Annotated in this window: 54 protein-coding genes and 4 pseudogenes (1 of these 58 cut by a window edge); 29 read left to right on the forward strand and 29 right to left on the reverse strand. The window is 59.1% G+C overall.

Going from position 1 to position 56,137, the window contains the following annotated elements:
• From BLQ09_RS12920 to BLQ09_RS12935, 4 genes are all read left to right on the forward strand, one after another.
• On the forward strand, window positions 1–354 hold the 3' portion of the coding sequence (locus tag BLQ09_RS12920) for an amino acid synthesis family protein (RefSeq protein WP_027606677.1). Its footprint begins 249 nt before the window's first position; only the last 354 of its 603 coding nucleotides appear in the window; its start codon lies off the left edge, out of view; it ends in the stop codon at window positions 352–354.
• 62 nt (window positions 355–416) lie between these two features.
• Entirely contained in the window at window positions 417–2,024 is a 1,608-nt protein-coding gene (locus tag BLQ09_RS12925) for a bifunctional 3-(3-hydroxy-phenyl)propionate/3-hydroxycinnamic acid hydroxylase (protein ID WP_027606676.1), read from the forward strand.
• Window positions 2,021–2,800: a 2-keto-4-pentenoate hydratase gene (locus BLQ09_RS12930; RefSeq protein WP_092357166.1), complete on the forward strand. Its 780-nt coding sequence runs from the start codon at window positions 2,021–2,023 to the stop codon at window positions 2,798–2,800. The genes BLQ09_RS12925 and BLQ09_RS12930 overlap by 4 nt, the downstream gene beginning before the upstream one ends.
• 77 nt (window positions 2,801–2,877) lie before the next feature.
• Window positions 2,878–3,819, forward strand: a complete 942-nt coding sequence (locus BLQ09_RS12935; protein ID WP_027606674.1) for a helix-turn-helix domain-containing protein — start codon at window positions 2,878–2,880, stop codon at window positions 3,817–3,819.
• A gap of 12 nt (window positions 3,820–3,831) precedes the next feature.
• Here BLQ09_RS12935 and BLQ09_RS12940 read toward each other — a convergent pair whose 3' ends face one another.
• From BLQ09_RS12940 to BLQ09_RS12965, 6 genes are all read right to left on the reverse strand, one after another.
• Entirely contained in the window at window positions 3,832–4,752 is a 921-nt protein-coding gene (locus tag BLQ09_RS12940) for an ABC transporter six-transmembrane domain-containing protein (RefSeq protein WP_027606673.1), read from the reverse strand.
• Entirely contained in the window at window positions 4,725–5,123 is a 399-nt protein-coding gene (locus tag BLQ09_RS12945) for a hypothetical protein (RefSeq protein WP_027606759.1), read from the reverse strand. Before BLQ09_RS12945 ends, BLQ09_RS12940 begins: the two co-directional genes overlap by 28 nt.
• A 19-nt stretch (window positions 5,124–5,142) precedes the next feature.
• Window positions 5,143–5,343, reverse strand: coding sequence for a hypothetical protein (locus BLQ09_RS12950; protein WP_092357169.1), 201 nt, complete (start codon window positions 5,341–5,343; stop codon window positions 5,143–5,145).
• 24 nt (window positions 5,344–5,367) lie between these two features.
• Window positions 5,368–6,444 carry an ATP-binding protein gene (locus BLQ09_RS12955; RefSeq protein WP_092357172.1) on the reverse strand — a complete coding sequence of 359 codons (1,077 nt, stop codon included), beginning with the start codon at window positions 6,442–6,444 and terminating at the stop codon, window positions 5,368–5,370.
• On the reverse strand, window positions 6,441–7,187 hold the full coding sequence (locus BLQ09_RS12960; protein WP_092357175.1) for a response regulator: 747 nt from the start codon (window positions 7,185–7,187) through the stop codon (window positions 6,441–6,443). The genes BLQ09_RS12955 and BLQ09_RS12960 overlap by 4 nt, the downstream gene beginning before the upstream one ends.
• 146 nt (window positions 7,188–7,333) lie before the next feature.
• Entirely contained in the window at window positions 7,334–8,161 is an 828-nt protein-coding gene (locus tag BLQ09_RS12965) for an AraC family transcriptional regulator (protein ID WP_027606670.1), read from the reverse strand.
• Window positions 8,162–8,347: 186 nt separating this feature from the next.
• Between BLQ09_RS12965 and BLQ09_RS12970 the strand changes: the two genes are divergently transcribed.
• The 6 genes from BLQ09_RS12970 (at window position 8,348) to BLQ09_RS12995 (ending at window position 14,806) form a co-directional block, all read left to right on the forward strand.
• Window positions 8,348–9,487 (forward strand): ornithine cyclodeaminase family protein, encoded by a 1,140-nt coding sequence (locus BLQ09_RS12970; RefSeq protein WP_027606669.1) that lies wholly within the window; start codon window positions 8,348–8,350, stop codon window positions 9,485–9,487.
• 35 nt (window positions 9,488–9,522) lie between these two features.
• Window positions 9,523–9,945, forward strand: a complete 423-nt coding sequence (locus tag BLQ09_RS12975) for a RidA family protein (RefSeq protein ID WP_092357178.1) — start codon at window positions 9,523–9,525, stop codon at window positions 9,943–9,945.
• Between the two features lie 57 nt (window positions 9,946–10,002).
• Window positions 10,003–11,295 (forward strand): NAD(P)/FAD-dependent oxidoreductase, encoded by a 1,293-nt coding sequence (locus BLQ09_RS12980; protein ID WP_092357180.1) that lies wholly within the window; start codon window positions 10,003–10,005, stop codon window positions 11,293–11,295.
• A gap of 12 nt (window positions 11,296–11,307) precedes the next feature.
• Window positions 11,308–12,156: an alpha/beta fold hydrolase gene (locus tag BLQ09_RS12985; protein WP_027606666.1), complete on the forward strand. Its 849-nt coding sequence runs from the start codon at window positions 11,308–11,310 to the stop codon at window positions 12,154–12,156.
• 164 nt (window positions 12,157–12,320) lie between these two features.
• Window positions 12,321–13,730, forward strand: coding sequence for a GABA permease (gene gabP / locus BLQ09_RS12990; RefSeq protein WP_027606665.1), 1,410 nt, complete (start codon window positions 12,321–12,323; stop codon window positions 13,728–13,730).
• Window positions 13,727–14,806 carry a choline metabolism transcriptional regulator GbdR gene (locus BLQ09_RS12995; protein ID WP_027606664.1) on the forward strand — a complete coding sequence of 360 codons (1,080 nt, stop codon included), beginning with the start codon at window positions 13,727–13,729 and terminating at the stop codon, window positions 14,804–14,806. Before gabP ends, BLQ09_RS12995 begins: the two co-directional genes overlap by 4 nt.
• 67 nt (window positions 14,807–14,873) lie before the next feature.
• Here the strand turns inward: BLQ09_RS12995 and BLQ09_RS13000 are convergent, their stop codons facing one another.
• The 14 genes from BLQ09_RS13000 to BLQ09_RS13065 all read right to left on the reverse strand — a co-directional run bounded on the left by BLQ09_RS13000 (window position 14,874) and on the right by BLQ09_RS13065 (window position 30,168).
• The gene (locus BLQ09_RS13000; protein WP_027606663.1) at window positions 14,874–16,382 is read right to left on the reverse strand and encodes an amino acid ABC transporter permease/ATP-binding protein; all 1,509 of its coding nucleotides are present in this window, start codon (window positions 16,380–16,382) and stop codon (window positions 14,874–14,876) included.
• 106 nt (window positions 16,383–16,488) lie between these two features.
• Complete coding sequence (locus BLQ09_RS13005; protein WP_027606662.1) at window positions 16,489–17,292, reverse strand: ABC transporter substrate-binding protein; 804 nt, start codon at window positions 17,290–17,292, stop codon at window positions 16,489–16,491.
• 77 nt (window positions 17,293–17,369) lie between these two features.
• A complete protein-coding gene (locus BLQ09_RS13010; protein WP_027606661.1) occupies window positions 17,370–18,422 on the reverse strand; it encodes an isopenicillin N synthase family dioxygenase in 1,053 nt (350 codons plus the stop codon).
• 13 nt (window positions 18,423–18,435) lie between these two features.
• Window positions 18,436–19,287, reverse strand: a complete 852-nt coding sequence (locus tag BLQ09_RS13015) for a sugar phosphate isomerase/epimerase family protein (protein ID WP_092357182.1) — start codon at window positions 19,285–19,287, stop codon at window positions 18,436–18,438.
• Between the two features lie 284 nt (window positions 19,288–19,571).
• Window positions 19,572–19,916 carry a cysteine hydrolase family protein gene (locus tag BLQ09_RS13020; protein WP_223841593.1) on the reverse strand — a complete coding sequence of 115 codons (345 nt, stop codon included), beginning with the start codon at window positions 19,914–19,916 and terminating at the stop codon, window positions 19,572–19,574.
• Window positions 19,913–21,268: an ATP-binding protein gene (locus tag BLQ09_RS13025; RefSeq protein WP_027606659.1), complete on the reverse strand. Its 1,356-nt coding sequence runs from the start codon at window positions 21,266–21,268 to the stop codon at window positions 19,913–19,915. The genes BLQ09_RS13020 and BLQ09_RS13025 overlap by 4 nt, the downstream gene beginning before the upstream one ends.
• On the reverse strand, window positions 21,244–21,909 hold the full coding sequence (locus BLQ09_RS13030) for a response regulator (protein ID WP_027606658.1): 666 nt from the start codon (window positions 21,907–21,909) through the stop codon (window positions 21,244–21,246). The genes BLQ09_RS13025 and BLQ09_RS13030 overlap by 25 nt, the downstream gene beginning before the upstream one ends.
• A 91-nt stretch (window positions 21,910–22,000) precedes the next feature.
• A complete protein-coding gene (locus BLQ09_RS13035) occupies window positions 22,001–22,432 on the reverse strand; it encodes a hypothetical protein (RefSeq protein WP_027606657.1) in 432 nt (143 codons plus the stop codon).
• A 25-nt stretch (window positions 22,433–22,457) separates the two neighbouring features.
• The gene (locus BLQ09_RS13040) at window positions 22,458–23,222 is read right to left on the reverse strand and encodes a COG4705 family protein (protein WP_027606656.1); all 765 of its coding nucleotides are present in this window, start codon (window positions 23,220–23,222) and stop codon (window positions 22,458–22,460) included.
• A gap of 82 nt (window positions 23,223–23,304) precedes the next feature.
• Window positions 23,305–24,351, reverse strand: a complete 1,047-nt coding sequence (locus BLQ09_RS13045; protein WP_027606655.1) for an ABC transporter ATP-binding protein — start codon at window positions 24,349–24,351, stop codon at window positions 23,305–23,307.
• Entirely contained in the window at window positions 24,348–25,946 is a 1,599-nt protein-coding gene (locus tag BLQ09_RS13050) for an ABC transporter permease (RefSeq protein ID WP_027606654.1), read from the reverse strand. Before BLQ09_RS13050 ends, BLQ09_RS13045 begins: the two co-directional genes overlap by 4 nt.
• Before the next feature lie 3 nt (window positions 25,947–25,949).
• Window positions 25,950–26,966: an iron ABC transporter substrate-binding protein gene (locus tag BLQ09_RS13055; RefSeq protein WP_027606653.1), complete on the reverse strand. Its 1,017-nt coding sequence runs from the start codon at window positions 26,964–26,966 to the stop codon at window positions 25,950–25,952.
• Between the two features lie 208 nt (window positions 26,967–27,174).
• Window positions 27,175–28,800 (reverse strand): methyl-accepting chemotaxis protein, encoded by a 1,626-nt coding sequence (locus BLQ09_RS13060; RefSeq protein WP_092357184.1) that lies wholly within the window; start codon window positions 28,798–28,800, stop codon window positions 27,175–27,177.
• A 327-nt stretch (window positions 28,801–29,127) separates the two neighbouring features.
• Window positions 29,128–30,168: a zinc-dependent alcohol dehydrogenase family protein gene (locus BLQ09_RS13065; protein ID WP_092357186.1), complete on the reverse strand. Its 1,041-nt coding sequence runs from the start codon at window positions 30,166–30,168 to the stop codon at window positions 29,128–29,130.
• Between the two features lie 143 nt (window positions 30,169–30,311).
• On the opposite strand from BLQ09_RS13065, the gene BLQ09_RS13070 reads away from it, so the two are divergent.
• The 5 genes from BLQ09_RS13070 (at window position 30,312) to BLQ09_RS13090 (ending at window position 33,488) form a co-directional block, all read left to right on the forward strand.
• Window positions 30,312–30,794, forward strand: coding sequence for an Lrp/AsnC family transcriptional regulator (locus BLQ09_RS13070; protein ID WP_092357255.1), 483 nt, complete (start codon window positions 30,312–30,314; stop codon window positions 30,792–30,794).
• Between the two features lie 139 nt (window positions 30,795–30,933).
• Entirely contained in the window at window positions 30,934–31,473 is a 540-nt protein-coding gene (locus tag BLQ09_RS13075; RefSeq protein ID WP_027606649.1) for a kinase inhibitor, read from the forward strand.
• Window positions 31,474–31,478: 5 nt separating this feature from the next.
• A complete protein-coding gene (locus BLQ09_RS13080; protein ID WP_092357188.1) occupies window positions 31,479–32,297 on the forward strand; it encodes a helix-turn-helix transcriptional regulator in 819 nt (272 codons plus the stop codon).
• Between the two features lie 133 nt (window positions 32,298–32,430).
• The gene (locus tag BLQ09_RS13085; protein ID WP_256568772.1) at window positions 32,431–33,063 is read left to right on the forward strand and encodes a hypothetical protein; all 633 of its coding nucleotides are present in this window, start codon (window positions 32,431–32,433) and stop codon (window positions 33,061–33,063) included.
• A gap of 227 nt (window positions 33,064–33,290) precedes the next feature.
• A complete protein-coding gene (locus BLQ09_RS13090) occupies window positions 33,291–33,488 on the forward strand; it encodes a hypothetical protein (RefSeq protein WP_027606646.1) in 198 nt (65 codons plus the stop codon).
• Window positions 33,489–33,574: 86 nt separating this feature from the next.
• On the opposite strand, the gene BLQ09_RS13095 is transcribed toward BLQ09_RS13090, so the two are convergent.
• Complete coding sequence (locus tag BLQ09_RS13095; protein WP_027606645.1) at window positions 33,575–34,180, reverse strand: cysteine hydrolase family protein; 606 nt, start codon at window positions 34,178–34,180, stop codon at window positions 33,575–33,577.
• Window positions 34,181–34,622: 442 nt separating this feature from the next.
• Here BLQ09_RS13095 and BLQ09_RS13100 point away from each other — a divergent pair, with 442 nt between their 5' ends.
• The 4 genes and pseudogenes from BLQ09_RS13100 to BLQ09_RS31870 form a co-directional block, all read left to right on the forward strand.
• Entirely contained in the window at window positions 34,623–35,723 is a 1,101-nt protein-coding gene (locus BLQ09_RS13100) for an ABC transporter substrate-binding protein (RefSeq protein ID WP_092357190.1), read from the forward strand.
• Window positions 35,724–37,010: 1,287 nt separating this feature from the next.
• Window positions 37,011–38,060 (forward strand): annotated as a pseudogene (locus tag BLQ09_RS31860) (sensor histidine kinase); the annotation flags it as partial.
• Window positions 38,061–38,273: 213 nt separating this feature from the next.
• Window positions 38,274–38,609: pseudogene (locus BLQ09_RS31865) on the forward strand (response regulator transcription factor); the annotation flags it as partial.
• A 519-nt stretch (window positions 38,610–39,128) separates the two neighbouring features.
• A pseudogene (locus BLQ09_RS31870) lies at window positions 39,129–39,473 on the forward strand (ATP-binding protein); the annotation flags it as partial.
• Between the two features lie 119 nt (window positions 39,474–39,592).
• Here BLQ09_RS31870 and BLQ09_RS13110 read toward each other — a convergent pair.
• Window positions 39,593–40,425, reverse strand: a pseudogene (locus tag BLQ09_RS13110) (glycosyltransferase family 2 protein).
• 765 nt (window positions 40,426–41,190) lie between these two features.
• On the reverse strand, window positions 41,191–41,739 hold the full coding sequence (locus tag BLQ09_RS13120; RefSeq protein ID WP_027606639.1) for a thioesterase family protein: 549 nt from the start codon (window positions 41,737–41,739) through the stop codon (window positions 41,191–41,193).
• Window positions 41,740–42,695: 956 nt separating this feature from the next.
• On the opposite strand from BLQ09_RS13120, the gene BLQ09_RS13125 reads away from it, so the two are divergent.
• The gene (locus BLQ09_RS13125; RefSeq protein WP_027606638.1) at window positions 42,696–43,442 is read left to right on the forward strand and encodes a sulfite exporter TauE/SafE family protein; all 747 of its coding nucleotides are present in this window, start codon (window positions 42,696–42,698) and stop codon (window positions 43,440–43,442) included.
• Window positions 43,443–43,971: 529 nt separating this feature from the next.
• On the opposite strand, the gene BLQ09_RS13130 is transcribed toward BLQ09_RS13125, so the two are convergent.
• Complete coding sequence (locus tag BLQ09_RS13130) at window positions 43,972–44,190, reverse strand: IS1096 element passenger TnpR family protein (RefSeq protein WP_027606637.1); 219 nt, start codon at window positions 44,188–44,190, stop codon at window positions 43,972–43,974.
• Between the two features lie 553 nt (window positions 44,191–44,743).
• On the opposite strand from BLQ09_RS13130, the gene BLQ09_RS13135 reads away from it, so the two are divergent.
• Window positions 44,744–45,298: a DcrB/PsbP domain-containing protein gene (locus tag BLQ09_RS13135; RefSeq protein ID WP_027606636.1), complete on the forward strand. Its 555-nt coding sequence runs from the start codon at window positions 44,744–44,746 to the stop codon at window positions 45,296–45,298.
• 321 nt (window positions 45,299–45,619) lie between these two features.
• Here BLQ09_RS13135 and BLQ09_RS31260 read toward each other — a convergent pair whose 3' ends face one another.
• The 4 genes from BLQ09_RS31260 to BLQ09_RS13150 form a co-directional block, all read right to left on the reverse strand.
• On the reverse strand, window positions 45,620–45,763 hold the full coding sequence (locus BLQ09_RS31260; protein ID WP_155954380.1) for a hypothetical protein: 144 nt from the start codon (window positions 45,761–45,763) through the stop codon (window positions 45,620–45,622).
• 75 nt (window positions 45,764–45,838) lie between these two features.
• Entirely contained in the window at window positions 45,839–46,033 is a 195-nt protein-coding gene (locus BLQ09_RS31000; RefSeq protein ID WP_158277068.1) for a phage integrase central domain-containing protein, read from the reverse strand.
• 11 nt (window positions 46,034–46,044) lie between these two features.
• A complete protein-coding gene (locus BLQ09_RS13145) occupies window positions 46,045–46,470 on the reverse strand; it encodes an Arm DNA-binding domain-containing protein (RefSeq protein WP_092357196.1) in 426 nt (141 codons plus the stop codon).
• Between the two features lie 199 nt (window positions 46,471–46,669).
• Window positions 46,670–47,272, reverse strand: coding sequence for a helix-turn-helix domain-containing protein (locus tag BLQ09_RS13150; protein WP_092357198.1), 603 nt, complete (start codon window positions 47,270–47,272; stop codon window positions 46,670–46,672).
• 161 nt (window positions 47,273–47,433) lie between these two features.
• On the opposite strand from BLQ09_RS13150, the gene BLQ09_RS13155 reads away from it, so the two are divergent.
• Together BLQ09_RS13155 and BLQ09_RS13160 are read left to right on the forward strand one after the other, a co-directional pair.
• The gene (locus BLQ09_RS13155; protein WP_092357200.1) at window positions 47,434–48,129 is read left to right on the forward strand and encodes a B3/B4 domain-containing protein; all 696 of its coding nucleotides are present in this window, start codon (window positions 47,434–47,436) and stop codon (window positions 48,127–48,129) included.
• A gap of 29 nt (window positions 48,130–48,158) precedes the next feature.
• Window positions 48,159–49,052, forward strand: a complete 894-nt coding sequence (locus tag BLQ09_RS13160; RefSeq protein ID WP_092357202.1) for a dihydrodipicolinate synthase family protein — start codon at window positions 48,159–48,161, stop codon at window positions 49,050–49,052.
• A 55-nt stretch (window positions 49,053–49,107) separates the two neighbouring features.
• Here the strand turns inward: BLQ09_RS13160 and BLQ09_RS13165 are convergent, their stop codons facing one another.
• On the reverse strand, window positions 49,108–49,590 hold the full coding sequence (locus BLQ09_RS13165) for a DinB family protein (protein WP_092357204.1): 483 nt from the start codon (window positions 49,588–49,590) through the stop codon (window positions 49,108–49,110).
• A gap of 239 nt (window positions 49,591–49,829) precedes the next feature.
• Here BLQ09_RS13165 and thrC point away from each other — a divergent pair, with 239 nt between their 5' ends.
• The 6 genes from thrC to BLQ09_RS13195 all read left to right on the forward strand — a co-directional run bounded on the left by thrC (window position 49,830) and on the right by BLQ09_RS13195 (window position 55,987).
• Entirely contained in the window at window positions 49,830–51,233 is a 1,404-nt protein-coding gene (gene thrC, locus BLQ09_RS13170) for a threonine synthase (RefSeq protein WP_092357206.1), read from the forward strand.
• 14 nt (window positions 51,234–51,247) lie between these two features.
• Window positions 51,248–51,685, forward strand: a complete 438-nt coding sequence (locus BLQ09_RS13175; RefSeq protein ID WP_027606629.1) for an Lrp/AsnC family transcriptional regulator — start codon at window positions 51,248–51,250, stop codon at window positions 51,683–51,685.
• A 117-nt stretch (window positions 51,686–51,802) separates the two neighbouring features.
• On the forward strand, window positions 51,803–52,852 hold the full coding sequence (locus BLQ09_RS13180) for a homoserine dehydrogenase (RefSeq protein WP_092357208.1): 1,050 nt from the start codon (window positions 51,803–51,805) through the stop codon (window positions 52,850–52,852).
• 2 nt (window positions 52,853–52,854) lie between these two features.
• Window positions 52,855–54,273: an aldehyde dehydrogenase family protein gene (locus BLQ09_RS13185; protein WP_092357210.1), complete on the forward strand. Its 1,419-nt coding sequence runs from the start codon at window positions 52,855–52,857 to the stop codon at window positions 54,271–54,273.
• Window positions 54,274–54,324: 51 nt separating this feature from the next.
• On the forward strand, window positions 54,325–55,527 hold the full coding sequence (locus BLQ09_RS13190; protein ID WP_027606626.1) for a trans-sulfuration enzyme family protein: 1,203 nt from the start codon (window positions 54,325–54,327) through the stop codon (window positions 55,525–55,527).
• Between the two features lie 142 nt (window positions 55,528–55,669).
• Entirely contained in the window at window positions 55,670–55,987 is a 318-nt protein-coding gene (locus BLQ09_RS13195) for a DMT family transporter (protein WP_027606625.1), read from the forward strand.
• Window positions 55,988–56,137: the final 150 nt, after the last annotated feature.

Consider the following 56,137-nt stretch of genomic DNA (forward strand, 5'->3'; position numbering starts at 1 on the left):
GTCAGCTATGGTAAGGCGATCCTGGTCGGCAGCGCGGGCGAATACGAGCACGGCAACGCGTTCCTGACCAACCCGGCCGCCGATCCGATTCGCGTCGCGCTGGGCGGTGGCAAGTCGTGGGTGCCTTCCACCGGCAAGCGCGGCGGCCCGGGTTCGACCATTGACGTCCCCCTGGCGCACAAGGATGCGCTCTACGTACGTTCCCACTACGACAGCATGTCGCTGATGTTCGGCGACGGCCCCGCGCCGGACGAAGTCATCGTGATCTGGGCCTTCGCCACGCGCGGGCGCCTGCACGCACGGCTGGGTGGCCTGCGTGCCGAAGACATCCAGGGCGTTGACGGGCTGCACTGATGACACGCGTGCGGCCTTGGCAACGCCGGTTTAAAACCACAACAAGAAAGCGGTGAACAGCGATGAAGCAGGAGAAGACCCAGGTTGTGATTGTCGGGGGCGGGCCCAATGGGATCACGGCCGCGCACTATATGGGGATGTACGGTATCGACTGCGTTGTCCTTGAGCTTGCCGACTGCATACTGCCTTACCCACGCGCGGTGGGCATGGATGATGAAGCGCTGCGCGTGTTGCAGGCGATCGGCATCGCCGAATTGGCAGTACGTGACATGATCTGCGATGTGCCGCTGCGTTATTACAACGCGCGGGGCGTGTGTTTTGCCGAGGTCAAGCCAAGTGCCGCGCAGTACGGCTGGCCGATGCGCAACATTTTCATGCAGCAGTTGCTCGAAGGCACGCTGCGCGAAACTCTGGGGCAGCGCAGCACTGTGGTGTTGCGCCAGGGCCATGAAATGCTGGAGCTGGAACAGGATGGGGAGAGCGTGACCTTGCAGGTCCGCGATGCCCAGGGCGAGGTCTATCAGCTGCGCGCCGATTACGTGATCGGCGCCGATGGCGGGCGCTCCACCGTACGCAAAAAGCTGGGCGTCGAACTGCTGGGGCTGACCCATGCGCGCAAATGGGTGGTGGTCGATACCGCCAATGACACCCTGGATGCGCCTTACACCGCCCTGCACGCCGACCCGCAGCGGCCCTTCGTGTGCATCTACCTGCCGTACCAGCAGCGGCGCTGGGAATTCATGCTGATGGAGGGCGAGGACGAGGCGAAGATGTGTGACGAGAACACCATTCGCGACCTGATCCGTGGGCATATCGGCGACGCCGTGGACGCGCTGAATATCATCCGTATCCGCGCCTACACCCACCATTCGCGTGTGGCGGCGCGGTTTGTCCAGGGGCGTGTGGCACTGGTCGGCGATGCCGCGCATATATCGCCACCCTGGGCCGGTCAGGGCCTTAATTCCGGGTTGCGCGACGTGGCCAACGTGGCCTGGAAACTGGCCGCGATCATCCAGGGGCGTGCGGCCCATGGGATCCTCGCCAGCTACGACCAGGAACGTCGCGGGCACGCCACCGAACTGGTGGCCCTGGCCGACAATATGGGCACGGTACTGGGGCTGACCAACCCGTTGATGGCCGGCGTGCGCGACTGGTTGTTCCAGGCGGTGAACAGCGTCGACAACCTGCGTTCGCACCTGCTGGAGTTCAAGTTCAAACCCAAGGCCACCCTCACCAAAGGGCTGGTCTATCACGAACGTGCCGAACTGCGTGAAGACGACCTGGTGGGCCAGCTGTTTGTGCAGCCGTTTATCGAAGACGCCCAGGGTCAGCGGCGGCGCCTGGATGACGTGCTGGGCAATTCCTATGCGGTGCTGGGTTACCGGGTCAATCCCCGTGAGCCACTGAGCGAAGACATGGCAAGGTTCTGGGCGCGCTGGGACACGCGTTTTATCCAGGTCAATCGCTCGCGCAGCGGCCTGGGCCGGCACCAGCCCTTGACGGCGACGGACGCCATCAGCGTGGAGGACGTGGATAACCGTCTCGGCGAATGGTTCTCCAGGGTGCGCGACTGCGTCGTCGTGGTGCGTCCTGACCGGTTTGTTGCCGCCATCACCACGCCGGAACGGCTTGACGCGGTATTACGCAAGTTAGCGGGGCAACTGTCATGAGCATCGATACGGGCGTATTGAGCCAGTTAGACCAGGCCACGCGTGCGGTGCAAGCGATTGCGCCACTGGCCCCCGAGGCGTTGGACCTGCGCGGCGGCCACGCACTGCAACGCCAGGCGCTGGATGCGCGCCTGGCGGCGGGCGAACAGTTCAGCGGTTGGAAAATCGCCTTCGCCGGCAGCGCCGCGCAACGGCGCTTCGGCATTGACGAACCGGTGTATGGCGGCCTGACCGACGCGATGTGCGTGCAGCCGAACACGGCGGTGGCGCTGTCGCGGTTGATCCAGCCCAAGCTGGAGATCGAAGTGGCGATTGTGCTGGGGCGCAGCCTCGCGCCCGGTGACTACAGCGATGAACATATCCTGGACGCGATTGCCGAAGTGGCGCCGGCGTTCGAGATTGCTGACTGCCGTTGGCAGGGCTGGGCGTTCGGGGTCGGAGCCTTTCTTGCCGACAATGCGGCGGCGGGGCTGTATTGCCTGGGGCCACGAAGCGCGTTCGATGCCGTCGCGCACACCCACGTCGCCTATCGCCTGGAATGTGCCGGCGCGCTGTGCGGCGAAGGCGATACCGAGGGCCGGGAGGACTCGCCGCTGACCAACCTGTGCTGGCTGGTTCGCCGTCTGCTGGCCGACGGTCAGCCGGTGGAGGCCGGGCAGGTGGTGCTGTCCGGTGCGTTGTTGGCGCCCATGGATATCCAGCCCGCCACCTACCGCCTGCAGATGTTTGGCACGGAACTGGCTTTGCTTTTCACCGCGGACACCACCCCCGTGTAAGCGACAGCTGCCGTCATGGATGACTTGAGTCCCCTTCAGGCCGATGACAACAACGGGGCCCCCGAGGAACGACCACCATGCTTGCCGAAGTTCGAACCTTCAATGACCCTCAACTGCACGCCGGTTCCATCCAGGGCTGGCAGCAGGTGTATGACCAACTGGGGCGCGGCTGCCTGACCAGTGAGCTGCGCCAGCTGTCGGCCGAGCGCTTTCAGATCTTCCAGGAAGTATTGGACAAACGCGTGGTGCAGCGCGGCCATGCGCCCAAGGGACGGCTGTGCGCGGCCATGTCATTGGGCGGCGAGCCCGTCGTGCAGGGCCAGCAGGTGGGCACCCACAGTGTGGTGCTGTTGCGCGCTTGCGAGGAGTTTGTGCTGCATGCGCCGGAAGGCACGCACTTCTTCGCTTTCAACGTCGACACGGTGCGTTTCGCCAAACTCGCCGCCTTCGAGTTGTCCAGCGACCAGCTCAAGCGCTTGAGCACCCGCTCCCAGCTGTGCGTGGATGACGCGTTACTGCTGCGGATACGCCAGCGCATCTACCCGCTGTTTCGTCACCTTTTGCAACAACCCGAGGCCATCAGTGCAACCGCCGAGAACATGCTCGAAGACGAGTTGCTCAATGCGTTTCTCGACCTGTTCAGCAATGCCACCGATGAGGTGCGCTGCCGTCGCGGCAACTTCGCCGTGAGTGCGTACCTGGTCAAGCGTTGCCAGGAGTTGATCGATGCCAGCGGCGATACCCCGCTGAGCATCCTCGACCTGTGCGAACACCTGCGGGTCAGCCGGCGCACCCTGCAGAACAGTTTCCAGGCGGTGACCGGCATGCGTCCGCTGGAGTACCTGCGCAACCTGCGCCTGAATGCGGTGCGTCGACGCCTGATCGCAACGCCGGCCTGCAGCCAGAACGTCGGTGATGTGGCGGTGGCGATGGGCTTTTTCCACCTGAGCCACTTTGCCGCCCATTACCGCGAGTTGTTTGGCGAGTCGCCTTCGCACACCCGGCGGGCGATCGGCTGAATAGACGAAGGGTCAGGCCGCCGTGTCATCCAGTCCCGGGTCCACGCGTTTGCCGATGTCCTTGAGCCGGGCCAATTGGTCGACCACGCTGGGGGCTTCATCCAGGCAACTGACGAACGTCCACAGGTACGTCATCACCGCATAGATATGGCCGGCCTTCACCGCGGGCGCCAGCGCCAACTGGCTGATGGCGACCACGAACAGCAGGGCCGCAAGGATGCCGATGGTGAGGAAGGCAACCGCCTCACGGTCCGACAGCCCGATACGCAGCCGCGACAGCACCTGATAGTGGCGGCGCAGCGTGGGGGCGCCGACCTTTTCCACCAGGCTGATTTCCTTTTCCAGGCGGTTGTTCAGCCGCTCATGCAAGCGCTGGTTGCGCCGTGCAAAGCCAGGCACCACCACCAGGCACAGCCCCAGCGCCACCAGGCACGCCAGGCCGACCCAGGGTTCGATTACCAGCAACATGGCCGCCGCGCCGATGATCGAGACCAGCGCCGTCGCAATGGTGGGCACGTGTTTTTCGAAGAAATCGACGAACTCCCGTGCCAGCACCACCCGCGCGGCGGACGTTGAGGTGCTGTGGCGTTGCAGGCGCTGGTTAAGAATCACCGGCACGGCAAGGTCGGCGTAGATACGCGTAAAGGTGCGGGTGTCCAGGGCCCGTCGGGCGGCGCCCACCACCCAGAACCCGAGGACCACGGCGGCGTAGAGCAGGGCATTGCCGGTGTCGCCACGGATAATCGCGTCGACGGCAAACCCCGCAAACAACGGGTAGGCCAGCAGCAGCGCGTTTTCCAGCGCCACCAGCGACAGGGTGCCGGACAACTTGCCGGGGTAGGCCTTGGCGATCGCCTTGAGTGTCTGGCTGGCGGATTGTTGACCGATTTTGCGGCTCTGCTCGATCAGTAGTGGAGGTGTGACGGAGGGCATGGGCCACCTGGTTTACGCAAAGTAGGGGGGCGGGAACTCAGGGTCCCGGTATAAAGACCGCGGGTGAAGTCGAGCAGATAGCGCGTTTCCTCGGTCATCAGTAACAAGTCGATCTGCACTTCTTCGATCACGATTTCCAGGGTGATCAGCAGGCAAATCGCCGGCGCGGTAAATAACCAGTGGTAATAGGACTGGCTGAACAGCGATGCGACAACCCCCAGGACCCACAGTGACAACACCAGGCGTGGCGCCTGTTTCTGCAGGGGAATCCAGAAGCGCTGCAACCGCTTGAGCTTGGCGCTATAGAGCCGTACCGAGTCTTCAAGCAGTGCCACGTCAATCACGTTTCGATCACGATAGTTGAAAGGCATACAGGCAATTCCTGGCTGACTACACGAGGCGGGTGTGTGGCCTGGTCAAGGCGCGCGCAGGCAGCGCGCGGTTCAACCAGGCCAGGTTGATTTCGTTGACTTGCACCCATTCGCCGTTCTGTGGAATCCCTTCGCAGCTCTTGAAAGCAATGCAGCGTCCTTGTGCATCGAGCAAGGCAAAGTGGCGGTACCGATTGACCTTGAAAATACAGAGGCGCATGCCTTCACCTGGGGGCGGTTGGGGTTAGATGGCGACCAACTGGTCGGGCCAGCTCAGCTCGAACAAGGTGCCGCCGTTGTCGAGGTTCCGGCAGGTCGCGCGACCTCCATGGGACAGGGCAATCGCGCGTACGACGGCGAGCCCCAGGCCGCTGCCGCCCTGGGCGCGGGAGCGCGAGCTTTCGCCGCGCTGGAACGGCTCAAAGATGTGCGTTGCAAACGCTTCTGCGATCCCCGGGCCTTCGTCCGCGACACTCAAGGTATTCAGGCCATCCTGGTTGCCCAGGCGCACCGTGACGTTGCCGGGGGTTGCATGGCGTTTCAGGTTGTCGAGCATGGCCAGCAAGGCTTGGCGAATCCGCGCCGGATCACACTGCACAGGCCGTTCGAGCAGGTCCAGGTGCAGCACGAACCCGCAGGCCTGCAGGCCCGGTTCGAACAGGCAGGCGTCGGCCTTGATCTCCTCGGCCAGGTTGGCACTCTGGATCTGCACTTCGAGGTAGCCGTTGTCCGCCAGGCCTACGACCCGCAGGTCCTCGATCAGGCGCGTCAGGCCTTCCACCTGGCTCAGCAGACTGTAGAACTGCGCCTGGTCCGGGGTGAACACGCCTTCCGCCAACCCTTGCAGGCGGCCGCGCAGGATGGTCAGCGGGGTGCGCAGTTCATGTGCAATCGCGGCGTTCCAGAACGACTGCTCTTGCGCCATGCGTTTCAAGCGTTGGGCCATGCTGTTGAAGTCATCCACCAGCAAGGTGGCCTCTGCCAGTGAGCGGTCGGACGCCGTCGCCCGGGCATCGAGGTCACCATCGGCGAGGCGGCGAAGGCTGGCCGCGACCGAGTTCAAGGGCATCAGAATGCGCCGGGACAGTTTGATCGCCACCACGGCGCCCACCGCCAGGCTGATGCAGGTGATCAGCGCCATCCAGGCCCACTCCATGCCGGTGGGCAGCCATTCGTCCACGTCCAGATCCGACGGCGGCCAGAACGTCCAGAGCAACGCGTAAAACACGTAGGAGCCGACCACGGCCAGGGCGATCACGCAGAGCACCACGGCGGACATCGACACGATGATCTGCCGGCTCAAACTGTTGGCGGTCTTCATGGCTGGCTCCCGAACCGGTAGCCGACCCCACGGATGCTGGCCGGTACGCCCTGGAGGCCGAGGTCTTCGATTTTGCGCCGCAACTTGCTGATATGGCTGTCGACGGTGCGCTCCAGGCTGTCGCTCTCGGGGGAACACAGGGCCAGCAACTCGGCGCGACTGAATACGCGCTTGGGGGCCTTGGCCAGTTGCGCCAACAATCTGAACTCGGTCACCGTCAGGTTGAGCCTGTGCGTGTGTGCACCGACCTGCACGCTGACTTCATGGCTGTCGATGTCGATTTCAAAGGCATTCACCCGCAGCACGCGCTGGCGGGCGCCGTAGCCATGATCGAGGGAGCGACGCAGCACCGCCTGGGTCCTGGCGACGACCTCGGCGGGGTTGAACGGCTTGACGATGTAGTCGTCGGCACCGATGCGCAGGCCCATGAGTTTGTCCATGTCCTGGTCCTGGGCGGTCAGCATGATCACCGGTGTGGTGCCCCGGTGGCGGATCTCGGCCAGGACCATCCAGCCATCCAGCTGCGGCATCAGCACGTCCAGCAGTACCAGGTCGGGCTTGAGGGATTGATGCAGTTCAAGGGCGCGGCGCCCATCCAGGGCATGGGCGGTCTGGAAGCCGCTGCGCTTGAGATAGGCCGCGAGGATGTCGGCGATTTCCGGCTCGTCTTCGGCGATCAGTACCAACGCCTGGCGTGGGGACGCGAGGTCCGTCGGTGTCGATACAGGGTGTGATTCAGTCATGGTCGGCTCGGTCGTGCTGTTCGGTCATCGCAGTATGGCGAATTACCATGGGGCGACGAAGACTACTGTGCACCACGAGCATGCGCTTTCATGGGAGGTTTTATGGAGAAACGATGGAGACGCGGGTTTATTCGCAAACGGCGTGATCAGGCGTAGCTGATCCTGTCGGTGTAGGCGTTTTGCGTCATGGTGCGCTGGTAGTCGCAGGGGGTGGTGCTGACCAGTTTCTTGAAGTCGCGCAGGAAGTGGGATTGGTCGGCAAACCCCAGGTCGAGGGCCAACTGCGAAAACGATACATCGTGCTGGGTATTGAGGGTGTCCAGGGCCGCCTGGCAGCGGATGATCCGGCAAAACGCCTTGGGTGACATGCCGGTGTCCTGGTTGAACTGGCGGTGCAGGGTCCGGCTGGTGTAGCCGCTGAGGTCTTCGAGTTGCTGGATGCGGATATCACCGCGATGGTGCAGCGCCTGCTGGATGATCATGGCGGTGAGTCGCGACGTCTTGCCCATCAGGCGCGGGGTCAGGTAGTCGTTGAACAGCCGCATCTGGTCGCCCAGCAACGGGGCCTGGACGATGCTTTCGAAGAGGCGTTGGGCGAACTCGGAGACTTCCAGCAGATCGAGCTCCCGCTCGGTCAATTCTTCGGCCAGTACATTGACGAAACCGGGGATCACACCCGGCGAAAAGCGCACGCCGAAATAGTGGTGGTGCTGGTGCAGTTCGACCGCCTGGGCCACCAGCGGGGTGCCGCAGATGCGCGCAGTCGGTCGCGTCGCATCACAGTCGAACAGGATATCCACGCAGCCATCCGGCACGGCCAGCAGGTTGGACGATTGCGCCACATCGAAGGCATAGAAATGCGAGATCGCCGGGTGCGCGGACGGCATCACTGAATAGCGTGAAGAGTTGAGCACGAACCAGGGTTGTTCGTTCGCGGTGTGGAGCCGGGGAGTCGGCACACTCGGTTTGATCATGGTTGTTCCTTGGGCAGGCGGCGCCTGGGGAAAATCAACGCATTAATCGCGCCAACTATCGTCATGCCCGACTGAACGGTATGTCCGAAATTTACAATACCGCCGCCATCCCCCGCCCGATACTCGATCTCGACAGCGTGGAGCTGCGCCTACCGCAGCGATATCACCTTCAGCCCGAGAATAACTATGTCTGCAACTACAAAAATCGATTTTATCTACCTCTCCGAGCAGGACATGATCCGCGCGGGTGTGACCGACATGCTGGCCTGCGTGAACACCATGGAGGAAATGTTCGGCCTGCTGTATGCCGGTGACTACCGCATGGCCGGCCCGAACAATGATTCCCATGGCGCGATGGTGATTTTCCCGCAGGATTCGCCGTTCCCGAACATGCCCAAGCCCACGGCGGATCGGCGCATGATGGCCATGCCGGCCTACCTGGGCGGCAGCTTCTGCACCGCCGGGGTGAAATGGTACGGCTCCAATATCGCCAACCGCGAAAAAGGCCTGCCGCGTTCGATCCTGATGTTCACCCTGAACGACCCCGACACCGGCGCGCCGTTGGCCCATATGTCGGCCAACCTGCTGTCGGCGTACCGCACCGGTGCGATCCCCGGCGTGGGCGCACGCCACCTGGCGCGCAAGGACTCGAAAGTCGTCGGCCTGCTTGGCCCTGGCGTGATGGGCAAGACCACCCTGGCGGCCTTCATCGCGGTGTGCCCGCATATCGACACCCTGAAGATCAAGGGCCGTGGCCAGCAGAGCCTCGACAACTTTATCGCGTGGGTCGAACAGACGTATCCGCAGATCACCACGATAGACGTGGTCGACACCCTCGAAGCGGTGGTCCGCGACTCGGACCTTGTTACTTATTGTAGCTCCGGCGCCACGGGCGATCCCTCGATCTACCCAATTGTGCGGCGTGAGTGGGTCAAGCCAGGCGCTTTCCTCGCGATGCCGGCGTCTTGCTCCCTCGACGCGGGAATGGAGCAGCCCGACGTACGCAAGGTGCTCGACAACACCGGTCTGTACCAGGCCTGGTTCGAGGAATTGCCCAAGCCTGCGCATCACAACGTGCCGGTCATTGGCGTGCGCTTCATGGACATGATTGCCGAAGGCAAGATGCAGCTCGATGACGTCGAAGACATCGGCAAGATCATCGCCGGGGCCGCGCCTGGCCGCAGGAACGATGAGGAAATCATCATCATGTCGGTGGGCGGCATGCCCGTCGAAGACGTGGCCTGGGGCACGGTGGTGTACCGCAACGCCGTCAAGCACGGCATCGGCGTGACCTTGAACCTGTGGGAAACCCCGGAGCTGCGCTGAGCCGTAGCTTCATTCACTTTGACGAGGCATTCGACATGACAAAAATCACCAAGCTCAAGACCGGCTCACCGTTCGAAGACCAGGCCAGCTATTCGCGCCTGGTGTGCGTGGACAACTGGATCTACGTGTCCAACACCGCCGGCCGTAACCCCCAGACCAAGCTGATCCCGGAGGATGTCCTGGAACAGGCGCACCAGCTGTTCGCCAACATCGAATCGGCCCTCAAGGCTGTCGATTCGAGCCTGGCCGACGTGGTGTGTTCGCGGGTGTTCATCCAGGACCCCAAGGACGTGCCGGCGGTGATGGACCTGATCGGCGAGAAGTTTCGCGGCGTCGACCCGGCCAGCACCGTGACCTGCCCGCCACTGGGCTCGACGGTCTACAAGGTAGAGCTGGAAGTGACGGCGTATCGCAACGCGTCGAAGGCGCAGGTCGACCTCATTCGCCTGTCGCAATAATCGTCACGCGGCCATGCACAGGCCTGGCCGCCCTTATTCGTTTACCGAGTCCTGACCATGGCACCGACAATAGCGCCCGTGACAACCTCCACCGTGTTTCCCAGCGCGACCGCCGTCGTCATCATTGGCGGCGGGATCATCGGCCTCACGGCTGCGCTGACCTTGGCTGAGCGCAATATCGCCGTGGTGGTCCTGGAAAAAGGCCGGATCGCCGCCGAACAGTCATCCCGCAACCTGGGCTGGGTGCGCAAGACCAGCCGCCACGCGGCCGACATCCCGCTGGCCCTGGCCGCCGACCGCTTGTGGGCGCAGATGCCCGAGCGGGTAGGGGCGGATGTGGGGTATCGCCAGGAAGGCATCATGTTTGTCGGGCGCACCCCGGCGCAAATGGCAATGCACGAGGGCTGGCTCAAGTCGGTGGAGCATTTGTCGCTGGATTCACGCCTGCTCAGCAAGCGTGAGATCGACGCGCTGGTGCCAGGCGGCACGGGTGACTGGGCCGGTGGCATCTTTACCCCTTCCGATGCGCGTGCCGAACCGACGCTGGCCAGCAGCGCGATTGCCAGGGCCGCCATGGACAGGGGCGTGGTGATCATCGAGCAGTGCGCGGTGCGTACGCTGCAGATGTCCGGCGGCGCGGTCAGCGGTGTGGTCACGGAAAAGGGCGAAATCCGTTGTGATCATGTGCTGCTGGCGGGGGGCATGTGGTCGAGGCGCTTTCTGGGCAACCTCGGTGTGGCGTTGCCGACCCTGCCCCTGACCTGCTCGGTACTGCGTACCCACCCCATGGAGGGGCCGACGCAGATCGCGGTCGGCGCGCCGGACTTTTCGTTTCGCAAGCACCAGGACGGCGGTTTCATCATTACCCAACGGGGCAAGTTGGATGCGTTCCTGACCCTCGACCATCTGCTGCTCGCCAAGCAATACATGCCGCAGTTCCGTGCGCAACGCAGTGTGCTGAACGTGTCGCTGGGCAAGCCGTTCATCAATGACCTGGCCCTGGCGCGGCGTTGGCGCGCCGACAGCGTCAGCCCGTTCGAGCGCGTCAGGGTGCAGGATCCGGCGGCCAACCCGCAGCTCAATAACGACGCGATGAACAACCTGATGGCCGCCTGGCCGGTGTTTGAACACGCACGGATCGCCCAGGCCTGGGCCGGCACTATCGACGTGACACCCGATTCCAACCCGGTCATCGGCCCGGTCGTGCAGATTCCGGGGCTGACCGTGGCCACCGGTTTCTCGGGGCACGGCTTCGGTACATCGCCGGCGGCGGGTCATCTCGCCGCGGACCTGGTCAGTGGGCATGCGCCGATCATTGACCCAAGCCCTTATCGCTTCGACCGTTTCTAAAGGAGCAAGCCCATGCCTGCAGACAGCTGTTTCTTCACCAACCGTTCGGGCCTGCGCCTGCATTATTTGCGCTGGGGCGCATCGAGTGGCGTGCCCCTGGTGCTGTTGCACGGCCTGCGCGCCTATGCCCAGACCTGGGAGTCGCTGGTGCAATCCCTGGGGGAGGGCTACTGCATCTATGCCCTCGACCAGCGTGGTCGTGGGTTGAGCGACTGGGCCGAGCCCTCCACGTATCACACCCAATCCTATGTCGAGGACCTTGAGGATCTGATCGCCCATGTCGGCCTGCAGCGCTTTGTCCTGCTCGGGCATTCATTGGGCGGCGCCAACGCCCTCGAGTATGCGCGGCAACATCCGGGACGCTTGCTGGGGTTGCTGATCGAGGACATCGGCCCCGGCTCTTCAACCCAGGGCGATGGCGCCGCACGTATCCGCCGCGAGATGGGCCAGACGCCGTTGCAGTTCGACAATTGGGACGCGGCCCGCACGTTCTGGAGGGCTTCGCGCCCGGGGTTGTCGGAGCAGGGCCTGGCGTCGAGGCTGGCGCATTCGATGCAGGAACGCGACGGTGTGATTGGCTGGCGCCATGATCAGCAGGGGATTGCCCAGGCCCGCCTGAGTATCGAGCCGACGGACCTGTGGCCAGCGGTGCGCGCGCTGGATTGCCCCAGCCTGTTCATTCGTGGTGGTCGCTCGGACTTCCTGCCGCCGGCGACGCTGCAGGCGATGAGGGCCAGCAACCCCCATGTGCGGACGGTGGAGGTCGCCGACGCGAGCCACTATGTGCACGACGATCAGGGCGCGGTGTTCAACGCGCTGATTGCAGGCTTTCTGGCGAACCTTGACCCGCCGAGGCAATGAGCGGCGGCTGCCCGCCAATGTCGATATCAGGCACCGGCGTGCCGCTATGAGGCTATTTTTGCGGCGCGCAGGCCGCGTACTGTGACCCGTCATTAAGAAATGATGATCGCCTGACCTTCCAGTCAGTACGTCTTAACGTCGATCACAGAGAATAAAAAACAACGATGAATAGCCTGATTTCCAAGGATTCCAACGGCCAGTTGGCGCAGGGCTTCAAGCCGCGTCATGTCACCATGCTCTCCATTGCAGGCATTATCGGCGCGGGGCTGTTTGTCGGCTCCGGGCACGCCATCGCGGCGGCGGGGCCGGCCGTGATGCTGGCGTATCTGTTTTCCGGCCTGTTGGTGGTGCTGGTCATGCGCATGCTGGGGGAGATGGCGGTGGCCAACCCCGACACCGGCTCATTCTCGACCTACGCCGACCAGGCCATCGGCCGCTGGGCCGGGTTTACGATCGGCTGGCTGTACTGGTGGTTCTGGGTGCTGGTGATTCCCATCGAAGCCCTGGCCGCCGGGCATATCCTCAACCAGTGGTTGCCGCAGATCGACGCTTGGCTGTTCGCCTTGTTGTCGATCTTTTTGTTGGTGGTCACCAATTTGTTCAGCGTCTCCAAGTACGGTGAATTCGAGTTCTGGTTTGCCATGGCCAAGGTGGTGGCGATCATCGGCTTCATCGGCCTGGGAGGCGCGGTGCTGATGGGCTGGATTCCCGAGCGGGAGGCCAGCGGCCTGAGTCGCCTGATGGAAGAACACGGTGGTTTCGCGCCTAACGGCCTGTCGGCGGTGGTCGGGGCATTCATCACCATCATGTTCAGCTTTATCGGCACGGAAGCCGTCACTATCGCGGCTGCCGAGTCCAATAACCCGGCGCAGAATATCGCCCGGGCCACGCGCTCGGTGATGTGGCGCATCGGCGTGTTCTACGTGTTGTCGATCTTCGTGGTGATTTCCGTGGTGCCGTGGAATGACCCGCTGTTGGCGTCGGTAGGTTCTTATCAGCGCGCCCTGGAGCTGATGAACATTCCCCACGCCAAGTTACTGGTGGACGTGGTGGTGTTGATTGCCGTGGCGAGCTGCATGAACTCGTCCATCTACATTGCTTCACGCATGCTGTATTCCCTGGGCAAGCGCGGGGATGCGCCCACGCTGATGAAAAAGACATCGGCAGCGAGTGTGCCGAGGGCCGCCGTGATCGCCAGCACGATCCTCGGGGCAGGCGTGACCTTGCTCAGTTACTTCATGCCCGCTGGATTGTTCCAGTTTCTGCTGGCCAGCTCGGGGGCCATCGCCTTGCTGGTGTACCTGGTGATCGCCGTGTCGCAACTGCGCATGCGCAAGGTCCTGCAACGCCGTAATGTCACCCTGACGTTCAAGATGTGGCTGTTTCCCTGGCTGACCTGGGTGGTCATCGTCTTCATCTGTTGCGCATTGGCGGTGATGCTGCTGACGCCCGAGCACCGCTTTGAGGTGTCGTCGACCATCGGCCTGGCCTTGCTGATTTCCCTGGTCGGCGTGATCACGGCGCGGCAGCCCGACCGCACCCAAAAACCGATCCCCCTGGCTTCGCGCCCATGAACCCCCGGCCGGTCACCTGTTTGGTATTCGTGCTGCTGGATCAGTTCACCCTGATCTCGTTGGCGTCGGCGGTAGAGCCGCTGCGCATGGCCAACCAACTGGCAGGCCAGGAGCTGTATCGTTGGCAGACCGCCAGTGTCGACGGTCATCCTGTGTGGGCCAGCGACGGCATGCCCATCACGCCGGACTGTTCCATAGCCGCTGCGCCCTCTGCGGATATCGTCGTGGTGTGCGGCGGCACGGGTATTCAACACACCCTGAGCGATGAATTGATGAAGTGGCTGCGGACCCAGGCGCGTTATTCCAGGCGCCTGGGTGGTATTTGTACCGGCAGTTGGGTATTGGCCCGGGCGGGGCTGCTCGACGGGTTTGAATGCAGCGTGCATTGGGAGTGGCTGGCGGCCATGCAGGAAGCTTTTCCACGGGTGAGCCTCAGCGCCAGCGTGTTCACCCTCGACCGCGATCGCCTGACCAGCTCGGGCGGCACCGCGCCCATGGACATGATGCTGCACCTGATCGGGCGTGAGCATGGGCATGAGTTGTCGGCGGCGATTTCGGACATGTTCGTGTACGAGCGCATGCGCAACGAGCAGGATCATCAGCGCGTGCCGCTCAAGCATATGCTCGGCACCCAGCAGCCGAAGCTGCAGGAAATCGTCGCGCTGATGGAGGCCAACCTGGAAGAACCGATCGACCTGGATGAATTGGCCGAGTACGTGGCCCTGTCACGCCGGCAGCTTGAACGCATGTTCCAGAAGTACCTGCACTGTTCGCCCTCGCGTTACTACCTGCGGTTGCGGCTGATCCGCGCGCGTCAGTTGCTCAAGCAAACCCCCATTTCCATCGTGGAGCTGGCCTTGCTCTGCGGGTTTGTGTCCACGCCGCACTTCTCCAAATGCTACCGCGAGTACTTTGGCGTGCCGCCCAGTGACGAGCGCCTGGTGACGGCAGGCGAGCGAGCCGTCATGTTGAAGCCGATGATTCGCGCCGTACCGGTGCCGATGCCAATGAGTGCCCTGGAGCAGGCGCGGGGGGAGTCGACCTTTGCCAGTGTCCGGCTCAAGGCCAGGCGCTGAGAGTACGGTGAGTGGCGCTGATCAGCGACGCTTGCGTTTCGAATTTCAGGCGCCACTCACGCCGGGTTCAAACCCGCATGAACGCCTTGATTCGCTCGCCGCACTGATCGGCACGAATCATCCCAGGCGCCGCATCCAGCGCAACCAGGCCGTCTTCCATGAAAATCACCCGGTCGGAAATGGACAGGGCGAAGTCCATCTCGTGGGTCACGATCAGCATGGTCATGCCTTCTTTGGCCAGGTCGCCGATGACCTTGAGCACGTCGCCCACCAGTTCCGGGTCAAGGGCAGACGTCGGCTCATCAAACAGCATGATATGTGGATCCATGGCCAATGCGCGGGCGATTGCCACGCGTTGTTGCTGCCCCCCAGACAACTGATGCGGATACTTGTGCGCGTGAGCCAGCAGTCCGACCTTGTCCAGCAGGGCGTAGGCGCGCTGCTCGCTGATGAGCTTGTCGCGGCCGTGATAGCGCGGCGCGAGGGTGACGTTGTCGAGAATGGTGCGATGGGGAAACAGGTTGAAGCCCTGGAACACCATGCCGATGTGCTGTACCCCACGGCGTACTTGTTGCGTGTTGGTGTTGTCACCGGCGTGGATATAGCTTTCGCCGAACAGAATGATCTCGCCTTGGTCGATGCTTTCCAGGGCGTTGACGGTGCGAATCAGCGAGGTTTTCCCCGAGCCGGACGGGCCGATGATGGAAACCACCTGACCCACATTTACATCAAGGTTGATGCCTTTGAGCACAGCGTGCTGGCCGTAGCGCTTGTGAATGTCGACCAGTTGCAGGGCGGGTGCCGAGCCAGGCCCGGAGGCTTTCCGAGCGCTTGCCGAAGGAGGGGCGGGTTGTGATGCGCGTAGGCGCCCCATGCTGGTGTCATCCAGCGTCCGGGGTGTGCGGTTGTTGAGTTCCAGGTGGTGCTCCAGCCAATGAAACAGCCAGCCGAGCACGGTCACGATCAGCACGTAATACACCGCCACAGCCGACAGGGTTTCCATCACCAGGAAGTTTTGCGCGTAAAGGCGCTGGCCCACGGTCAACAGTTCGGTCAAGGAAATCACCGAGACCAGCGAGGTCAGTTTCACCACGGTGATGTATTCGTTGATCAGCGTCGGCAGGGAAATGCGGAACGCCTGGGGGATCACGATCAGGCGCTGCAAACCGATCAGGCCGATGCCCAGCGCGCGGCCGGCCTCTTTTTGACCTTTGGCCACGGATATCAAGCCACCACGGTGGATTTCCGCCATATAGGCCGCTTCGGTGACCACCAGGGCCAACAGGCCGGAATAGAACGGGTTGGACAGGACGCCACGGGTGACCGGGAACATCTGCGGCAGGTTATAGACGAACACCACGAGTACCAGCAGCGGCACGCTGCGAAAGAACCAGATATAAATCGACGCCGGCACGCTGATCCAACGCGCGGCCGAAAGCTTGGCCGAAGCCAGCAGGAAGCCCAGCAGCATGCCGATGAACCAGGCCAGCGTGCTGAGCTCCACCACCGTAATGCAGGCTTTCCAGAAGTCCGAGAGCGAAAACAGAGAAAAAAAGTAAGGCCATTCAAATTGCATGTGTCTCTCCAACTGCTGGCGTCGACACAGGCTTTACCTGGGCCGGGCAGTCAAGCGAAAGCCGCCGACTGTGGGAGCGGCTGCGCTCCCACAGGGCTGCACCGGGTCAGTTAGTCGGTTCTTCGAGGTTGTATTTCTTCAACAGGGCGGTGTATTCACCGGAGGCCTTGCTCGCCTCAAAGGCCTTGAGCAGTGCCTGATAGAGCGCGTCGTTGCCTTTCTTGACGTAAATACCCAGCGTTTGCTGGTAGATCGAGTGCTCGGTGCTCACCACGACGCGGCCCTTGGTGCGTTCTGCGATCATGCCGGCGGCGCCGTCGATCTCCACCTGAGCCTGCACATTGCCGGAGAGCAGCGCCTGGGTTACCTCCGGTGCGGACGGGAACTCGCTGACCATAATCGCGCCCTTGTTATTCGGGGTGCAGTAGTCGGTCGAGAGCGTGTTGAACTGCGTCACCCACGTGGTGCCTTTTTCCAGGCCGACTTTCAGGCCGCAGAGGTCTTCCGGTACTTTCGGTTTCAGCGGGCTGTCCTTCAGCACCATGATCGCTGCGCCGGTCTTGGCGTACGGGATGGTTTGCGCTTGCGTCTGCCGCTGGGGCGTGATGTACATGCCGGAGATGATCGCGTCGTAGTGGCCGGCGTTCAGGCTGAGGATCAGGTTGGAAAACTTGGTGTCGACGAAGTCGGCCTTGAGGTCCAGGTGCTTGGCGAGCAGGTGCGCCAGCTCGGGGTCGGAACCGACGACGTTTTTATGTTCGTCGTATGACTCGAAGGGCGGATAGGTGATTTCCATGCCGACCTTGAGTACGCCGGGTGTCACCGTCGTTGCTGCATGGGCGCCGGCCGCACCAAGGAGTGCGACGGCCAGCAGGGTCAAGCGGACAGCATGATTGATTGGATTGCGCATCATCGATGACTCCACGTCGGTAAAGTAGGGCTGGGCGGGTGGTTAAACAGGGCGGTGTGACCAGGCTGAGGGTTGCATCAGGACGCGTCCTGCGCCTGGCTCTTCAAGTGACCGAAGCTCGATGGCTTGCGTGCTTTCTCGTACAGCTTGAGTTCGCCCCGTTCGACTTTGCGGCGCAGGTACTGATAGGTCTGCAACGCTTGGCCGAACATGTGCTCACCGATGGTGATTTCCTCGTAATCCTTAGCGTCTTCAAGAAACTGTGGCAGTGGCTTGATCTGCGTATGGAAGTCGCACGCGTAGAAGAGTGGGAAGGCGTAGCGCTCTTCGCTGACGGTTCGCACTCGGTGAGCCGTAGCGACGAACGTACCCGCGGTCATGACCTCCAGCATGTCGCCGATGTTGACCACAAAGGCACCGTCCACGGGTGGCGCATCAATCCATTGGCCTTGATCGTTCATCACCTCGAGGCCTGGCTTGTCGGCAAGCAAAATGGTGAAGCACTCGTAGTCGGTATGTGCACCAATGCCGGGTGCGTCTTGGGCGGCCAGGTCAAAGGGGTAGTGAATCAGGCGCAGTTTCGACGGTGGGCGGGTAACCAGTGCCTCGAAATAGTCCTCTTCAAGGCCTAATGCGAGCGCGAAGCCCTTGAACAGGCGACGCCCCAGCGCAAACACCGCAGCGTAGTACGCTTCGACGGCGGGACGGAAACCCGGCAGGTCCGGCCATTCATTGGCCCCGATCAAGGGGGTTCCGGCCCTGACCAGCGGATCGTCTTCGCCCACTTCAAAACCGATATCGAACGCCTCCTTGTGGTCCGGCTTGCCTTTGGCATAGACCTCTTCGCCTTCAGGCACAAACCCCTTGTGGCTGCGGGAGGTGCCGATGTAATGCTGCATCTTGTACGCAAGGGATTGCGCAAACAGGTCCTTCGCCGCGTGGCGCAAGCCGTCGATCAGCGACGACTCGATGCCGTGGTTCTTGATGTACAGAAAACCCACTGCGCGGGCGGCGTTACCGAGTTCTTCGGCCACTGCCTGGCGCTGTGCGATGTCGTCGCTGTACAGCCCGGCGATGTCCACCAGCGGAATGCGATTGAAGTTGGCGGCCTTTGGCGTTTGGTCAGGCATGAGGTAACGCTCCTTATCGGGTTGAGGCACCGCTGAAGCGCCGGAAATGCTCGCGCTCGGTATTTGCCATCCACACATTCAGCGACCACAGGTCGGCCACCGGCACATTGGTGAAGGGCAGGTGATGCAGGTAGCCGTCGGCACCGAACTCCGGTGTCAGCGTGCTGACCTGATAGCCGCGACTTTCCTGGGATCGCCAGATGGCCTCCCAATGCTGCTGATGGAAGGCCAGCGCTTGGGTGTACTCGGGAGCGGCGGGGTGGGGAACCTGGGGCCCCTGGTCATAACCGACCCGGGCTTGAATGTGGTGAACGCGCTCGACGAAAGCGCTGAGGTCATCTTCCGGATCGTTGAGCAGGCGCTCGCAGGTGACCACCCAATGACTGATGTCGCTGGTGAAGCGCAGGTCCGGCAGTTGACGAATCAGCTCGAGGGTGACCCAAGGGTTGAACAACGAGCGCGCACGATGGGTTTCAAAGGCGCACACCTGGCCGTGCTTGCGCGCGACGTCCATTGCGCGGCCAAAGAAGTCGACTTGCTGTGCCAGTGGCCAGCGGTCGTTGCCAGCCAGCAGGTTGATGAAGCGCGGCGACAACTCAGCCGCCCAAGCGAATTTTTTATCGAGGTCCAGAAGGTGTTCGTCGACGCTCGCCGATTGTTGCGGCAGAACATCGTAGGCGCTGAAGACGGTACTGATATAGCTGACATGGTTGGCGCGTAGAAAGGCTGCGAACTCGGCGCGTTCGCTGGCGGTCATGGGCAGGCGGGCTTCCATGCCATCGAACCCGGCCTCAAGCAACTCTTCGAGCGCTTGTGCCTTGCTCGCGGTGTAGCCCCACAACGTCCGGAATACTTCCAACTTCATCGATCTGCTCCAAAGGTGCCTTCGCATGATTGACACAGCGGCGTTTCGGCGTGGACCGAAACGCACAAAAAACGGCAGTGACAATCAGAAAAGGCAATCTTCGGGCCGCATCTCTGTGGAAAGGCTCCTTTGTTGCCGCCAATAGTAGGGAGAGGCGCTTGGCGGAAAGAATAGGGAAGTGCAAATAGATAGTTCAGAGATTTCTAAACTATTGAGGGGCGACGGGTAACGCGCGGGTGACGGCGAATCTGAAGGCGACGGTAAAGCCGCCTCCTGCTTTATGGCTACTGGGCGTTCAGCCCGTCGAGAAACTCTGTGTGTTGCAACGTCCTGGAAAACATCGGCAGCGTGAAGCGTTCTGCGGCCTGTTGTTGTTCGTCGGTGAAGGTCGCTGTGCAATCGATCAGGGTCACCACGTTATAGCCCTTCTCATAACCCGATCGAACCGTGCCTTCGACACAGCAATTGGTCAGGAAGCCCGCCACCACCAGGGTCTGGATGCCGTTGTTGCGCAGCACCAGGTCCAGGCCTGTGGTAGCAAAACCGTCCAGCCCGCGCTTGCCCTCCACGAGGATGTCGCCGGCTTCCCGGGTAATCGCCTCGCTGATGTCGACGCCCCAACCGTTCATGTACGGGTTGAATCGAGCCAGACCGTGACACTCAGTCCGCGTTGTTGCGCGGTATCGGTAAACGACAATTGGACGCGTGCCCCGGTACGCTCGGTGATCGCCTTGACGATGGACAAACCGAGCCCCGAGCCCGCCTCATCGGTTCCCAGGCCGCGATAGAACGGATCGAATACCCGTGCCTGTTCCTCGAGGGGGATTCCAGGCCCTGAGTCCTGGATCAGCAGTTTGACCGCACCGGGCACCGACGCCACCGACAGATCGACGCGGCCGCCCGCTGGGGTATAGCGGATCGCGTTATCCACCAGGTTCTTGACCAGGGTAAACAGGTCCATCCGGTTGAAGGTGAGGTGCACATCCTGGGTGCTTTCGACGCCAATATCGAGCTGTTTGCATTCAGCCAATGGCAACAGGTCTTCCAGGACCTGTCGGTAGATTTCATGCACTGACACCACGCTTTGATCCCGGGCTGCCTCCGATTGCGCCGCGGCCAGGCTCAGCAGTTGGTCGATCAATTGGCGTCCGCGCTCGATACCCCGTGAAAGAGGCAGCAAGCGCTCGCGGGTCTGGGATGACATGTGCGTGGCGGCCAGTCGTTCGGCCTGCAGGGACAGGGCGGTCATGGGCGAGCGCAATTCATGGGCCGCGTCGGCAACGAAACGGCGTTGGTTGTCCATGGACCGGGCAACCCGTGCCAGCAAGCGATTGATGGCCACCACAAACGGGCGGATTTCGGTGGGCAGATGCTGTTCATGTATCGGGTGCAGTTCCTGTTCGGCGCGCTGATCTATTTCCGCCGACAGGCTGGCGATGGGGCGAAACAGCTTGCGCACCAGGTCGCCGACGACCAGCAACAGCACGGGAAACAGGATCAGGAACGGCAGCAGGCTGCGCCAGGCGCTTTCTCGTGCATCGTTGTCGCGGGCGTCGGACTCCTGGGCCACCGCAATACGCTCGCCGTTGGCGGTGGTCCTGACCAGTACACGGAAAGCCTCGCCCGCCACCTCGACCGTGGACAACCCTTCGGCCAAGTTGGCCGGGAATGGCAGTGGAATGACCTCATCGGTGAGACCCGAGGGATCGATACCGTCGCCAAGGTGTTGAATGATCAACCGGGACTCTTCGTCGTCGCCGTCGATGGTGGTGCCTTGCGGGTACTGCAGGGTCATGTGCTGGCGATCAAACAGGATCGCCACCTGGCGCAGGGTGTCGTCCTGCTGTTCGTGGGCTTCTTCGAAGGCTGAGACGAATGCAAACCCGCTGGCAATCAAGGCGACCAGCAAAATGGCCAGCGACAGGGCCACCGAAAGCCGCAGTTGTACCGATTCACTCAAGCGTTTCTTGACACCATCCATCCCATGCCCCTGACGTTCTTGATCACATGACTGCCCAACTTGCGCCGCAAGGCGTGAATCAGGAACTCGATGGCGTTGCTTTCAACTTCATTGCCCCAACCATACAGGCGCTCTTCCAGTTCGCAGCGCGAGAGGATCGCACCGGGACGGATCAACAGGGCTTGCAGCAGCGCGAACTCGCGGCTGGATAGCGCTATATCGCTGAGTTCGACGGTTGTCGCTTGCTTGGACAGCAAGTCCAGCGAGACCACGCCATTACTGAGCACGGGTAATGCATTGCCGCCCTTGCGGCGCAGCACGGCACGCATGCGCGCGAGCAATTCCGCCATGTTGAACGGCTTGAGCAGGAAGTCGTCGGCGCCGCCATCCAGGCCGCGCAGGCGATCATCCAGGCTGTCTCGGGCGGTAATGATCAGCAAGGGCACCGGGTTGTTACGCTCGCGGATGGTCGCCAGCACGTCGAGGCCGTCCTTGCCGGGCAGGCCAAGGTCCAGCAGCACCAGGTCATAGTGATGGGTGTCGAGTGCGGCCAGGCCGCTGAGGCCGTTCTTGACCCAGTCCGCGGCATAGCTGGCGTCGCTGAGTGCGCGCTGGATAGCATCGCCAATCATCGAATCGTCTTCGACCAACAGTATCCGCATGTCCCTCTCCGCAAAAAAACAGGCGCGGCAGGGCTGACTGTCGCGCCTGTATTGAAGCACCTGCGCGGGTATTTGTCCGCACCGGACGGTATCAGCCTTTCATCGCGTCGAATGCCTTGAGCAGGTCGTCCATAGCAGCCTTGCAATCAGCCTGTTTCGGGCTGCTGTCACGCAGTGCCGACAGGGCACGGTCGATGGCTTTGTCCAGTACATGCCAGTCACTGGCCGCGCGCGGCTTGATGCCGGCTTCGGCCGAGTCCCAGGTGGACTCCAGGTCTTTGATCCGGGCTTTCGCGCCAGGCAGGTCGTTTTTGTCGACCAGGCCGGCCACTTCGACGGCGATGCTGCGGAACTCGGACAGGTCGCCCAGTTTCGAGGCGGCCTTGCCCTGGCTGTTGGTCGAACCTGGCGTGACGGGGGCCTGGGGTTTATCGGCAGGTTTCGAGCAGCCGGCAGCGATACCCAACAACAGGATCGAAGCGGCGATTGCGGCGCGGCGAATAAGGTTTTGAACAGGGCGCATGATGAGGTCCTTGAGGGTAATTGAGTTATGGGCGCAGGGTTCTGCGGTTGCCGACGCCGATTTGTGCGACGGCCACCAACAGGACAATCACGCAGAGGAAGATCGCGCTGGTCCAGCTGGCGCCCATGCCCAGGCCGCCGTAGGTCTTGGCCTGGGTCAGCAAGTCGCCGAGGGAGGCACCGAAGGGGCGAGTCAGGATGTAAGTGATCCAGAAGGTCAGGACCACATTGGCACCCAGGCGCCAGGCGAGCAGGGTTGCGCCGATCATCAGCGCAAAAATCACCGCGCCCAGGGTGAAGCCCAGGCCCAGCGCTTCGGTGGCCAGGTCGCCGGCGGCGGTGCCGAGCGCGAAGGTGCACAACACGGTGGCCCAGTAGAACACCTCGCGCCGTGGGGTCACGATGGCCCGGATCGACAGGCTGCGTTCGGTGCGGTACCAGACCAGGAAGTTGAGGGCGAGCAGGACCGAGAAGATCACCGTGCTGGTATACAGGCTGATGTCGAGTTTATCGGTGAGGATGTCGGTGATCTGCGTCCCGACAATGCTCACCAGCACCACGGTCAGCCAGTAGATCCAGGGGGTGTAGGCTTTGGTGCGCAGCTGGAAAAACAGCGCAATGGCCAACAGGGCGGCCATGCCGATGCTGGTCCAGCCGGCACCCAGGCCCGCATCGACGGCGAGATAGTCCGCGCCGGTTTCGCCCACGGTGGTGGACAGGATCTTGATCACCCAGAATGACAGGGTCACCTCGGGTACTTTGTTCAGCCAGCGGGCTGCTGTGGCATTCATCGGGTTTACCTCTCCTGTGCGCGGTGGTGGCGCAGGGGAGAAGGTACGGCACGAAACTTAGCCGGGACTGAGGGCCGGCGACCTATGCGGAAAATACATGCGCCACGCCGATTGTCGTCAGCTGCACCGTGCTGCCGGTCAAGGGCGCCTGCAGGCCCGAACTGCGTACCAGGATCGCGCGCCCCGGTGCGCCATCGTCAGGCTGCAGCGCCACGGTCAGGGTGCAGGTGTTCCCGCCAAAATCACGCTCGGTCACCACGCCCTGGCAGCCGGCGCCTGACCCCGTGCTGACCTGCAACTGCTCGGGGCGCAGCATGATCTGTGCAACGGGACAATTGTCCAGGCTGTTGACCGCGATACGGCCCAGTTCGCAATGGGCCCATCCGGCTTCGAGCCTGGCAGGCAGGATCACTGCATCGCCCAGGAACAAGGCGGTCTGTTGGTCGCCGGGGGACTGGTACAGGTCCATCGGATGGCCGGACTGCACCAGGCGTCCCTGACGCATCACGGCCAGTTGATCGGCAAACGACAGCGCCTCACTCTGGTCGTGCGTCACCAGAATCGTGGTAATACCGGCGTCGCTCAGCAGCCGTGCGACCATCTTGCGCATCGCCGCACGCAGGCCGGTGTCCAGCGCCGAAAAGGGTTCGTCCAGCAGCATCAGGCGTGGTTGTTGCGCCAGTGCACGGGCCAGGGCCACCCGTTGTTGCTGCCCGCCGGACAGTTCGTGGGGCCAGCGCCGCGCCATGCTGGCGTCAAGGGCCACGCTGTCCATCAGTTCGGCGATGCGTGATTCGCGTTGCGGGCCCTTGGCGGCCAGGCCAAAGGCGATATTGTCGGCCACGCTCATATGCGGGAACAGCGCACCGTCCTGCGGCACATAACCGATCTGGCGTTGATGGGCCGGGACGGCGTGCGTGGCGTCGACCAGCAGTTGGCCATTGAGCGCAAGGCTGCCGCTATCGGGAAACTCGAATCCGGCGATCATCCGCAGCAGCGTGGTCTTGCCTGAACCTGACGGCCCGACGATCACCGTTCGGCTGCCGGTGGGCACCGACAGGTTGACGTCGGCCAAGGCGCGCTGGCTGCCGAAGGACTTACAGATTGCATTGAGTTCGAGGGCGTTCATCGGCCAGCCGTGCGTTTGGATTGGTGATAGAGGAGGCCGGTCAACGGCAGGGACAACAGGATCATGATCAGCGCGTAGGGGGCTGCGGCGGCGTAGTCAATTTCACTGGTCATTGCCCAGAAGCCGGTGGCCAGGGTGCGGGTGCCGTTGGGGGCCAGCAGCAATGTGGCGGTCAGCTCATTGGTGATCGCCAGGAACACCAGTGCGGCACCGGCCGCTGCACCTGGTGCGGCCAGGCGCAGGGTGATCAGCCAGAGTGCACGGGCGGGCGAGCGGCCGAGGCTGCGTGCCATGTGTTCCAGCTCCACCGGCGCCTGGGCGATCCCGGCCCGCAAGCTCACCAGCGCCCTGGGCAAAAACATCAGCAGGTAGGCGAGCAGCACGGTGATCGTGGTCTGGTAGATCGGTCGCGCGAAGTGAATGGTCACGGTCACCAGTGCCAGGGCGACGACGATGCCGGGCAAAGAGCTGGTGATGTAGTTGCAGCTCTCCAGGATGCGCTGCAAGCGCCCTGGCGCACGTATCGACAGCCAGGCAATCGGCACCGCCGCGCAGGTGGTCAGCAGCGCTCCGGCAGCGCCGAGCAACAGGGTTTGCTCGAGGGCCGGCAGCAGTTCATTCATCTGCCACACGGCCACGCCGCCGGCGACCAACCATTTGCCCAGGGTAATCAGCGGCACACCCAGGGCCAGCGCGCAGGTGAACGCTTGCAGACCAAGGGCGGCGATGCGGATGGGAGTGCCCAGGCGCAGGGTGCGCTGGTCCCGGGCACTGCCCGAGCCGACCCGTGCATAACGCGCGGCACCGCGGGCCGCCGATTCGATCGTCAGCATCGCCAGGCTGCACAGTGCCAATACCGCCGCCAGCATGTTGGCGGCCGGGCCATTGAAGGTCGACTTGAACTGGTCGAAGATCGCCGTGGTGAAGGTGTCGAAGCGGATCATCGCGTACAGGCCGTATTCGGCCAGCAGGTGCAGGCCCACCAGCAGCGCGCCGCCGCAGATCGCCAGGCGCAACTGCGGCACCACCACCCTGAAGAACACCGCCCAGGGTTTGAGCCCCAGGGATTCGGCTACGTCTTCGATAGCAGGATCGAGTCGCCGCAACGTGGCCGCCACCGGGAGGTACAGAAACGGAAAGTAGGCGATGACCGAGACCAGCACGCCCGCCGGCAAGCCATGGATCGACGGCACCAGGCTGACCCAGGCATAGCTGTGCACAAAGGCCGGCACCGCGAGGGGAGCCACTGCCAGCAATGACCACAGACGGCGTCCCGGCAGGTCGGTGCGTTCGGTCAACCAGGCCAGCGCGACGCCCAGCGCCACGCACAAGGGCAGGGTGATGACCACCAGCAATACGGTGTTGACCAGCAACTCGGCAACCCGAGGCCGGAACACCAAGGCCTCGATCTGTGCCCAGCCGATTTGCCAGGACACACCGATCACGAAGGCGATGGGCAACAGGGCCAGCAGCGAAACCAGCACCGATAAACCGGTGACCCATGCGCCGCCACGCCTGAAAAAAAGCGCGTGGCTGCGCTGTGAAGGTCGCGCGGGTATCGACCGGGCGGCAGCCGCCTCCAGGGTTTCAGGCAACAATCAGAGGAGTCCGGCCTGGGTCATCAATGCGACGGCTTTTTTGCTGTCGAGTTTGGACGCATCAACCTTGGGAGCATCGAGCTGCGTCAGCGGTACCAGTTTGGGGTTCGACTCGGCGTTCCGGCCCACGGCGTACTCGAACGAATTGCCGCTCTTGAGAATCGCCTGGCCGTCCGGGCCGGTGATCCACGCCAGGAAAGCCTGGGCCTGCTCCTTGTGTGTGCTGGAGGCCAGCACGCCGGCACCGGAGATGCTGACGAACGCGCCCGGGTCCTGGTGCTTGAAGTAGTGCAGCGCGGTGTTCTTGCTGTTTTCGCCGGTCTTGGACTGATCGACGAAGCTGTAGTAGTGGTAGATCACGCCACTGTCGACCTGGCCGGCATTGACGGCCTTGAGTACCGCACTGTTGCCGCGGTAAATGCTCGCGTTGGCTTTCATTGCCTTGAGCCAGTCGAGGGTGGCGGCCTCGCCCTTGAGTTCGAGCACGGCAGCGACGATCGCCTGGAAGTCGGCCCCGGCCGGGGAGGCGGCCCAGCGGCCTTTCCAGTGGGGAGAGGCAAGGTCCATCAGGGATTTGGGCAGGTCGGCTTCCTTGAGCGCGCCCGGGTTATACACAAACACCGTCGAGCGCGCAGCGATACCCACCCATTTGCCGTGGGCCGGACGATAGGCTGCACCGACCTGTTCCAGGGTGGTCGGCGCCACGGGGGCAAACAGCCCGGCGTTATCGACCAGCACCATCGCCGGTGAGTTTTCGGTGAGGAACACATCGGCCGGGGAGGCAGCACCTTCCTGCACAATCTGGTTGCCCATCTCGGTGTCATCGCCATTGCGGATGGTCACCGGAATCCCGGTTTCCTGGGTAAACCCTTCGACCCACGCCTTGGTCAGGCTCTCGTGCTGGGCGTTGTACACCACGATGCCAACGCTGTCGCTCGCGGCATAGACGTGCCCGGCGGCGAGCAGCGCGCCGACCAGCAGGGCTTTTTCAAGGAACGACGGAAAACCGATAGTCATGAGAGGGCAAGCTCCTGATGGTGAGGGTGTGCTTGAGGAATATAGCTGGAGATTCCTGACCAATAGGAATCATTTGCATGCTGAGGCGCGGCGAATGTAGAGCCGGGAATGAAAAAAAAACGTGAAAAAAAGGTGAGTTTTACCGAGCGCGCCCCACGGTGTTTGCAGGCATGTGTCATTCACCCGAAATGGCGCGCTACGGCAATTACTAAGTTCTGAAGCGAAGCACCAGGTCGTTCAGGTTTACAGCCAACCGTGACAGCTCATTACTTGCCGTCAGCGTCTGGCGAGTGCCTTCGCTGCTTTGAACGGCAAGGTCGCGGATGCTTATCAGGCTGCGATCCACATCACGCGCTACGTGAGCCTGTTCCTCGGAGGCGGTTGCGATCTGGATATTGCGATCGTTGATTTCGAGTACGGAATCTATGATCTGGCGCAGCGACTGGCCGGCTTGCTCCGCCGTATCTCGCGTGCTGTAGACCTCAGACGTGCTCATCTGCATCGATTCGACGGCGGCTGAGGAGCCTGTTTGAATCGTCGAGATCATCTGTTCAATTTCCTGGGTAGAGGTTTGGGTGCGGTGCGCCAGTGCCCTGACTTCGTCGGCGACCACTGCAAAACCGCGGCCTTGTTCTCCTGCGCGGGCTGCTTCAATTGCAGCGTTCAACGCCAGCAGATTGGTTTGCTCGGCAATCGCCCGGATAACGCCGAGTACCTTGCTGATGTCTTGCGCCTGGCCTGCTAGCGCTTTTACCTGCTCCGAGGAAACTTCGACTAACCCCGTCAGGCCGCGCATGGCCGTGAGCGTTTCAGTGACCCTTTTATTGCCAAGATCGGCTGCCAGGCTGGACTGCATTGCGGCTTCCGAGGTGGAGTTGGCATTGCGGGCAACCTCTTCGACAGCAGCGCTCATCTCGGTGACGGCCGTGGCAGCCTGCTCTATCTCGCTGTTCTGCTGTTGCAAGGTGCGATCAGCACTTTCCGTGATCGAAATCATTTCGACGGCAGCGCTGCTGAGTTGAGCTGAGGCGCCTGATATTTCCAGTATCGTGCTCCGGAGGTTCTTCTGCATGATATTGAGCGCATGCATCAAGCGGGATGCTTCATCCGAACCGGTGACTTCCAGGTCATGGGTAAGGTCGCCGGCCGCGATATCTTCCGCCAGTTTCAGGGACGAACTGATGGGGTTCACAATACTGTTGGTGAACAACGTGGCCAGCAGGGTAGTGAGCGCAAAAGCCACCACCAGCACAGCTATCAGTACCCTGACGCTATGGGTATAAACCTCTGCTGCATCCTGCCCCGACAAAACCGCCTGGCGTGCATTTTGCTCACGTAGAAGTGTGAGCTGCTCTTGATAGGCACTGGCCCGCTGTGCCTGCTCGGTGTTGGCGAACGTGATCGCTTGTTCATGGTCAGGCTGATCGAGGGCGAGTACTTTTTTCAGGCCCTCAATGTAGGCATCCATTGTTTGGCTGGCCTTCTCAAACTGCAGTTGATCCTGTTCGCCGGAGATCAGGTTGTCACGATAAAACGCGCTCTTCGCTTCAAGCGTTCGCATGGCCTCTTCGACCTTTGACAGCGACGCATCATGCACGTCTTTGGAGGTACTCGAGAGCATGCGGATACTCTCAAGGCGCGCATGCAGAAGGGCGATCTGAATATCGTCAATCACCTGGATGCTCGGCAGGGAGTTTCGCTCGATGTTCTGCTCCGCCGTGCGCAAATGACCGATTTGTAAATAGGAGAAGCCTGCCAAACTGATCAGCAAGAGGGTGATCAGACCGAAGCAGACGAACGCTCTGCGCGCGATATTCAAGGATCTTAGTTTCATATAGGCCTCCGAAGGCCGAGGTGTCAGGGGAGGGGGCAGCCCCTGCGTCAGTTTTTGTTGATCACGAACAAGGGCTGCCTTTGCAGGCGGCACATTGGCGCTGACTGTCATCCTGGCGGCGATGCGTACAGTGAGGAATTCAAAAAAATGAATCGAGGTGATAGTTGCGATAAATTATTGCGCGCTAATCATTAGTCTATTAAATATTTCCGTGGGCGCCTGATCCTTTGTCAAAGCGGCCGGAAATTCGTGCGAAGGAAACAAGGGCCTGCATGAGGTTAATCAGGCAAGCCCTTGATAGGTGGATGTTCAGGGTGGCGCTATGGGTCAAAACTCGGTTATGACGGTTACCCCTGCCGTCTCGAAGCGGTCCATGTTCGTCAACGCGTCGATGGACTGTTCCAGGCTGATGGTTTTGCCCACGAGTTTTTCAGGCGCCAGCTTGCCTGAGGTGATCATCTCGATCATGGCGCCATAGCGATGCGCCTGCATGCCGTGGCTACCGTAGATCTCAAGTTCATGGGCGATAACCTTGCCCATGGGGATGGCCGGCGTGGCGTGATCAGCGAGCATCAGCCCGACCTGGACGTGCTTGCCGCGACGGCGCAGGTTGTTGATGGAGTTGAAACAGGTGGTTGGGTGGCCCAAGGCGTCCAGCGAGACGTGGGCACCGCCCTGGGTGATTTCCAGCACGGCTTCGGTGACGTCCGCGACGCACTGGGCATTGATGGTGGCGACAGCGCCGAGGGCGCGTGCCATATCGAGTTTTTCCTGGGAAATATCGATGGCGATCACGTTCGCGCCAATGGCCTGGGCGATCATCACCGCAGACAGGCCGACACCTCCGCAGCCGTGAACCGCGACCCACTGACCGGCGCTGACGTTGCCTTGGTCGACGACTGCACGGAACGAGGTGGCGAAGCGACAACCCAGGCTTGCAGCGGTTGCGAAGTCCATGCTCTCGGGCAGCGCGACCAGGTTCAGATCGGCCTGGTGGATGCCGACGTACTCGGCAAAAGAGCCCCAATGAGTGAAGCCCGGCTGAAACTGCGTGTGGCACACCTGCTGATTGCCGCTGTTGCACTGCGCACAAGCACCACAGCCACCCACGAACGGCACGGTCACCCGGTCACCGACCTTCCACCGCGTGACGTCGTGGCCCACCTCGGCCACGATGCCGGCCAGCTCATGACCCGGTACATGGGGCAGTTCAATGTCGGGGTCATGGCCTTTCCAGCCATGCCAGTCGCTGCGGCACACTCCGGTGCCAAGCACCTGGATCACCACGCCATGGCGTTCCGGAGATGGATCGGCCACGTTCATCAGGCGCGGCGGTTTGGAAAAGGCTTCGTAGACGACTGCTTTCATTCAAATTACCTAGGCTTGGAGGGGCGATTCAGGCATTGCCATTATGAATGAGCGCCTTGAAATTACCCTTCAAGTTGCCATTGACCGAACGCAAGAATTGAAATTAGCCTTCATTTTTAAGTATGAATTTGAGGGGTTATTTCATGATTGAACAACTCGATAAAACGGACATTGCAATATCGGAGCGTTTGCAGCGGGACGGCAAGCTGTCGAATGTCAAGCTGGCCGAGCAGCTGTCCCTCAGCGAAGCGTCCTGTTGGCGCAAGCAAAGACGCCTGGAAGAATGCGGGGTTATCGAGGGATACCAGGCCGTTCTCAATCGAAAGAAACTCGGGCTGGGCCTGAAGGCGTTTGTCCAGATCTCCTGCACGGATCACAGCGAAGAAGCCACGGCAACGTTTGAAAAGATTATCCAGGCGGCCCCGCAGGTATTGAGTTGCCATAACACAACGGGGGAGGCGGACTTTCTCCTTGAGGTGGTTGCACGGGACCTGGACAGCTATAGCCGCTTTGTCGAAACAGTGCTGAGGAAGCTCCCTGGGGTTTCAAGTATTCGCTCGAACCTCTCCCTGCGAGAGATGAAGACCACTCATCGACTGCCCGTCAGCGAGCTCTTGAGCATCTGAAGGTCGTCGGGCACGTGGAGAGCCATCGTTCGTCCGGACAATCGAGCATTTCGGCACTGTTATCGAGCATTTCGGCACAGTCTCCCGGTTTTGTTCAACCTAGACTCGAGCTTCACTTTCAGACTCAGATGGAGCCGCGATGAACATCAGATTGATCCTGCCAGCACTTTCCATGGCCGTCACACTCAGTGGCTACGCTGCGGATTTCTCACTGACCAGCCGGGATATTGCAGACAACCGCCCGTTGACCCGTCGCGAAGTGTTCCAGGGCTTCGGTTGCGAAGGTGGCAACACGTCTCCTGAGCTTTCGTGGAAAAACGCCCCCGCAGGGACCAAAAGCTACGCGATCACCGTTTACGATCCCGATGCCCCCACCGGCAGCGGTTGGTGGCATTGGACGGTGGTCAACCTGCCAGCCTCCACCCATAGTTTGCCAAGCGGCGTGGGGGCGAACCTGCCTGCGGGTGCTGTGCAAGGGCGAACCGATTATGGCCAGCCGGGGTTCGGTGGCGCTTGCCCTCCTGTCGGCGATAAACCCCATCGCTATCAATTCACCGTGTGGGCCTTGAAAGCCGATAAGCTACCGCTCGACAACCAGGCCAGCGGAGCCTTGGTCGGTTACATGCTCAACGCCAACGTCCTGGCCAAAGCGACCATTACTTCCACTTACGGACGTTAAGAACCATGCGCCCTTGTGACGGCATACAGCACCGGGAAAATATTATCGATGCCTGTGTCATTCGGGCGCGACATGCCCTTACCTTGCCCAGGGTGCCGGTGTTCGTGACCACCTTGTGTCGAGTGCGGCAGGGGGAAAAACTGTTGCAATGGGATGACCGGGAAATGCGCGCAGGGCCTCGGCATCTGATTCTGATGCCGGCCGGGCGCGAGCTGGGTATCTCAAACTTCCCCGGCCCTCAGGGTCACTACATCGCCGATGCGGTGACCTTTCCCGTCTCGACATTGCGTCAATTCAGCAGCCGATATAGCCAGCAGATCAAGAGTGGTCGCGGGGCACTGAAGAGCGATCTATGCGTTCCCCTGGACAGGCACACCACCCAGGCATGGGAGCAGTTGCTGGTCGCCATCCATGCAAACGCCCCGCAGGCACTCTGCACACATTATGGGGAAGCGGTGCTGCTGAGCCTATGCCTTGGCGGCCAGGCCGGACCTTTGCTGATGGGGCGCAACGATCCCTTGTGCGAGCGGGTGCAGCAACTGGTAATGGCCAGCCCGGAGAGAGACTGGACGGTTGCGAGCATCGCACAGCACATGAACCTGGGGGAGTCGACCTTGCGTCGCCAACTGGCGAACGAGGGGAATAGTTTCAGGAACATTCTGGAGGGCGTTCGACTGTCGACAGCATTACAACGGCTGCAGACAACGTCTCGCCCGATCGGTGAAATTGCCAGCGCCTGCGGCTACGCCTCCGCCTCCCGTTTTGCCGTGCGCTTTCGCTCACACTATGGCCTGTCACCCCGTGAATTGCGGGCTGCGATTTGAACCGTTGCGGCAGGGCTTCCCCCAGTCTGCCGGCCGGCAGTGCGAGCCAGGTGTTGACGTTTATCGGTGGGTACCGGACCAGACTGTCTGGCGATAGTGCTACTGTCTACGCAGTCCCCCCGGAGCCTGCTGGATGCCCCATCAAACTTCAGTTCACCCCATCGCAACGCCTCCAGCCGCGCCAGGCGCTGAAGAACCGCGCGCTCACCCACCTATGTGGCATGGCAATCCGGACTTACCCACCTTTGGCAGCACTGGGGCGGCCATATTGGGTTTCTGTTTTGTGCTGCTTATGTTCCTGCCGGTCATAGGGGTGATGGTGCTGATCCTTTTCGGCCTCGAAGCGATGCAAGGCGCATCGTCCAGCGATGGGGCGAGTCTCACCACGTCGCCTCTCATCCTGTTCATGCTTGGTTTTATTGTGCTCATGGGGCTGGTTTTCGCGTGGATGTTCTCTGCGTCCAGAGTGCTGGCCTTCACCTTTGACGAGAACCGGCAACTGCTTACTCTCACCGTCACCCGTCGCGGCCGTAAACCCGCCGAAGTGCAGGTGCCCTTCAGCGATATCATTTGTATCAGCCCTTACTTGCTCGCCAGTTATGACCGCCATGGCCATTTCAGCGTCGTGTGTCAGGGGCCGAGGGGCAAGGAGTTCGAATATCGATTGGCTGAGGGGACTTCTCTGGAAGACATGGAATTTCATGCCGCATGGCTGCGCGCAATAATAGGCGAACGGATGCATGAACCAATGAATCTGGACAAATGAACGAAGCACCTCCGAGCACTATCACCTTTCAATCGCATCGATAATTGCGCCGCCGTCAGCGCCATCCAGTAAATACCCACGGCGCCGAATGGATCGAAACATGCACCGGCAGTGCCACCTTGTGCCAGTTTGGGCGCGTCCATTCGTCTGTTGCCCGGCACTCTGGTGGGCATGGCGTTTCTCAACCTTAAGCACGGATATCCCGAGCCCAAGAACGGAGAGCCAGCATGGAAATCAATGAGAATGCCCCGGGCAACATTTCACAGCAGGCTGTAACGCGCGGCACGGACAACGAGACAGGGCACGACCCGAAGCGTGATGAGGATAAGATCCCGCTGCCGCCGGACGACGATGCACCCCTTGAGGAGGATATGTCTGATGTGGACGCTGCCGATTCAGTGGCGAGCGAACACCCTGACAACTGAGGTGTTTCAGATCAACGAACCCGGCCAGGGTGTCGCAGATGGCTGGGAATCCGAAGGCGGCTGTAAAGCCGCCTTCTGGGCGATGGCTACCGGGCGTTCAGCCCGTCGAGAAACTCGGTGTGTTGCAACGTCCTGGAAAACATCGGCAGCGTGAAGCGTTCGGCTGCCTGTTGTTGTTCGTCGGTGAAGGTCGCGGTGCAATCGATCAGGGTCACCACGTTGTAGCCCTTCTCATAACCTGATCGTACCGTGCCTTCGACACAGCAATTGGTCAGGAAGCCCGCCACCACCAGAGTCTGGATGCCATTGTTGCGCAGCACCAGGTCCAGGCCCGTGGTGGCGAAACCGTCCAGCCCGCGCTTGCCCTCCACGAGGATGTCGCCGGCTTCCCGGGTAATCGCCTCGCTGATGTCGGCACCCCAGCTGCCGGCGCGGAAAGCGCTGCCATCGGCAACGCCCTTGAGAATCCCGTAGTCGCGGGTGGTCAGCTCCGGGTAGCCCTCGGCGAACTGGATCGGCAGGTGGATGATCTTCACGCCGAGCGTGCGCGCCTGTTCAACCGTGGTGGCGGTGTTCGCGAGCATATTGGACGTGTGCATGACGTCCTTGACGGCGTCATGGAACACGCCGCCTTGGGTGGTGAAGTCGTTCTGGTATTCGATCAGCACCAGGGCGGTGGTGTGTGGGTTCATGTCGGGTCTCCGATAAGTGGGTCGAGCAACAAGCGTAGAACAGCAGGCAGGGTTGGGTGGGGCGGCAGTCAAACACAAAACTATGGCTAAGAGCGCCGCATCCGTTTACAGACCGCAAGCAAAGCGGGCACTTTGATACTATGCTCATTGCCAATGCGAGCCATCTACGGGTTTCAATGTTCGGCCGCCAAGGGCTCCGACCCTGGCAAAGTCATTGACGTTGGCGACAGCCGGTGGGTGGTCTTCAGGCGTTTTCAACGGCTCACGCAACAACCCGCACGCGGCATACAGGGAAACGTTCAATGCCTGCCCCACACCTCACCTGCTTGAAAATCTCCAATGTGGGGGCCAACGGCTCCAACCAGAACACGCCGTCGATCCAGGCTGTAAGCCGGAGCGGGTGGATAACTGTTGGTAAATGCCAAGCACGATGGAGAACAGCATGAACACCCAGTCGATCCACACGATCTTGAGGCGCTTCGCCGGCTGCGTGGCGGGGCTGGCGATGGTTGCCGCCAATCCGGCCCAGGCTGCCGCCGAGGGCATCGCCAGCGGCCCTACCGCGAGCTACAGCATTGCCTTCAGCAATTCCTACGCAGGCAGCGATTTTCGCAAGGTGATGGTGCGCAACTGGCAGGAAATTGCGCTCCAGGCGCAAAAGGAGGGCTTGATCCGTGAGGCTCCCGTCGTCAGCGCCAATAACTCGGCTTCGGAACAGGCGGCCCATATCCAGGACATGATCGTCAAGGGCGTCGATGCCATCGTGATCCTCGCTGCCTCCGACACGGCCCTCAACGGGGTGATCCGCGATGCCTGCAACGCCGGCATCGTGGTGGTCGTCATGGCCAGCCTGATCACCGAGCCCTGTGTCTATACCGTGGATTACAACTGGTCCGCCATGGGCCGTGTGGAAATGGACTACATCGCCGAGCGCCTGAAGGGCAACGGGACATTACTGGAGATCCGCGGCATCGCTGGCGATGCCACGGATAAAAACATCAGCGATGGCATTCGCAAGGCCGCCAGCGACTATCCGGGCCTGAAATTCGTCAAGACCGTTTACGGGAACTGGACGGCTTCTGTCGCCCGCAGGGAAGTGACGCTGGCGCTGCCGTCGCTGCCCACCATTGATGCCGTGGCTACCCAGGGTGGCGACGGATATGGTGCGGCCATGGCGTTCAAGGCGGCGGGACGCCCTTTGCCGATCATTGTGATGGGGAACCGTCAGGACGAACTTGCCCTGTGGAAACAGGAACGCGATGCCAATGGCTACGAGACCGTCTCTGTCTCTGCCTCCCCAAGCGTCTCCCAGATGGGGTTCTGGGTGGCCCAGCAGATACTGGCGGGCAAGCAGGTGCCAAAGTTCGTCGAAGTGCCGCTGGTACGTATTGATGCCAAAGACCTGGACGCCTGGCTTGCCACTATGCCGGTGGGCGGTGCCGCCAATCCGTTCTACGGCCAGGCTTCCGTTGCGGCGATGATCGATGCGGCCATCAACCATACGGCGCCGCCGGCGCCTTTGCCGGAGGTGACGAAACAGTAGCGGCGGGCTAGGAGGCGAGGCCCCATGTTGACATTCAAATCAGCCACGGCCAGGCCCATTGCCGTCAGGATCGGCCTGGCGGTTGCCGCACTGGTGTTGCTGATGCTGGCGGTATCGCTCGTGAACCTCTACGGCCTGCGAGGCATGGTACGTGCGGTGGATTCCGCCAGCCATTCCGCGGAAATTCTGGCCTCGGTCAACGGGGCTACCGGGCGGGTGGAAAACTTCATTGCCACCCGCGACCAGGACAGCGTGTCCCAGGCCGAGGGCTTGGTCGCGACCGCTATCAACGGCCTTAACGCCATCCCGGCGGCAGAGGCGCAATCGCTCAAGGGCAGCCTGGAGAGGCTCGCTGCGGCGATCGCGTCCTTGCGGGCGGCGACCCTGACCATGGATGGCGAAACCGAGAATATGACCGCCCATTACGCCCGGATGCGAGAGGCGACGGCCCTCGTTGAACTGGGTATCGCCGCTGGGCTGAAGGGCCTGGACTCCCGCGCCGCCGACCACCAGGCGCGGGTGAGCAACGCCCAGAGCGCCCATCGCATCCTGGATATCCTGCGCAACGGCGAACGCATCATTACCGCCAATGTGGCCCAGGTGCTGGTGAGCGGTGATGGTGCCGCCGCCACTGCGGCGCGTAACGCCTGTGCGGCGCTGCCACCTGTGGTCGAGCAATTGCGTGAGTTGATGGGGGCGCCGCAACAGGTGGCGACCCTGGAACAGTTGGCGACGGCGGTGGCAGCAGCCAGCCTGGCGCTCGAGCAGCTTGGCGAGGCTCCCAGGCTCCGGGGCGGCGAGGCTTTGCGGCATCTGGGGGCTGTTGGAGGCGTGGCAGAGCGCCTTGAAGTCATGTTGGCTGAAGTGGACGAGCACATTGCCCATGACGCCAGTGACATTCAGGCCGCCATCGGTTTGCTGCAAAACGCCGCCGCGTTGTCCAAGCGTTTCGCCGAACGTGTTGCCACCCTGGAAGCGCAGACCTTGTCGTTTCGCCTGGCGCCGTCGGCCGAGGTCGCCAGCTCTGTAGGCGTCATCCTCGATGAACTCTCCCGTCTCGCCCGGGTTCTGCCATCGTCTGTGGGGCAGCAGGCCAGCGCTACGCCCCTGACGGTCAGCGATCAGATTGCTGGCTACCGGGCGGCATTTGCCGGGTTCCATCAGGCGAGCAACGCCTTGGGCGACGCGCGCGACCAGGTTCGTATCGAGGCACGCAGCGCTGGCCTGTTGGTTGCGCGCTTCGCAGGCGAAGCGCGTTCAGACGCCTTGGTCCACAAGGATCGCGGCATGCTGGCGACAATAGTCGCTGGCGCCGTCGCCATCCTGCTGGCCGGAGCCATTGCCTGGAGCACCTCGCGGTTTGTCGCGCAGCCCATCGTCGCCCTGGCTTCGGCCATGCGCCGGCTCGCTGCCGGTGACTTGACCGCCGAAATCGCCAGTGCTGGACGCGGCGATGAGATTGGGATCATGACTCGCGCCGTCCGGGTGTTCCAGGAGAATGCCTTGCGCATCCGGGTGCTGGAGGACGAGGCCGAAGCCGAAAGACAGCAGGTGCAGGCCTCTCTGGAGAGAATGGTCGACGAGCGGACCGACACGCTGCACCGGCAGACCGAGGTGCTGGAGGCGCAGGCGGTTGCACTTATTCAGGCGCGCAACCAGGCCGAGACGGCCAACCAGGCAAAGAGTGATTTCGTCGCCACGGTCAGCCACGAACTGCGCACCCCTTTGACTCTTATTCTCGCCCCGTTGGAGCAGCTCTCGGTGGCGATCACGCCGCCGGCGGACTGGCGCGTGCAAATCGAGCGCGCACAACGAAACGCACTGCGCCTGATGAACCGCGTGAACGATATCCTTGACTTCTCCAAGGCCGAAGCAGGCAAGTTTGAGCTGTGTCCGGCGCCCGTTGATTTGAACAAGGCGGTGGGTGTGCTGGCCGAGGACGCCGCCATGGTGGCCAAGGGCAAAGGCTGCACGTTAACCTGCAGCATCGATCCTGCCCTCGGTACCGTGTTCCTGGACCCCCGACACTTCGAGAAGATTCTGCTCAACCTGGTGAGTAATGCCATCAAGTTCACCCCTGCTGGCGGTACGGTGCATCTGGCAGTCACTGCGCTTGATGACGAGCGATTTGAGCTCGCGGTGCAAGACTCGGGCATTGGCATCGCGCCTGACAAATTACCCCTGCTGTTCCAGCGTTTTTCCCAGATCGACAATTCCGCCACGCGGCATTACAGCGGTACCGGTATCGGCCTGGCCCTGGTCAAGGATCTGGTCGAACTGATGGGGGGCGAAGTCAGTGTCAACAGTGAGCCTGGAAAGGGCTCGTGCTTCCTTGTTCGATTTCCTCGGGGAACCGAGCAAGACACGGTGCCGACCGAAGCCGGTCATCTGCATGAGGGATCGTCACCCACCGCAATGATCACAACCGAGCAGCGCCACTTGCTGTTCGACGACGGCCGCCGTGGCAGTAGCAACGACCAGGCGTCCATGGCCGATGCAGACAACGAACGGCACCCGGAACGCACCTCGCAGTCCAGGGTCCTGGTGGTCGATGACAGCCCGGAAATGCTTGGCTACCTCAGCGAGCTTTTGCGCGACGACTACAGCGTCGTCACCGCCGCTGATGGAGAACAGGCCTGGGCCATGCTGCAGCGTCAACCGATCAATGTCGTTCTCTCGGATGTGATGATGCCGGAGCTTGACGGCTTTGGCCTGACCGCCAGAATCAAGGCGAGCGCCGGTTTTGCCCATCTGCCCGTCATCCTGTTGACCGCCCGCGGCGGCAGCGAAGCTTGCATCTCCGGGCTGGAGAGTGGCGCCGATGACTATATCGCCAAACCTTTCTCGCCATTGGAGCTCAAGGCTCGCGTACGCGCGGCGCTACGCATGAGCCAGGTGCAATCCGAGCTGAATGCGAAATCCCGTCAGGCGGGCATGGCCGAGATCGCCACGACGGTGCTGCACAATGTCGGCAACGTCCTCAACAGCGTGAACGTTTCGGCCGAGTTGGTCAGCAGCCAGATGCGCACCTCCAAGGCCCAGGGCCTGGGCAAGGTGGCGCAGATGATGAACGAACACATCCATGAGCTGAGCGATTTCTTCACCCAGGACCAGCGGGGAAAGATGCTGCCCGACTACCTGCTCAAGCTGGCGCAGGCGGTGGCGGCAGAACAGCAGGGCATCATCGAAGAGCTCGAGCAACTCACCAAAGGCATTGACCACATCAAGACCATTGTCGCTGCCCAGCAGTCCTATGCCGTTGCCGTCAGTGTCGTCGAGACAATACCGGTCTCGGAATTAATCGATGATGCCTGGCGCATGAGTGCCGGCTCACGGATGAATCAGGAGGTGACGGTGGTCAAGGACATTGCCGACTTGCCCCTGCTGTCGCTGGACCGGCACCGGGTGCTGCTAATTCTGGTAAACCTGATCAGAAACGCCAGGCAGGCGTTGGACGGCGTGGTCGATCGCAGCCCGTGCATCACGTTCAGCGCCTCCCTCATCGCTGACGGGGCAGTCTTGCGTATCACGGTGGCCGACAATGGCAACGGGATTACGCCAGAGCACCTGACGCGTATCTTTTCCCATGGCTTCACGACTCGCAAAGACGGTCACGGTTTCGGCCTGCACAGCTGCGCGCTCGCCGCGCAGGAAATGGGTGGCAGCTTGACCGTGCACAGCGACGGGGCAGGGCAGGGCGCAACCTTCATTCTCGAGACCCCTCTTGATGCGCCGCAGAGTAAGCGATGAGCATCGAACAAGCGCCCTATGGGCTGGGCCGTGGATAAAGTTCTATCAGGTTCGATTTTCAAGTCAGCTGTGCGCTCCCACTCAGTTCGAATCTCGCGGGCCGGTCTTATCAGCAACCATCATTTTTCCGTACTGGTCGTTTTCGCATCATTTGACGCCTCTTTTTGAAAGCGCAGCAGGGTATCGTGATACGTTTTTCTTCGACGATGGTCCGTGTCATAGCCGCCGTTAGCGGCGACAGTGCCGGCTTGAATATGGTCCAGGTAACTGAACAATCTTCGTGCTGACAGAAAGCTGATCGCATAACCCAGCTTGACCATCTTGTCTTGTAGCGCGTATCCCGGTACCCGGTTATCCATCATGAAGCGCAAGTTATGTTGTTTAATTACATCGCAGTTCCATAAGGTGCAAAAACTTTTCAAGTGGGTTTCTCTGAAAGGCTTGGGGTTTTTAGAGGGTAGCCCCACGTAACGCATGAGTGTTCGGTAGTGGTACTTCATCAGTCGAGTGCCGAACCGCCAGGCAGTTCTTAAAAAACCGCGATTGATCTGTTCTGTACAACCGACTGCCACTGTACGCGGCGTTGCAGTGCTTTGGCTCATCATCATACTGAACACATCGGTATCAAATACAAATGTGTCCGTATGAAGCAGGAATAAGTACGGAGTTTCAACATATCCCAAAATCAGATCAAGGGCTTTACCATGCGCGATATATCCGGCTTCTCGAGGGTGGGGATCCTTTCTACCAAGTTGATCCAATCAAGTGTCCGCAAGTAGTGGATGCTTTCATCGGCGGAACCGTTATCCACTACCCAGACCGGAACTTGATGGTATATAGCGTAGTCGCGTAGCAATCCTAAGCAAAGGCGTGTCATGTGCAGCGTTTTATAATTAACCAGGGCAATACTGAACAAGGCATGTTTTGCCGAATGAGCGTTGTCGTCAGGCATTAGTGAAACACTCCAGAATGATATATCGGTCGTGCGCCGTTTGCGACCCGGCCGGCAGGCTCGATGGGTCGCCATCACCTCATGAGTTGTCGGGGCAGGAGAGGCGCATTAGCCAAGCTTAATAGGTTGTTCTGTTTGGTAGCGTTAATTTATGGTTAAGGTGGGTAAATAACAGAGTGGGAAGTAACTCGAAGCGCTCGTGGTATTTACCATAACCTTACCGACTTCTGACATTTTTCAGGCTGGGTACGTCGTAAGCTTGTTCGTGATAGTGCGCAGTAGTGCTGGCACTGCGTAACCGATAAAAGTGGAGGTGGTTATGTTGAGTAAGCAATTCGCCAATGGCCCATGTGTGTCTCGGCAGCTGGAAATATCTGGCTTGCACCAAGACAGTCTTCAGGATCAATTACGTAAGCTCCTCGGTCATGGTTTTAATTTGATGTTATTTTGCAGCGGCGGCCAATATGGTGGTCGATACTGCCATGTGCAAATACACCATGACAAAAGTGGGATTGAGCTTGAGTTGCATGGCGTATTCGACGAACGCTTCGTGCATGAGGCGTGCCTGGCCATAGAGGAAATAAAGAAGCAAGTGCGCTTGGCGATAGGACCACTTCGAGGTATACCAGCACCTGCTCGGAGAAAAGTACATACAGCCCATTATTGACGAATTACACGGGCTGGCGAAGTTACGCCGCACACGCCAACGGCGGAGCAATCAACGGTCCCAATAGCGCGCTGGTCATGGGCTGCCTGCACGTCAAGTCAATCATTGGTGCTTTCTTCACCCCTGAGTTGGCGGCTCATGGCATCGCAGCTCTGCGACCACGAGGCCAGCCATTCCGGCATCTCTGGCGACCGTTCGGGCAGTCCCAGTTCTCGAACAAACTCGCTTGGCGGAACAATACCTTTCGCTGAACGAAATAGACCTCGCATTACGACAACGCCGATCACTCTGCCTTTGCTCACAAATCGATGCTCCATGAAGCTCCACTTGTCGTCCCAGCCAAGCATCCTTGTGTGGATTTCAAACGCTTCAAACAGTCTAAGCTCACGACGAAATTTACCCCAAGTGTCTCCGACGATGGGCAGCGCCTTTGCTCTAATAGCTACTCGATAGGCGCCACTGCGCAAAACGAAATCCATGCGTCCGACATCGGCCAGGGTGAAATATCGGCCGTTGGTGACATGTCGATTGAAGTCGAGGTCCAGTGGCCAGACGCGCATTCGGATGACGGTTGATTCCAGCGCTTTTGCCGGTCTGCGCCAAGGTCGACGAAGCAGCATGAGGAGAAGTCGAAACCAGAGATTCATAAAGACGCCGATAGTTGAATGATTGGCGTACTTTAAAGTGCTGAGGGGTGAGCCAGGTAGGTCCCTAAATGACTTAATTCTGCGCAAAAGTACATTCCGATCACTCATTCTATGGTTTAAGTTTTTCTAGCGGGTTTCGCAGGCGTCTATCGCGCTATCTGCGGCCTGTGGGTTTCGCGACCTTTGTCCGCCCGTTCTCGGCGATTGCCCAAGGTGCACGGCGAGTCGCTGGGGGGCGTCCTCCCTCGACCCCCTCCAGCAAGCAAGCACCCGAAAAGCTGCAACTGGACGGCTTTTAATCAGTGCCATCTATCTCAGGTCCTCTGTTAGATTAAATATATATAGCTTGCCGAGTGCAAAGCTGTTGGAAGTCATAAGAGGGTTAAAAGGTCAGGTACTAAGCTGCCTTGTGCGAAAAAGTGTCATAAATAAAATTTCTTTTGATTCAATGGGTGAGAACAGGCAGTCAGTAACTTTAAGAAAGTCAATATGCGAAACCATGAAGTTTTATTCATGTTGGTGGCTGAGGAGCCCTGATTTGCGATGCTTGATATTGCTGCAACCCTTCAAGTACATTTCATTTAACTTCCAGTATCAACGCTCACCAACAGGAAGTTACCTTCTTCCCGCGCGCATCAAGATGGTATTGATGCGGTTACGGCGAAAGGAGCAAACTGGGTAGGCATATTTTCTGGTATCAATGAAACGTCACATAAATATCGAATTAGAAAATCAAAAGCACAGATACAAGATCTCATTAACCGAGGTGTACTGTATGCAAAATCACTGGGCCTGAAAGTTCGCTACGCCGCCCGATTATCGGCGAGTACAGCTTCGTACATACCGCAAAGCTTCATGTGACCGCCGGCTCCCGAAATAGAAACTGCTATCACTGGATAGACCCGGTTTACTTGAGCGAGTAAGCCGTGCCATGAATCTTATGCGAGCACCTCAACATGATGGGGCATGAGTGGTTGACAGGCGTCGGTCTGATTTTCCTTGGAATAATAACGGGATTCGTCGGGACCAACACCGGTGGCAGTGTGTTTTTGACCGTTCCGGTGATGATCTGGCTGGGGATTGCACCTCAGTCGTCGATCGCCACTGCGCGCCTGGCCTCGGTAGGCACCATCGTTGCCGGACTGCGGCACTTCCATAACCAGGGAAAGGTCGATTATGCGCTGGCCTTTCCAGCTGCGGTACTGGGGTTGGTTGGGGCTCTGGCAGGCGCGAGCCTGCTTCTTCAAATAGATCCCGCGCTGCTGCACAAGGTAATTGGCGGGCTGACATTGCTGCTCGTCGCACTGTCTCTTATAAAAAAACCTCGTAGCGGCGAAACACCTCCCTCAGCGATCAGACGTCTGTTTGGCTATATCCTCTTTATCCCCGTGGGAATGATCGGCGGGCTATTTGGTGGGCAAGCCAAACTCTCGACGTATTTATTCATTATCTTTTTCAGAAAAACCATCAGCGAATCGGTGGGGACCCGCAAAGTCGGTGGGCTGGTTCTCTCCGTGGGTTCATTACTGATTTTCGGCGTCAGCCGCCTCATTGACTGGCAGTACGGATGTTGCCTGATTATTGGCACGCTATTGGGTGCAAATGCCGGCGCGAAGTTTGCCTTAAAGAAGGGCGACCAGTGGATGGAAGCAGTTTTCAATCTAGTCGTGGTCGCGTTGGCATTGAGGATGCTGTTCTGGTGACCAGATCGGATGGGGACTCGCAAATACGTAAATGGCCTCACCTGTTTGCCAAGCCTTCATCCACAAATGGTCATGTCCTGTCTTTCATGTATTCGATCTCACAGGCTGTAGGCGTAAGCTTTGGGTTTTGCTTGCCTGGCGGCGGTATCAGGGAGTGCCAACTAGTACATCACCCAAAATCGAACTCAGGATGTACTAGAAAAATGTTGGGGTGAGTGAGTGTGGGGGACAAATGTTGGCAACAAAAAACCTGCACAAGGCAGGTTCTATGTGGGTTTCAGCGACTTCTTGGGAGGTCGTGGAACGTAATGATGGTGCCCGAACCCGGAATCATAAAAAAAATAAGCTTTTGATATGTATAGAGTATTTGCGTTTTGTGTGCTGCTTCTATCCCTAAAAATATCCTAATTTTCCAGGTCTGCTGCGTGTTCGGATCCTGGTCATTTTGTGAAGTGATTTTAGTGAGTTTTTTATTGGAAAGTCCGAAAAAAGTTTGGCTGTAAGCGTCCGCCCGACACCCTCTTGCTGATCAGACCTTTGCCTGCTTCAACCTCTGATTGATCCACTCGCAGTCAAACGCCGTCGGATCGAACCCATCATCCCCATACCACTCCGACATTGCCTCATGCTCAGGGTGATTCGGATCCGCCAACGCTGCCAGAAAATCGTCATGCCCAGGTGCACCACCAATGTCTTCCAGCGGGCGGCACGCGAACGCAAAAACACCGTTGTCATCGCTGAAAGCCATTTCGTTTCCTGCTCACTGTTTAGTGCCCGATCGTGGCACGTAAGGCCGTATGACGTAGCAGAGCGATGCCAGTTGCGATTAGGGTATTCTTCATAAGTGAGAGTCCTGCCTCAGATTCAATCTATGCGCTTAACGATACCGAAGCGGCCGTTTTTAAAGTCGCTGGCACGGAGGACATCCGGGGCAGCTTGGTCGCAGCTGTAGGTCGAGTAGCTCACAGGGGGGATTACCAAATCGATCTGAGCTACGATTCGCGCAGCCTGAAGATGAGGCAACGATGTGTAGCGGCTTGGTTATCGCTTCATTTGAGACTTGGAGCCCCATGGAGAATCTGATATTCGCCTTGTGAGCAAAGTCATTCGCTTCGTCGTGGTAATTACCAGGAACGTCGCATAGCTGCTCCAGCTGACAAATCAATCCCCATGCTGACCGCAAATATAAGCGACACGCTGCGGCTGTGAACAACATATGGGCAAGTGAGCAGGCAAGTAAGCTAGGCTGTTCGCACGACAGTCCGTCGATATTCGATGGCCTGAAAATAAAGGCGCTATGAATGTCAAAGCATTTGCTGTTGGGCTGGACCCGTTCCTTGTGCGTGCTTGCTGCCTTGAGCGGCGCGGCCACCATGGCAGTTGCTGCCCCGCCTGAAAAAACCGCTACGGCGCCATCGGACATGCAATCGGTGTCCCTGGCAGGCGGCAAGCTGAAGTTCGTGCTGGAAGGCGTCGAGGCCCGTGCCTTGAACAGCGAGAACGGCGGCACGATGTACTTCGATCCGAAAAGCGAGCGGGCCATCATCGTTACCGAAGGTCCGGCGCCGACTGCGGGCACCACCCCGGACGCTGCGTTTCGCCTTGCCGTGGATACCTTGAAGGAAAAGCAGCAGGCCGCTTCACCCAACTTTCGCATGACCAGCGAGAAGACCATTCAGGTGAACGACTTGAAGATGTACCGCCTGGACGGCACCGACGATTTCAACGGCCTGAAACTACTGATGGCCTCGTTGATGGCGATGAACGATCAGACGATCACCATCATCGAAGTGATGTCCAGCGTAAACGACCCGGCCGGCCATACCGCTGCGTTGAAGAACATTCTGGGCAAGTAAACCGCAGGTTTCCGGATAGTAGGCTGTTGGCTTGCTACGGTCTGTCCATCACAAGGAACCCGTATGAGCTCGTGCGCAAAGCTTGCCCAACTCGGTCGTTCCATAGCTTTAGCGCAATATAAAACTCAATAAATAGCTTTGCCTGCACGCGCTGATCGGATTTCTGGTTCTAAAGGGAAACGCCACGATTTGGCTGCAGCACACTTGCGCTATAGCTTCGATACGAAGCTGCCTTCTAAACTGCGGACAGACTCCTGATACTTCTTGTTGGGTTGCCGCAGTGTGTGATGAATAGAGTGCTTATCCAAGGTTTCAAGGGCACTACATCAGATGTTCGGTCTTGCCGACCACGTAACGCCAATCGGCGCCGCCCAGATCGACGTCTTCCCACCGCATCTGCACTAATTCGCCAGGGCGGACCGGCAACATGACCAGCAGGCGCAACGCTGCCGTCGTTGCAGTCATCCAGACGCAGCGGAAACCTGCCCAGGTCGACTGGCCTTTCGATTGCCGGATTGCTGGTGACGATATGGCGGATCTTCAGCTCCTCGATGTTGCTGAGCGCCACGTTGCGCTCCACCCAGCCGCGGCCCTCGGCAAACCCAGGATGGCGCGGATGATGGTGCGCACGCGCCGGGCCATGGCCAGGGTGCGTTGACGACGCAACTCGGTGATGATCGTAGTGATGTGCTCCAGCTTGATCTCGCTGACCGGTTTTTTGCCAATGGCAGGCAAGATGTGGTTGTTCAGCGCTCCGGTCGACCCGAGATGGATTTGGTCACCAGTTCGGCAGGCTTGAATGCCAACCCTTGCTTGGCCACGTACGCGAAGGTGCGCTCTTCATTGAGCAACTTCGCCTCGATCTTGGCGGTCTTGGCCTTGAGCGGGACGATGTGATTAGCCACATCGCGGCGTGCGCCGCGGGCAATGTCGCGCGCCTCCTTGAGACCAATGTCGGGGTAAGCGCCGATGGAGAAGCGGTTTTCCTTGCCATGCAGGCGATACTTCAATCGCCCAACCTTGGAAGGAGATTTGTCGACCTTGCTTGACGCCCTTACCTCCAAGTAGAGCCCAGGGACTTCGCCATCGGCGTGTTTACCCGGTTCGGCCAGCGAGCGGATCAAGGCATCGCTGAGTTTTCGTTTGAAAACAACCGCAATATCTGGGGGCATCGGTGGGGGCATCCTTTTTAAGGAACCGAAATTTGCCCCCCATTGTGCCCCCAGTCACATGCGCTGCTCGAGCAATTGTGAATTCGCGCCCTAGCGGTGATCCACCGCAGTATTTGATCGGGCTCAGTGGTACAACCCCTTTGAAATTGGCAGGTTCGTCCACTTTGCAGATGCTTACTGACGGCCAGCCTGCTGCTATCTACTGATGCATCTCGGTCACGGACATAGTGAATACCAACTTGGATCTGCCAGCGTTGGAATAGGAATGGGGAACATCGGTTCTGGCCACTGCCGAACTCCCCGCAGGGATGACCAGCTCTGTTTCCCCTACCACGCATTTCAGCGTGCCTTTCTCCACATGAAACAGCTCAAGCGTGCCCTGAGGATGTCCCTGTGAAGCGAAAAATTCGCCTGGGTGCATTTCCCAACGCCACAGCTCGATCATATTAGGACCGGACGTTCCTGCCAGAAGCCGCGCCGTTCCTCCCAGGTCCCCGGTCCAGAGCGTGGGGATGTCTTGGCTGTCGATGATATGGGCGGATGGGGCTTCGGTCACGTTGACGATGTCTGCAACGGACAGGCCCAACGCGGCAGCGATTTTGCAAAGGATGCCGATACTGGGGTTCGCCGTACATTTCTCTATTTCGACGACCATTCCTTTGCTCACCCCTGAGCGGCGAGAAAGCTCATCCAATGTGATCTTCTGTGCTTTGCGCGCCTGTTTGAGCGTGCGCGCGACGGCCAGGCTGACGGCTTGAGCGTCAGCACCAGGGGTAGTCGACAGGCTGGTATTCGTGGTCATTGATGAGGGTCATGAGAAAAAATGTGTGGGGATTCTCGGCCTTTACCAATTGCCCCGTCAATCTGCGCACGCGTTATAGTAGATGATATTGGTCATTATATTGACTTTATTGGTCGTCACTGACTAGCATGAAATGACATTTGGATTCCTGGAGGTTTTTGATGCTGTCCGTACTGCCGTTGATCGATCAAGCCGTTGCAGAATTGGCTCCGGAGTTCAGGGCCCTGAGCATTGTGGTGGACGCTGCGTCACTGACCCATCCTGAGGTTGCTCAGGCAGCCCTGGACCGTGCTTGCAAGGCTGTACAGGAAGGTGGGCCAAGCTGGGGAGAAGCTCACCTGGCCGCATGGGCGGAGACATTCCGAAAGTTCGGCGCCAAGCCGCAGCGTACGCCCTGTTCAGCTGAGGCGCTGCGTAAACGGGTTTTGCGTGACGGAAGCTTGCCTAGCCTGGATCCCATCGTCGATCTCTACAACGCAATCAGTATTGAGTACGCCATCCCTGTTGGCGGGGAAAACATTGAAGCCTATGTGGGCTCCCCTCGGCTCGTAGTCGCTGATGGCACTGAGCCTTTTGACACGATGAAAGAAGGTGCTCCTGCTTTCGAATATCCAGACCCCGGCGAGGTTGTCTGGCGCGATGACAAAGGCGTGACCTGCCGTCGCTGGAATTGGCGGCAAGGTGTCAGGACCCGTCTCGGTGCTGACGCGAAGAGCATGTGGTTCATTCTGGAGAGTCTGCCGGCGATGCCGCTTGAAGCCTTGACGGAAGCGGGGGACAAACTCATCGAAGGGTTGCAGCAAATGATGCCAGGCGTCCAGATCGAAAGCTCACTGATTGGTCCTGGGGCCAAATAGTCCATAGACCACTGCAAGGAGTGATGACGATGTTTACCGGCCTTAGTGCATTTCCTCTGACGCCTATGGATGAGCAGGGTGTGGACGAAAATGCTTTTACTCGTCTTGTGCAGCAATTGGTGGCAGCCAAAGTAGATTCCATCGGGGCTCTAGGATCCACTGGGGGCTATGCGTATCTTTCTCGAGCCGAACGTTCTCGAGTTGCTCAGTTGGCAGTAGAGGCCGCGGAGGGCGTGCCAGTGATGGTGAGCATCGGTGCGCTGCGTACACGCGACGTTTTGCTGCTGGCCGAGGATGCGCAAGCCGTGGGAGTCAAAGCCTTGCTGCTGCCACCCGTGTCGTATCAAAAACTGACTCAGGACGATGTGTTTTCGATGTACGAAATGGTCTCGGCCAACGTCTCAATCCCGCTATGTGTCTATGACAATCCTGGTACCACCCATTTCGAATTTACCGATGAATTACACGGGCGTATTGCAGAGCTACCCAATGTCAGCTCAATCAAAATCCCTGGCGTCCCCGAGGCGCCGCATCTGGCCAGGGAGCGCGTGGAGCGCCTGCGAAAATTGATTCCGAGTCACGTAACTATTGGAATAAGCGGCGATGCGTTTGCCGCTGTTGGAATGAACGCCGGCTGCGATGCCTGGTATTCAGTCATGGGCGGTTTTTTCCCCAATACGGCGCTCGCCATCACACGAGCAGCATTGTCAGGTGACGCCTTTGAGGCTACGCGCCTCTCCGAATCCTTGAAGCCGCTTTGGGCATTGTTCAGCCAATTTGGAGGTAGCTTTCGCGTGATAGCCACTGCCGCGGAGCTACGCGGCATGACTCACTCTCCGAGCCTGCCTTTGCCGCTTAGAACCATCGAAGGGGCAGGACGCAAGCAAATTGCAGCGGTGATAGACGTGCTTGAATTGAGCTGAGCACTGCGGTGAATACTCTGCCTCCTCATGGTTGAGGAGGCAGATATCCAACTGCCTACAGTTTCAAAAACGTTGTGAAATGATCTTGGTATCCCTCCAGGATTTCCCTGGGTAGGATCGTGCTAACACTTCCTCGATGCTGGAGCCCATGAGAAAGCACATGAGCAAGGATTTGCTCCTTGGTCATATTGCCCGGTTTGCCATCCTTGAAGAAAAATTCCACCGGTTCAGACAGCTCTTTTGCAGTGACTGATTTTGTGTAGTCAACAAACCATTGATTTGCCTTTGTGAATGCCTCTTCCAACTGACGAATGTCTTGCTGCTGCTCAGTGACGACGTCGTCAAACTTCTCCGGTTTTCCCTGCAGTCTGGCGATGAATAGCTGGTCCACAATATTGATGTGCCTGAGCCAATAACAGGCCTTCTCCATCTCCACAGGGAAGGACTGTGCAACGGGCGCTTTCAAGCACCTGAGTAACACATCCTCAGACCATGCCTTGTACTGATAAAGCGAGTGCAGCAGATTCTTGGCACACATAGTGTTCTCCCATTTTTCAAGCATTGTCGGCCGTGGCACATCCCATGAGCTGGTGCAAAAGGGGGGCTCGTGTATCAGGAACGGAATACCGTTGGTGAGATATTATAGTCGATATATTGACTTTTTTGGTCGTTGGCTTGAAGCTGGATCAAAGGCGATTAACGCTACCGCATTGAATTCCGGCGAAGACCCAGCTTGCAGGTGGCCCGCTCGGGAATAGCTTGAGGGTGTCTTGGATCATGAAATACGTCAGCACACGGACCCCTGGTAGAACGTACGAATTCAGCGAGGTGCTGATGGGGGCGTACGCGCCTGACGGGGGCTTGTACGTGCCGCACAAGGTTCCCCGCTTCAAAAAGGAGGAGCTCTCAAAGCTCGAATGGTTGCCCTTCCATGAATTGGCTCGCTACGTAATCGAGCCCTTTCTGGGAGGTTGGATCGAGCGGGATCAGTTGTCTCGTATCCTTGAGAAGACTTTTGATTGTTTTAAAAGTAACGCAGTGACACCGCTTTACCAGACCGCGAGTAACGAGTGGATACTTGAATTGTTTCATGGGCCGTCAGGCGTCTATCAAGACGTCGGCCTTCAATTGATGGCTCGCTTTATCGATCATAATTTGCTGAGGTCTGGGAAGAAGGCGCTGGTTATAGGTTGTACCGGTGGAGATACTGGCGCTGCAGCAATAAAAGCATTTTCGGGAATGAAGGGCGTTACGCTGTTGGTATTGCATCCTTCCACGGGGTTGACGGCGGAGGACCGCCGACGCTTACTGAGTACGCACGAAGATAATGTTGTGAATGTTGAGATTGACGGAGACTATTCTGATTGTCATCGTTTGTGTGAGCAGTTCCTGAAAAAAAATAATGATGCGCAGCAGCATCTCATTTCGTTCAACTCAGTGCATTGGGTTCGCGTGCTTGCGCACCTGTCGTTCTATTTCTATTCTGCTCTTCAACTCGGTGCGCCTAAAAGAGAGATTGCTTTCAGTGTCCCGACTGGAAATTTTGGCGCCCTGTATGCTGGTTATATTGCCAAGCAAATGGGGCTGCCCATTCGACAGCTTATCGTTGCCACGAATGCTAACGCCGGACTGCATAATTTTCTCCAATCAAATTTTTATAGGCGAAATGAGATTCGTGCTACCAAAATCCCCACTATGAATGTTTCATTGGCCTCTAATTTTGAGCGCATACAGTGGAGCATCTTAAATCGATGCGGAGAAAAAGTAGCTCGTAATATGCAGCTGCTAGAAGGCGAGGGCACTATTCAGTTAGCGCAGGATGAATGGTTGGAGGCACGCAAACTGTTTGACTCACTGGCTGTGGACGATGCAGACGCATTCAGTTGTATTCATGAGGTCTTTGCAGAGAGTGGATATCTGGTCAGTCCCAATACCGCTATCGGCTTGCGCGCTGCACGTATAAGCAGACGCAGCTTGATGATCCCCATGATTTGCCTGGCAACCACACATCCGTCGAAAGTTGACACTGCAACCCAAAAGTCAGAGGTTGTTGGCCACCTAAATACTGTTGGTGCTCCTGCAGTCGCCGAACAAGACTGTACTTCAATTCCCAACGACGTCAGGTCGCTGATCTCGCTGGTCAGGGCCTTATCCAAAGACACGGAGTCTCACTCGTTATAAGTCCGGAGCCAGAGATGAAACGTGTTTTAGATAAGGTTGATGAAAAGATTTTGGAGGAGCTAACTCGCAATGCACGGTTGGCCCACAACGATATTGCCCTAAAAGTCAATTTGTCCAGGAACGCAGTCAGGCTGCGGATTGAGCGATTGGAGCGCGATGGGTATGTCCGAGGCTACACAATTATTAAAGGTATGCCTTCAGCTGATGCAGGACCCATTAATGCATTAATCTTCGTTTATCGTAAGGATCGTATGCGAGATTCAGAAGTTGTTCGCTCCGTTGGTGCAATGCCTGAAGTTATTTCCTGCAATGTGATGAGTGGCGACCTCGATATTGTACTGACGGTTCAGGCGATGAATGCAGATCGTATCCACAGGGTATGGAGTGAGATCTCGACGCTGCCGGGAGTCCTGAATACCGTAACGTCTTTTGTTCTGTCGAGCACAAAATAGCAAGTTGCGCTGTTGCACGAGCATTTTGCTCGCAACAACGTTCTGTTTGCCATATTCGTAAAGTTAAGTTGGCGGCTTACTATCTCAGCACCACAACATAACAATGAGAACCCTGTCGTGACTGAATACAAAATTGCGTTGCTTGGATTTGGTGGCGTTAACCGCGCGCTGACCCAGCTTATTGCCGATAAGAATTCGCGTTGGGCCGATGAATTAGGTTTTACCTTGAAGATTGTCGGTGTCAGTGACCTTTACCTCGGTTCGATCATTAACAAAGACGGCCTGGACGCTCGTGAATTGGCAGCAGTGCCTGCTGCTAAAGGCAGTTTCAGGACCCTGGCCGGCGGGACTGCTGAGCCGGCAAACGAAACCGTTATCCGCTTCTCTGGCGCCGATATTGTCGCTGAGGCAACGTTCACCAATCCTGTGGATGGTGAACCGGCTACGACCTTCTGCCGCTGGGCTCTGGAAAAGGGCGTCAGTGTCGTGACCACCAACAAAGGGCCCGTGGCGCTGCATGCACAAAGCTTGAAGACGCTGGCCGATAGCACCGGCGCCCGCTTTGAATTTGAAGGTTCTGTCATGAGCGGGACCCCGGTTATCCGTTTGGCCAAGGAGTCACTGGCAGGCTCGGAAATCACCGGCTTCAAGGGGATCCTCAACGGCACGTCAAACTTTGTCCTCTCCAGCATGGAGACGGGGTTGGACTTCTCGAGTGCTGTCGCAAAAGCCCAGGAGTTGGGTTACGCCGAAGCCGATCCAACAGCGGATGTAGAAGGGCACGATGTGCGCTTGAAGGTCGTCATCCTCGCCAATGAACTACTGGGCGCAAAACTCAAACCAAGCGATGTCTTGTGCAAAGGGATCTCTGAAATCACGGCCAAGGATATTGCCGAGGCGACGAAAGCAAATGCCCGCTGGAAGCTGATTGGCAGCGCAGAGAAACGGAGCGATGGTTCGATTTCGGCATCGGTGAGTCCCCAGCTCTTACCGGCGAACGACGCGCTCTCAGCCGTGAGCGGAGCCACCAACGCAATTACCTTCAACACGGCCATTCTCGGTCCCGTCACTGTAGTGGGGGCGGGGGCAGGTCGTTTTGAAACCGCCTTCGCATTGCTCGCCGACATCGTAAGCATCCACAACCACAAAACCACGTCAGGTAAGTAATCATGAATAGCTTGAGTCTCTCGCTCGCTGCTGATTATAAGGCCATTACGGTGCTCAGCCCGTTTGACGGCAGCAAGGTGGGTGAAGTGGCAGACATACCCGCATCCTCCGCTACCACGATAGTTGACACCGCCATTTTAGGCGCCTTGATTGCCAAGGATCTGCCACGCCATGAGCGTGCGCGTATCTTGGAAAAGGCTGCAAGCTCAGTCGAGCGTGACAAAGACGCCTTTGCCAAACTGATCGTCGCGGAGTCGGGAAAAACGCTGAAGCAGGCGCGAAAGGAGGTATTGCGCTGCGTCAACACCTTGAAGTTGTCTGCCGAAGAAGCCAAGCGCAATGCCGGTGAAGTCATTCCTTTTGACGCCTATGTCGGGTCTGAATCCCGTCAGGGCTGGTTCACCCGTGAACCGTTGGGCGTCATCGTCGCCATCACCCCTTACAACGACCCGCTTAATCTGGTCGCGCATAAATTGGGGCCTGCCATTGCAGGAGGAAATGCAGTTGTTCTCAAGCCGTCTGAGCTCACACCGCTATCAGCGATCAAGCTGGTGGAGTGCTTGGTCGACGCGGGTCTGCCTCCGGTTGTTGTCACCGTCGCGACAGGCGCCGCCGCCCTGGGCAAGGCTCTTGTGGCCCACCGTGCAGTGCGCATGGTGTCTTTCACCGGCGGCTTTGTCACTGGTGAGCAGATCGCTCGTACAGCTGGCCTCAAGAAGCTGGCGATGGACCTTGGCGGTAATGCGCCGGTCATCGTGATGGCTGATTGTGATTTGGATGAAACCGTTGATTCATGCGTGTCGGGGGCTTTCTGGGCGGCCGGACAAAACTGCATCGGTACCCAACGGATCCTCATCGAAGCTTCACTCTATGAAGCCTTCAAAACGCGCTTTGTTGAACAGACCTCTAAGTTGATCGTCGGCAACCCTGCAGATGAGCAGACGGACGTAGGGCCGATGATTACCGAGGCGTCAGCCAAGCGTACCGAGGAAGTGGTCAATGACGCCATTGCCAAAGGCGCCACGTTGTTGGTTGGCAACACACGTAACGGCTCGCTCTATTCACCTACCGTGCTGGAAGGCGTCGACCGCCATTGCAAGTTGTGGTGCGAAGAAGTGTTCAGCCCGGTAGTCATCCTCCAGCGCGTCGGCTCCCTGGATGAAGCATTGGCGCTGGCTAACGAACCTGAATACAGCCTGCATGCCGGGATCTTCACCAGCAATCTGAAGGTTGCATTGACCGCCGCTAAACGACTGGAGGCGGGCGGGGTGATGATCAACGACTCTTCCGACTACCGCTTTGATGCAATGCCTTTCGGCGGTTTCAAGTACGGGAGCATGGGCCGTGAGGGCGTACGTTTCGCTTACGAAGACATGACCCAACCCAAGGTTGTTTGCATTAACGGTGTGAGTGGAAGCTAAGCAACTCGCTCAACTCAAGAATGAAACACACAACAATAAAGAGGAAACGACATGCGCCCCGACAAGCACAATCTTTCGACATTATCTGCAGCGACGCTGGCTGTTCATGGCGGCAATGTCGCGGATGTCACCAGTGGCGCCGTCCGTACACCATTGGTCATGGCAAACTCCTATCTCTTGCCGGAAGATCCGGCGACCATGGACTGGTCGAGCCCGGACGGGCTCGTGTACACACGCAATCAAGGCCACAACCAGGTTTGCCTTGAGAAGAAACTCGCAGCCCTTGAAGGGTGTGAAGACGCGGTGGTATTCGCGACCGGTGTTGCTGCCTTGCACTCGGTATTTTTTTCATTCTTGAAAAGTGGTGATCACGTCATCGTCAGTGACATCACCTACCAGGCAGTCTGGCGGCTTTTCGCCGAACTACTGCCTGAACGTTACGGCATTGAGGCAACCTTCGTAGACGTCGGTGACCTGGAATCGGTACGTAACGCCATTCGCCCCAATACCAAGCTGATCCACACTGAAACGATTGCCAACCCCACCACGAAAGTTGCGGACATTGCCGCATTGGCTGAGATTGCACACGCCCATGGCGCGCTGATCTCTGTGGATGCCACATTCACGCCGCCTCCATTTTTTCGTGCAAGTCAACATGGTGTCGACTTCGTCATCCACTCATTGACCAAGTACATCAATGGCCATGGTGATGCCATGGGCGGGGTGGTGATCGGCTCCAATCCGTTGATCAACAAGATCAAGAATGATGCATTGGTTGACCTCGGCGCGACCATTTCGCCGTTCAACGCGTGGATGATCATGCGCGGTTCGGTCACGTTGCCACTGCGCTTGAAGCAATTGCTGAACACGGCCGAAAAGTTGGCCCAGTTTCTGGATGGCGACGATCGGATTGCCTATGTCTACTACCCCGGTTTGCCTTCCCACCCGCAGCATGAGTTGGCGCGTCGGCAATTTGCGGGCAAAGGCTATGGTGCTGTGATGGCGTTTGCCGTAGAGGGCGATCCTGACACCCAGAATCGCTTTGTCTCGAACCTGCGCATCATCACGTCGGCCGTTTCATTAGGGCATGACGAATCACTGATCGTGCACGTAGGGGCAGAGGGTCGAGGTGGCTTTGACAAGTACCCTGAAGAGTTCCGCGAGTATGGTCATTTGCGCTTTTCTGTCGGATTGGAAGATCCAGATGACTTGATCAAGGATATTGCGTTCGCGCTGGACGCAACATTCAAGTGATTTAGTTGATAGCGTCACGGAACTAGGGTTTGGTCAACCCGTCCTTACCCCCGTCCTCGCGGGGGTCTTTTTAATAACGTTGACGTTTTAATTGCGCCTGGCGCGGACAGTCTTTGCGTTTTTTATTGTTTGGGAGTTGCTCATGGCTTGGGTGAGTTTGATCATTGCAGGACTATTTGAAGTTGTGTGGGCTTTTTCGATGAAACAATCTGAAGGATTTACGCGGTTAGTGCCCACAGTCATTACATTTGTCACTGTGATTGCCAGTTTCGCGCTTTTATCCTTCTCGATGAAGAGCTTGCCGCTGGGTACGGCGTACACCATCTGGACAGGGATCGGCGCTGTGGGCGCTTTTGCGGCGGGTATTTTCTTCATGGGTGAACCCGCCACGCTGTTGCGTATCGTGGCGGCCGTATTGATTGTCAGTGGGTTGTTAATGATGAAGCTGGTGTCTGCTTGAAAGGCGAGCATTTTGCTCGTGATAACGTTCAATTTGCCATATTCGTAAAGTCGTCGTACTCAGGTAACGTTCAAGTCGAGACGCAGGTCTCGCTAAATAATAATGAGTGTCACGGTTAATGCTGACAGATGTTTACTGCCCTTAATCCAA

Source organism: Pseudomonas sp. NFACC25, from assembly GCF_900100935.1.
GTDB lineage: Bacteria > Pseudomonadota > Gammaproteobacteria > Pseudomonadales > Pseudomonadaceae > Aquipseudomonas > Aquipseudomonas marginalis.

Excerpts from the sequence above, each read along its gene's own strand:
- BLQ09_RS12925 (WP_027606676.1), top strand. The coding sequence starts at position 417 with ATGAAGCAGGAGAAGACCCAGGTTGTGATTGTCGGGGGCGGGCCCAAT.
- BLQ09_RS12930 (WP_092357166.1), top strand. The coding sequence starts at position 2,021 with ATGAGCATCGATACGGGCGTATTGAGCCAGTTAGACCAGGCCACGCGT.
- BLQ09_RS12935 (WP_027606674.1), top strand. The coding sequence starts at position 2,878 with ATGCTTGCCGAAGTTCGAACCTTCAATGACCCTCAACTGCACGCCGGT.
- BLQ09_RS12940 (WP_027606673.1), bottom strand. The coding sequence starts at position 4,752 with ATGCCCTCCGTCACACCTCCACTACTGATCGAGCAGAGCCGCAAAATC.
- BLQ09_RS12945 (WP_027606759.1), bottom strand. The coding sequence starts at position 5,123 with ATGCCTTTCAACTATCGTGATCGAAACGTGATTGACGTGGCACTGCTT.
- BLQ09_RS12950 (WP_092357169.1), bottom strand. The coding sequence starts at position 5,343 with ATGCGCCTCTGTATTTTCAAGGTCAATCGGTACCGCCACTTTGCCTTG.
- BLQ09_RS12955 (WP_092357172.1), bottom strand. The coding sequence starts at position 6,444 with ATGAAGACCGCCAACAGTTTGAGCCGGCAGATCATCGTGTCGATGTCC.
- BLQ09_RS12960 (WP_092357175.1), bottom strand. The coding sequence starts at position 7,187 with ATGACTGAATCACACCCTGTATCGACACCGACGGACCTCGCGTCCCCA.
- BLQ09_RS12965 (WP_027606670.1), bottom strand. The coding sequence starts at position 8,161 with ATGATCAAACCGAGTGTGCCGACTCCCCGGCTCCACACCGCGAACGAA.
- BLQ09_RS12970 (WP_027606669.1), top strand. The coding sequence starts at position 8,348 with ATGTCTGCAACTACAAAAATCGATTTTATCTACCTCTCCGAGCAGGAC.
- BLQ09_RS12975 (WP_092357178.1), top strand. The coding sequence starts at position 9,523 with ATGACAAAAATCACCAAGCTCAAGACCGGCTCACCGTTCGAAGACCAG.
- BLQ09_RS12980 (WP_092357180.1), top strand. The coding sequence starts at position 10,003 with ATGGCACCGACAATAGCGCCCGTGACAACCTCCACCGTGTTTCCCAGC.
- BLQ09_RS12985 (WP_027606666.1), top strand. The coding sequence starts at position 11,308 with ATGCCTGCAGACAGCTGTTTCTTCACCAACCGTTCGGGCCTGCGCCTG.
- gabP (WP_027606665.1), top strand. The coding sequence starts at position 12,321 with ATGAATAGCCTGATTTCCAAGGATTCCAACGGCCAGTTGGCGCAGGGC.
- BLQ09_RS12995 (WP_027606664.1), top strand. The coding sequence starts at position 13,727 with ATGAACCCCCGGCCGGTCACCTGTTTGGTATTCGTGCTGCTGGATCAG.
- BLQ09_RS13000 (WP_027606663.1), bottom strand. The coding sequence starts at position 16,382 with ATGCAATTTGAATGGCCTTACTTTTTTTCTCTGTTTTCGCTCTCGGAC.
- BLQ09_RS13005 (WP_027606662.1), bottom strand. The coding sequence starts at position 17,292 with ATGCGCAATCCAATCAATCATGCTGTCCGCTTGACCCTGCTGGCCGTC.
- BLQ09_RS13010 (WP_027606661.1), bottom strand. The coding sequence starts at position 18,422 with ATGCCTGACCAAACGCCAAAGGCCGCCAACTTCAATCGCATTCCGCTG.
- BLQ09_RS13015 (WP_092357182.1), bottom strand. The coding sequence starts at position 19,287 with ATGAAGTTGGAAGTATTCCGGACGTTGTGGGGCTACACCGCGAGCAAG.
- BLQ09_RS13020 (WP_223841593.1), bottom strand. The coding sequence starts at position 19,916 with ATGAACGGTTGGGGCGTCGACATCAGCGAGGCGATTACCCGGGAAGCC.
- BLQ09_RS13025 (WP_027606659.1), bottom strand. The coding sequence starts at position 21,268 with ATGGATGGTGTCAAGAAACGCTTGAGTGAATCGGTACAACTGCGGCTT.
- BLQ09_RS13030 (WP_027606658.1), bottom strand. The coding sequence starts at position 21,909 with ATGCGGATACTGTTGGTCGAAGACGATTCGATGATTGGCGATGCTATC.
- BLQ09_RS13035 (WP_027606657.1), bottom strand. The coding sequence starts at position 22,432 with ATGCGCCCTGTTCAAAACCTTATTCGCCGCGCCGCAATCGCCGCTTCG.
- BLQ09_RS13040 (WP_027606656.1), bottom strand. The coding sequence starts at position 23,222 with ATGAATGCCACAGCAGCCCGCTGGCTGAACAAAGTACCCGAGGTGACC.
- BLQ09_RS13045 (WP_027606655.1), bottom strand. The coding sequence starts at position 24,351 with ATGAACGCCCTCGAACTCAATGCAATCTGTAAGTCCTTCGGCAGCCAG.
- BLQ09_RS13055 (WP_027606653.1), bottom strand. The coding sequence starts at position 26,966 with ATGACTATCGGTTTTCCGTCGTTCCTTGAAAAAGCCCTGCTGGTCGGC.
- BLQ09_RS13060 (WP_092357184.1), bottom strand. The coding sequence starts at position 28,800 with ATGAAACTAAGATCCTTGAATATCGCGCGCAGAGCGTTCGTCTGCTTC.
- BLQ09_RS13065 (WP_092357186.1), bottom strand. The coding sequence starts at position 30,168 with ATGAAAGCAGTCGTCTACGAAGCCTTTTCCAAACCGCCGCGCCTGATG.
- BLQ09_RS13070 (WP_092357255.1), top strand. The coding sequence starts at position 30,312 with ATGATTGAACAACTCGATAAAACGGACATTGCAATATCGGAGCGTTTG.
- BLQ09_RS13075 (WP_027606649.1), top strand. The coding sequence starts at position 30,934 with ATGAACATCAGATTGATCCTGCCAGCACTTTCCATGGCCGTCACACTC.
- BLQ09_RS13080 (WP_092357188.1), top strand. The coding sequence starts at position 31,479 with ATGCGCCCTTGTGACGGCATACAGCACCGGGAAAATATTATCGATGCC.
- BLQ09_RS13085 (WP_256568772.1), top strand. The coding sequence starts at position 32,431 with ATGCCCCATCAAACTTCAGTTCACCCCATCGCAACGCCTCCAGCCGCG.
- BLQ09_RS13090 (WP_027606646.1), top strand. The coding sequence starts at position 33,291 with ATGGAAATCAATGAGAATGCCCCGGGCAACATTTCACAGCAGGCTGTA.
- BLQ09_RS13095 (WP_027606645.1), bottom strand. The coding sequence starts at position 34,180 with ATGAACCCACACACCACCGCCCTGGTGCTGATCGAATACCAGAACGAC.
- BLQ09_RS13100 (WP_092357190.1), top strand. The coding sequence starts at position 34,623 with ATGAACACCCAGTCGATCCACACGATCTTGAGGCGCTTCGCCGGCTGC.
- BLQ09_RS13120 (WP_027606639.1), bottom strand. The coding sequence starts at position 41,739 with ATGAATCTCTGGTTTCGACTTCTCCTCATGCTGCTTCGTCGACCTTGG.
- BLQ09_RS13125 (WP_027606638.1), top strand. The coding sequence starts at position 42,696 with ATGATGGGGCATGAGTGGTTGACAGGCGTCGGTCTGATTTTCCTTGGA.
- BLQ09_RS13130 (WP_027606637.1), bottom strand. The coding sequence starts at position 44,190 with ATGGCTTTCAGCGATGACAACGGTGTTTTTGCGTTCGCGTGCCGCCCG.
- BLQ09_RS13135 (WP_027606636.1), top strand. The coding sequence starts at position 44,744 with ATGTCAAAGCATTTGCTGTTGGGCTGGACCCGTTCCTTGTGCGTGCTT.
- BLQ09_RS31260 (WP_155954380.1), bottom strand. The coding sequence starts at position 45,763 with ATGACTGCAACGACGGCAGCGTTGCGCCTGCTGGTCATGTTGCCGGTC.
- BLQ09_RS13145 (WP_092357196.1), bottom strand. The coding sequence starts at position 46,470 with ATGCCCCCAGATATTGCGGTTGTTTTCAAACGAAAACTCAGCGATGCC.
- BLQ09_RS13150 (WP_092357198.1), bottom strand. The coding sequence starts at position 47,272 with ATGACCACGAATACCAGCCTGTCGACTACCCCTGGTGCTGACGCTCAA.
- BLQ09_RS13155 (WP_092357200.1), top strand. The coding sequence starts at position 47,434 with ATGCTGTCCGTACTGCCGTTGATCGATCAAGCCGTTGCAGAATTGGCT.
- BLQ09_RS13160 (WP_092357202.1), top strand. The coding sequence starts at position 48,159 with ATGTTTACCGGCCTTAGTGCATTTCCTCTGACGCCTATGGATGAGCAG.
- BLQ09_RS13165 (WP_092357204.1), bottom strand. The coding sequence starts at position 49,590 with ATGTGTGCCAAGAATCTGCTGCACTCGCTTTATCAGTACAAGGCATGG.
- thrC (WP_092357206.1), top strand. The coding sequence starts at position 49,830 with ATGAAATACGTCAGCACACGGACCCCTGGTAGAACGTACGAATTCAGC.
- BLQ09_RS13175 (WP_027606629.1), top strand. The coding sequence starts at position 51,248 with ATGAAACGTGTTTTAGATAAGGTTGATGAAAAGATTTTGGAGGAGCTA.
- BLQ09_RS13185 (WP_092357210.1), top strand. The coding sequence starts at position 52,855 with ATGAATAGCTTGAGTCTCTCGCTCGCTGCTGATTATAAGGCCATTACG.
- BLQ09_RS13190 (WP_027606626.1), top strand. The coding sequence starts at position 54,325 with ATGCGCCCCGACAAGCACAATCTTTCGACATTATCTGCAGCGACGCTG.
- BLQ09_RS13195 (WP_027606625.1), top strand. The coding sequence starts at position 55,670 with ATGGCTTGGGTGAGTTTGATCATTGCAGGACTATTTGAAGTTGTGTGG.